The following is a 57,671-nucleotide window of genomic DNA, read 5'->3' as shown; positions in this document are numbered from 1 at the left end:
ACATGGGTGTCGAGCACGGCTTCGTCCGCAAGGCCGGCGCCTGGTACACGTACGAGGGCGACCAGCTCGGCCAGGGCAAGGAGAACGCGCGCAACTTCCTGAAGGACAACCCCGACCTGGCCAACGAGATCGAGAAGAAGATCAAGGAGAAGCTGGGCGTCGGTGTGCGTGCCGAGGAGCCCGCCACCGAGCCGGGCGCGGACGCGGCGAGCGGTACGCCCGCGGCCGAGGACGCCGCCAAGACGGGGTCCGCTCCGGCGGCCAAGGCGACCAAGGCCAAGGCGCCGGCGGCCAAGAGCTAGCCCGTGACACGACGAACCGACTGGGCCGAGTACGCCTTCCCGGGGGCCCCGCAGGGGCGGGGGAGCCGGGCTGACGGGGGATCGGTCGGGGACGGCGACGGGGCGTACGACGACATGAGGGGCGACGCGGATGCCCGGACTGCGGGCGCTCCGCGTGACGACGGCCGCGCCCAGGGGGGACGCGGACGGGGGCGGCGGCGCGGTTTCGGGGAACCGGCCGACGGCCCACAGGACGGAGGGTCCTCTTTCTCGTCGAGGGCCGAGAAGGGGGAGCCCCCGGCGGACCCGGTGGAGCGGGCGCGGGCGATCTGCCTGCGCCTGCTCACCGGGACACCGCGCACGCGGAAGCAGCTCGCGGACGCCCTGCGCAAGCGGGAGATACCCGACGACGTGGCGGAGGAGGTGCTGTCGAGGTTCGAGGAGGTGGGCCTCATCGACGACGGTGCCTTCGCGGACGCCTGGGTGGAGTCCCGGCACCACGGCCGGGGCCTGGCCCGCCGGGCGCTCGCGCGGGAGCTGCGTACCAAGGGCGTGGACTCCGCGCTGATCGACGAAGCGGTGGGACAGCTCGATGCCGAGCAGGAGGAGGCCACCGCGCGTGAACTCGTCGACCGCAAACTGCGCGCGACACGGGGCCTCGACCGCGACAAGCGTCTGCGCCGCCTCGCGGGCATGCTCGCCCGCAAGGGCTACCCCGAGGGGATGGCCCTGCGGGTGGTCCGCCAGGCGCTGGAGGACGAGGGGGAGGACACGGAAGGGCTGGGGGAAGGGGAGTTCTGAACCCGCGGGGCCGTTCGGCGGCACGGAAGCGACATGCGGCCCGGCGGGAGGCGATCGTTGGCCCTGGTGGACAGCGATGTGCGGCCCGGCCGGACCGGGCGCGGGGAAACGAGCCCGTGGACACGGTGGACGCGCGGGGGCGCCCACCGCGTTCAGGGCTGGGGTGCCCGCCCGGTGGGATGCCCGCCCGGACCTCGCCGCACCCACGAGATCTCGGCAACCGCCGTTCATGTCGGCCCGACCCGCACGCACGGGAAGGGCACGGCCTACGGTGTCACCGGCAGCCCCGCCGCCTTCCAGGCCTGGAAGCCGCCCACCAGGTCCGTGGCACGGTGCAGGCCCAGTTGGCGCAGCGAGGCGGCGGCGAGGCTCGACGCGTAGCCCTCGTTGCAGACGATCACCACACGCAGGTCGTGGCTCGTCGCCTCGGGGACGCGGTGGCTGCCCTGTGGATCCAGGCGCCACTCCAGTTCGTTGCGCTCGATGACGAGGGCGCCCGGGATCAGTCCGTCACGGTCGCGCAGGGCCGCATAGCGGATGTCCACGAGCAGGGCGTCCTCGGCGCGTGCGGCCTCGTACGCCTCTTTCGCCTCCACGCGGTCGAGGTCCGCGCGGACTTGCTCCAGCAACACGTCAATGCCGACGGGGCCTTCGGGTCGGTACGTCACTGCCAGTCCTCCGGGCGCTCGACCTGCTCCAGGCGCAGTACCTGACCTGTGCGACTGTAACGGCGGATGCGCGGCAGGGGTGGGTAGTAGGCGTGGACGGAGATCGCGTGGCGGTCGGCGCACTCGTTGAGCACCTCGTGCACATGGTGCTGCCCGAAGGAGCGACCCCTGCCCGCCGGCAGCCGCCGCTCGCGGTCCACCCCCTCGGTGAGTTCCAGGGTCTTCCAGCCGTCGGAAGGCAGCCGGGCCGCGAGGGAGTTCTCCTTCAGTTCGCCCGATGCGGTGACGAAGGCGCCGACCGAGTCGGCATGGTCGTGCCAGCCGGTGCCCGTGCCGGGCGGCCAGCCGATCAGCCATGCCTCGCTGCCGCCGGGACCCTCCAGCCGTACCCAGGTACGGCCCTCCGGGTCGAGGGGGAGCGAGGAGATCAGCTCCGTGTCGGCGGCCGTCCGGCGTACGAAGTCGAGCAGCTCGGCCTGGGTGGGCGCCTGAGCGGAGGCGGAGACGGACGAGGCGGGGGGAGATGGGACCGGGGGGACCGAGGAGAGAGAAGGGTGTGCGGACAACGGGACCGTCCTGAGATTCGCGTGGAGCGCGCGGTGGTGCCAGGAGGCGCGCGGGTGAAGGGGGAAGCGAGATCAGCAGGACGGGCGACACACGCAGCCCGCGTAGCGGACGAGGTCCATATGGACCCTCCGCCACAGGCGCACACAGGTGTCGGTCACGATCCGGAGTACACCATGGGGGTGTCGACCGGTCAATTCACCGTCACTATGTGGACACCAGGTTGACCGTGTGTTCGAGGGCGGGCGTCCCGCGCCCCTCAGCCCGCGCTCGCCGCGGCCTGTTCCTTCGCCGGGCCGCCCAGCGTCGCCTCCGCCGCCCGGTACAGGTCCGCCGGCCGTACCCCGCTCAGCGCCGTCACCAGGTGACCGTCCGGGCGGACCAGGAGGACCGTGTGGGGGGCCGCGCCCGGGTAGCTCTCGGCGACGAGCAGTTCCGCGGGGTGCGGCAGGGCCGTCACCGCCGCTGCCAGCCGGGGCATGATCCCGGCCGACACCCAGTGCTTGCGCTCCCATACCCCGGTGCCCGGTGCCACCAGCACCACCAGCAGTGATCCGCGCCCCAGCCGGTCCCGCAGCCGTACGAACGAACCGTCCTCGGCCGTCACCCGCACATCCGCGACCGCCGCCCCGGGCTCGGTGCCCACCCGCGCCTCCGACTCGCTCGGAGCGGGCGTGAGCGGTGAGCCGGCGTACGTACCCGGCGCCCCCAGCGCCCCGCGCCCCAGATGACCGTCCGCGAGCAGCGCCTCCTGGCCGCGCGCGGACCCGGGGACGTACGACCGCAGGGTTCCGCCGCTGCGCAGCAACGGCAGCGCCTGGTCGGCGGCGCGCAGCCGGGCCGCGACCACGGCGCGGCGCTCGGCCTGGTAGCTGTCGAGCAGTGTCTCGCGCGGGCCGTGGTGCCAGGCCAGCGCCAGCTTCCAGGCGAGGTTGTCCACGTCCCTGAGCCCCTCGTCCACGCCCTGGGTGCCGAGCGCGCCGAGCAGATGCGCGGCGTCCCCGGCGAGGAAGACCCGGCCGACGCGCCAGCGGCGGGCGAGCCGGTGGTGGACGGTGTGGACGCCCGTGTCCACCAGGTCGTAGGTGGGGGTGGTGCCCCCGTTCCAGCCCGCGAGCGTCTCCCGGACCCGGGCCAGCAGCAGTTCGGGCGTGACCAGGTCCTTGCCCGGTGGCAGCAGCCAGTCCAGGCGCCACACGCCGTCGGGCAGGGGGCGCGCGGTGATCTCGCCGCCCGAGGGGCCGGAAGTCCGCCAGGGCGGCATCCGGTGCAGCAACGCCTCGCCGGGCCGGGGAAGTTCGGTGCGCAGCGCCGCCACGGCATGGCGTTCCACTGCCGTGCGGCCGGGGAAGCGGATGTCCAGGAGCTTGCGCACCGTCGAGCGCGGCCCGTCGCAGCCGACCAGGTAACTGCCGCGCCACCAGGTGGCCTGGGGGCCGCGTGTGTGCGCCGTGACACCGGAGGGTTCCTGCTCGAGGCAGTCCAGTCGGCTCTCCACCGCGACCTCGACCAGCCGATCGCGGGCGACCGCCGCGCGCAAGGCGCCGGTGAGGACATGCTGGGCGATGTGCAGCGGGGCCGGTCCGCCGACGATCTCGGGTTTCGGGGTCGCGCCGCTCCGGCCCTCCGTGGCGCCGTATCCGGCCCCGTCCGTTTCCCGGCCGTCGGCCGGCGCGAACACGACCTCGCGGGTCACCTGCTTGCGCCGCATCGACCGCCACCCGGTCCAGCGCAGCCCGGACCCGGCGAGCGGCGCCCCGGCCAATCGTTCCATCAGCGCGGTGGTGTCCTCGCGCAGGACAAGGGTGCGCGCCGCTCGCTGCTCGTCCCTGCCGGGGCCCTCGTCGAGGACGACGGACGGCACCTCCTGACGCGCGAGCGCGAGAGCGAGCGCGAGGCCCACCGGCCCCGCTCCCACGATGATCACCGGGTCCACGGCGTGGCGCCCCCTGCCCTGAGCGGTGTCCTGAGGGACGTACGGGAACAGGCAGTTGGAGCAGGGTGCACGATCACAGAACGTATGCAACAGACTGTGTGCCACTCGGTCAAGTGGGACGCACTCAGGCAGGCCGCCGGGGCCTGTCACTCCGAGCGGGCACGGCGGGAGAGCGACCCGCTCATATCTTGCTCAACTCGATTGCCGCGTAGGGATCGTTGCCGCGGCGGTCCTCGCCGTCCGCGGAGGCGGAACGCGCTTCGAGGGCGGCACCGCCCGCCTGTCCGGCGTGGCCGTGCCGCCCTCGGGGCGTGGGACGGAGGCGTCAGCGGCCGTCGGTCACGTCGAGCACCCCGGGTGCCTCGGCCGGCTCGGCCGCCGCGGCCACCACGACACCGGTCTTGGCCCGGCGCCCGCGCCGCTCGAGCCAGGTGGCGAGTGAGGACAGCGCGAGGCACATCGCGATGTAGATCGCGCCGACGACGATGGTGACCGCCGTGAACGGGTTCTCCCCGTTGACGATGATGTTGTTGGCCATCGTCCGTGTGGCGAAGAGGAGTTCGGTGTACGTGATGATGTAGCCGAGTGAGGTGTCCTTCAGGGTGACGACCAGCTGGCTGATCATCGTCGGCAGCATGGAGCGCACTGCCTGCGGCAGCAACAGTGTGGTCATCACCTGGTACTTGCGCAGACCGATCGCGTAGGCGGCCTCGACCTGCCCCCGGGGCACGGCGTTGAAGCCCGCCCGGAACACCTCGGCCTGCACGGAACCGTTGTAGATGGTCAGGCCGATGACCAGGCCCCAGAAGGCCGTGTTGTCGCCGATGGCGCCCAGGTCGGCCTTGTAGGTGAGGAACACCACCCACAGGGCGTAGATCGTGATCAGCAGGGGTACCGCGCGGAACACCTCGATGAATCCCGTCGCGAACCAGCGGACCGGCTTGTGCTCGGACTGCCGTGCGATGGCGAGCAGGAGGCCGAGCACGAGGGACAACGCGCCGGCGACGGCGAACACCTTCAGCGTGGTCAGCACGCCGTTGCGGATGTTGGTCCGCACACCGGCGTTGTTGAAGATGTTCCAGACCTCGGGATCGAGCTGGCCCTTGGCGTGCATGCGGTACAGGGTGAAAAGGATCAGGGCCAGTACGGCCAGCGCACCCGCCACCGTGTAGAGGCGGTTGCGCAGACGAGCCCTGGGGCCGGGTGCGTCGTACAGAACACTCGAACTCATCGTGCGACCCCCATGCGTCGCTCCAGCAGTCGGAAGAGGCCGCTGATGAAGAAGGTGATGACGAGGTAGCCCAGGGCCACCCACAGGAAGATCCACGCGATGGCGAAGCCCTGGTCACTGAGGAGCTTCTGCACTCCGAACAGTTCGGTGACGCTGAACGCGCCCGCGATCGCCGAGTTCTTCGTCAGCGCGATGAAGATCGAGCTCAGCGGCGGCAGCACCGTCCGCGTGGCCTGGGGCAGGACGATCAGGCGCAGTGTCTGGGAGAACGTCAGGCCCAGGGAGCGGGCGGCCTCCGCCTGCCCCATGGGTACGGTGTTGATGCCCGAGCGGACGGCCTCGCAGACGAAGGCCGAGGTGTAGAACCCGAGCGCGATCAGGGCCTTGGTCCAGGGGCTCATCCCCGGTACGAAGATCACCGGGACGACGAACCACGCGACGAGGAAGAGCAGCGTCAGCGGCGTGTTCCTGAAGAGCGTGACCCAGAGGGTGCCGAACAGCCGCAACGGAGGCACAGGAGAGACACGGAACCCCGCGATGGTGACACCAAGCACCATCGCGAGGAGTCCGCTGGCGAGGGTCAGCAGGACGGTGCCGATGAACCCCTCGCGGAAATCCGCGAGATGGTCGAGCAATACATTCACGGGGTGATGTCCTCGTGGGCGGCGTACGGGCGGGGAGGCTCCGGTCCCGGGCGCATCGCGCGGAGGCGCCCGGGACGGACGGTTCGTCGCCACGGAAGCGGACGGGTCCGGTCCGTGGCGGTGGGCTTCGTCGGCGGCGCGGTCGTGGCGTCCCGCCGTCGGGTCAGTAGCGCTCGACGGCCGGGGGCTCCGTGTAGGCGGAGCCGGACAGACCGAGCGTCGCCTCGTACGCCTTCTTGTAGTCGCCGTTCTTCTCGTGCGCCTCGAGGGCGTCGTTGACCGCGTCGCGCAGGGCCTTGTCGTCCTTGTTCATGCCGACGCCGTACGGCTCCTTGGTGAACGGCTTGCCGACCACCTTCAGCTTGGTCGGGCGCTGAGCGGCGTAGCCCTTGAGGATCGCGTCGTCGGTGGTGACCGCGTCGACCTCGTTGTTGAGCAGCTGCTGCACGCACTCGGAGTACTTGGACAGCTCGACGGTCTTGGCGCCGTACTTGGGCTTCTTGATCTCCTGGAGCGGCGTGGAGCCCTTGATGGAGCAGACGGTCTTGCCCTTGAGCGCGTCCGGCCCGGTGATGCCCTGCTCCTCCTTGCGGACGAGCAGGTCGGCGCCCGCCATGAAGTAGGGGCCCGCGAAGCCGACCTGCTTCTTGCGCTCGTCGTTGATCGTGTACGTGCCCACGTAGAGGTCGACCTCGCCCTTGGAGATCGTGGTCTCCCGGACGTTCGAGTCCACCGTCTTGAACTCGAGCTGGGAGGGCTTGAAGCCGAGGTTGGCGGCGACCATCTTGGCGATCTCGATGTCGAAGCCGGAACGCTTGCCCGACGTGTCCTCGAATCCGAGGTACGGCTGGTCGTTCTTGGCACCGATCACGAGCTTGCCCGCCTGCTGGGCCCTCTTCAGGGTGGGCGAGTCGATCTTCACGTTCTGCGCGACGGTGTACGTCGGCAGTGCGGGCCGGCTCGCGCCACCGGTCTCGCCGGGCTGGTCACCGGCGTTGCCGGACTCGCCGCCACAGGCAGAGACGGTGAGCGCCAGGACGGCGAGGGTGGCTGCGGCGGCGGACTTGCGGAGCTTCATCGTGGAATCCTTCGTTTCTGCAGGTTCGGCCGTGATGAGATCGGATGCGTGCCGGCACGGTGACGTGCCTGTGCGTCACTGTCAGTGGTGCAGGATCTTCGACAGGAAGTCCTTGGCGCGTTCACTGCGTGGGGTGGCGAAGAACTGCTCGGGCGTGCCTTCTTCGACGATGCGGCCGTCGGCCATGAACACCACCCGGTTGGCGGCCGAGCGGGCGAAGCCCATCTCGTGCGTGACGACGACCATGGTCATGCCGTCCCGGGCGAGTTGCTGCATGACCTCCAGGACCTCGTTGATCATCTCGGGGTCCAGGGCCGAGGTCGGCTCGTCGAAGAGGATGAGCTTGGGGTCCATCGCCAGCGCGCGGGCGATCGCGACGCGCTGCTGCTGGCCGCCGGAGAGCTGCGCCGGGTACTTGTCCGCCTGGTTACCGACGCCGACCCGGTCGAGCAGGGCGCGCGCCTTGTCCTCGGCCTTCTTCCTGTCCGTCTTGCGGACCTTGATCTGGCCCAGCATGACGTTCTCGAGCACGGTCTTGTGGGCGAACAGGTTGAAGGACTGGAAGACCATGCCGACCTCGGAGCGCAGCCGGGCCAGTTCCCTGCCCTCCTGGGGCAGCGGCTTGCCGTCGATCAGGATCTCGCCAGAGTCGATGGTCTCCAGGCGGTTGATGGTGCGGCACAGGGTGGACTTTCCCGACCCCGAGGGGCCGATGACCACGACGACCTCACCGCGGGTGATGGTCAGGTCGATGTCCTGCAGCACGTGCAACGCGCCGAAGTGCTTGTTGACGCTCTTCAGGACGACCAGTTCGTCGGTCGCGGCCACCGAGTCCTTGGCCACCGATACTGCGGTCATTGCTGGTTGGCTCCGTCCTCACTCGGTTTCGGAGGACAGTAATGACGCGGTGCCACCAGCGTCATTACATCTGAGGGAGATCTGAGCATCACGATCCGGTAGCGGCTGGACACATGCCGTAGCCGCAGTGCTCAACCCGCGTACCGGCTGAATAACGGAAGGCGTCCGCAACCGGAACCCTCTTGACGCCGTCCTTGTTCATCGGCGTGACTGCCATGGTGCACGCCCACGCGTGCACACGTTCGTGTGGATGACGCTTTCGTTCGTGTGGATGACGCTTTCCAGTACAGGGTGCGGACCGGCCCTTGTACAGGCCGACGCCGAACGGGACCTTGGTACCGAGAAACCGGAGGGGGCCGGCATGAGACTGCTTCTCGTCGAGGACGACAACCACGTCGCGGCCGCCCTGTCCGCCGTGCTGGCGCGGCACGGCTTCGACGTCACGCACGCCCGCAACGGCGAGGAGGCCCTCCGGGCGCTGGTCCCCGAGGGCGCAGGCTTCGGTGTGGTCCTGCTCGACCTGGGCCTGCCCGACCAGGACGGCTACGAGGTCTGCGGGAAGATCCGCAAGCGCACCAGCACCCCGGTGATCATGGTCACCGCGCGCTCCGACGTCCGGTCCCGGATCCACGGCCTGAACCTCGGCGCCGACGACTACGTGGTCAAGCCGTACGACACCGGGGAGCTGCTCGCGCGTATCCACGCCGTCAGCCGGCGCACCCCGCACCTGGACGACACCGGCGCCACCGAGACCGTGCTGCGCCTCGGCCCGGTGCACATAGAACTGCCCACCCGCCGGGTCAGCGTCGACGGTTCGGCGGTGCAGCTGACCCGCAAGGAGTTCGATCTGCTCGCCCTGCTCGCCCAGCGCCCGGGCGTGGTGTTCCGGCGCGAGCAGATCATCAGCGAGGTCTGGCAGACCAGCTGGGAGGGGACCGGGCGCACCCTGGAGGTGCATGTCGCCTCCCTGCGCTCCAAGCTGCGCATGCCGGCGCTGATCGAGACCGTGCGTGGCGTCGGGTACCGGCTCGTCGCCCCGGCCGCGTAGCGGGGACGGGTGCGCACACGTCTGCTTCCGCTCCTCATCGTCCTGATGGCTGCCGTTCTGCTCGCGCTCGGCGTGCCGCTCGCGGTGAGCCTCGCGGCCGCACAGCAGCAGCGCGTCGTCGTCGACCGGATCGACGACACGGCACGCTTCGCGGCCCTCGCGCAGTTCGTCACGGACCGGCCCGGCAACGGCTCCCGGGTGGGGACGGAGGACGAGCGCGGTGGGACCCTGCGCAAGGAACTCGCCATGTACTACAGCGTCTACGGCATCCGGGCCGGTGTCTTCTACCGGGACGACGTACCCATGGCCAATGCGCCGGAGGACTGGTACCTCCCCCAGGAGGGCGACGGCCGAAACGCCTTCAACGAGGCACTCCTCGGGCGGCGCAGCCACGACCCCGAGCAGGTGTGGCCCTGGCAGCGGACCCGGCTCGTGGTCGCCTCCCCGGTCATCCGCGACGGCGATGTCGTCGCCGTGGTCGTCACCGACTCGCCCACCGGGCAGATGCGGTCGAGCATCCTGCACGGCTGGCTGCTCATCGGCGCCGGGGAGATCGCCGCGATGCTGCTGGCGGTGGGCGCGGCGCTGCGCCTGACCGGCTGGGTCCTCAGGCCCGTGCGGGTCCTGGACGCGACGACCCACGACATCGCGACCGGACGCCTCAAGTCCAGGGTCGCGGCCGCCGGAGGACCGCCGGAACTCCGGCGCCTGGCCCGGTCGTTCAACGAGATGGCGGACAACGTCGAGGAAGTCCTGGAGCAGCAGCGCGCCTTTGTCGCGGACGCCTCCCACCAGCTGCGCAATCCGCTCTCCGCGCTGCTGCTGCGCATCGAGCTGCTCGCCCTCGAACTGCCCGAGGACAACGAGGAGATCGCCTCGGTCCGTACCGAGGGCAAGCGCCTTGCTCAGGTCCTCGACGACCTGCTCGACCTGGCGCTCGCCGAGCACGCCGAGGCCGACCTGCGGATCACCGACGTCGGCGCGCTGGCCGCCGAGCGGGTCGCGGCCTGGAGCCCGGCCGCCGAGGCCAAGGGCGTACGGCTGGCCGGGAACTGCCCGGCCACCACCGCCTGGGCCGATCCTGTCACGCTGTCCAGCGCGCTGGACGCGGTCATCGACAACGCGGTGAAGTTCACCCCCGAGGGAGAGCGAGTCGAGGTCGACGTCTCGGCCGACGGCGAGTGGGCCACGGTGGTGGTCACCGACGGCGGCCCCGGACTCGGCGACGAGGAACTGGCCCGCGTCGGGGACCGCTTCTGGCGCAGTGCGGCCCACCAGAACGTCAAGGGCTCGGGACTCGGGCTGTCCATCTCACGGGCGCTGCTGGCGGCGGGCGGGGGATCGATCAGGTACGCGCGCCACGAGCCGCACGGGCTGAAGGTGACGGTCACGGTGCCACGGACGGTCACCGGGACCGGCGTGTCCGGCACCTGAGGAGAACCTGTCCGGCTCCCGAGGGCGAACCTGTCCGGCTACCGAGGGCGAACCCGTCCGGCTCCCGAGGGCGAACCCGTCCGGCTCCCGAGGGCGAACCCGTCCGGCTCCCGAGGGCAAACCTGTCCGGCTCCCCTGGAGAAAGCCGTCCGGCACCTCAGGAAACCCGTTCGGCACGCGAAGGCAAAGAAGCCCAGATTCCGCTGCAGCCCGCCCGGGGGTGCCGGCGCGCCGGGGCCCGGCGGCTACGGCTTGACCGACTGGTAATACCGCCGCGCGCCCTCGTGCAGCTCCAGCGGATCGGTGTAGATCGCCGTCCGCAGGTCCACCAGCTGGGCCGCGTGCACCTGGGCGCCGATCCGGTCACGGCTGTCGATCACCGTGCGGGTGAGCTTCTCGGTCAGGTCCGGGTTCATGTCCTCCCGGGTGATCAGGAGGTTCGCGACGGCCACGGTCTGCACGGAGGACCCCTGCTCGGTGTCCGGGTAGGCGTCGGCAGGCATGACCGCGGCTCGGTAGTAGCGCGACGCGCCGCCCTGAGCGTGGAGCTTCGCCACCAGATCGCCGCCGATGGGCACCAGACGGATGTCGAACTGCCTCGACAGCTGGGTGACCGCGCTGGTGGGCAGCCCGCCCGACCAGAAGAACGCGTCGATCCTCTGCCGCTTCAGCAGGTCGGGCATGGTCCCGATGCCGTCGGACCGGGGAGTGATGTCCTTCTTCGGATCCAGCCCGGCCGCGGCGAGGACGTGTTCCGCTATCAGCCGCACCCCCGATCCACCCGGCCCGACGGCGACGGTCCGCCCCTTCAGGTCCGCCACGGACTGCACGGGGGACGAGCGCGGCACCACCAGGTGCACATAGTCGTCGTACAGACGTGCGCAGCCGCGCAGCCGCCCGGCACCCGGCTGGTTCTGCAGCCGGTACGTCTCCACCGCGTCGGCCGCGGCGAACGTGAAGTCCGCCCGGCCCGTGGCCACCCGCCGTACGTTCTCCTGCGAGCCGTCGCTGTTCAGCAGCCGGACGTCCAGTTGCGGCAGGTCCTTGGCGACGGCGTGTTGGAGCAGCGTGCCGTACCTCTGGTAGACGCCGGTCGGGGTGCCCGTACTGAAGGTGACCGTGCCGCTCGGGGACTCCTCGCCGATCGGCAGCAGCCACCACAGCAGCAGCCCGAAGACCGCGAAGGCGGCCGCCGAGCCCGTCAGCGCACGGCGCCTGCTGATACGGGGGAGTGCCTGAAGCATGCGGGCGATCCTGCCAGTCCGCACGCACCCCTGACCAGGGCGGGGTGCGCGGGGTGACCACGACAGACGCGGCGGCGGTGACCGGTAGGGTCGCCGGATGCACCCTTCGCCCGCCTCCCTCGTCCGTGGGTTCCACCTCGCCTTCGGGCTCGACGCCCGTACCGCGCCGACGGAGGTCTCCCCGGAAGTCGCCGCGCACCGCGGCGAGCTGCTCGCCGAGGAGGCCGCCGAGGTCGCCGAGGTCGCCGTCACCGGTCCGCTGGACCGGCTGGCGCACGAGCTGGCCGACCTCGTCTACGTGGCCTACGGCACGGCCCTCGTGCACGGCATCGACCTCGCGCCGTGATCGCCGAGATCCACCGCGCCAACATGAGCAAGATGGGCCCGGACGGCACGGTCGCCCGCCGGGAGGACGGGAAGGTCCTCAAGGGCGACCACTACCGCGCCCCGGACGTCGCGGCGGTGCTCCGCCACCAGGGCTGGACGCCCTCGGCGGCGTAGGAACCGCTCCGCGACGACCTCAAGGAGTTTCCGGACCGTCGGGCGCGAAGCCGTACCGTCCCAGCAGCCGGACGAAGCAGGCCGCGGTCACCACTCGCACCTGGGCCAGCCCGGACGCGGTGCGCTCGAAACACACCACCTGCTCGTGCCCGCCGGGCCCGATCGGCTGCACCAGGCGGCCGTGCTGACGTAGCTGCGCGACCAGCGGCGCGGGCACCTCCGGGAACGCGGCCGACACAAGGACCGCGTCGTACGGGGCCCGGTCCGGCACACCACCGCTGCCGTCGCCGATACGCAGCTCCACATTCCGTGTGCCCTGCCGTGAGAGATTCGCGCGCGCCTGCCGGGCGATGTCCGGCCGCATCTCGATGCTGACCACGTCGGCGGCCAGCCGGGCCAGCAGCGCGGTCTGGAAGCCGAGGCCGGTACCGACCTCCAGGACGTGCTCGCTCCCGCCCAGTGCGAGGCTCTCGATCATCCCGGCGGACAGCGAGGGCTGTGTGGTGACCTGTCCCTCCCCGATCGCAACGGGCACGTCCCGGTAGGCGGCGGCCACCTGTCCGGCCGGGACGAATCCCGCCCGGGGCGTCGTCCGCACCGCCTCAAGCAGCCGCTCGTCCCTGATCCCTGCGGCTCTGAGGGGCCGCAGGAGATCGTCGGGCTCCCTGGGTACGGGGTTCACGGGAGGGTCACCACACCACCAGGCTAGGGGGTGTCAGGACCTGTTCGGCCATGCGAAGACAGCGCAGGTGGCCGTCCCGTGCGCATACAGCCTGCCAGCCTGCCGCCGGCCGCTCCGACGAGCCGGGTCTCCGCGGTCGCCATGGTGCGGCCGACATGGATGGCGCTGCCCTCACAGCGCAGCGTCGGGGTTGCGAACACCGGCCTGACCATGTTCACGCCGAGCTGCATGGTGTACGCGCGGCCGGCCGGCAGGCAGGCAGGGCGGTCAGGGTCACCGCCGCCTCCGGCAGCACCGGCGCCGATCGGGAGCGGGGCCGGGTACGGGGACCGACCGTGGCGGGCCCACTCCGGCAACCGCCTACCCTTGAGCCATGACCAGCAGCAGCGACCGGAGCCCGGCAGTGGAAGCTCAAGGAAATCTCACCTACGAGGTTCGCACCTACGGGTGCCAGATGAACGTCCACGACTCCGAGCGATTGGCCGGACTGCTCGAAGAGGCCGGGTACGTGCGCGCGCCCGAGGGCTCGGACGGCGACGCGGACGTCGTCGTCTTCAACACCTGCGCCGTGCGCGAGAACGCCGACAACCGCCTCTACGGCAACCTCGGCCGGCTCGCGCCCAAGAAGGCCGGGCGCCCAGGCATGCAGATCGCCGTCGGCGGGTGTCTCGCCCAGAAGGACCGCGACACCATCGTGAAGAAGGCGCCCTGGGTGGACGTCGTCTTCGGCACGCACAACATCGGCAAGCTTCCCGTCCTGCTCGAGCGCGCCCGTGTGCAGCAGGAGGCGCAGGTCGAGATCGCCGAGTCGCTGGAGGCGTTCCCCTCCACCCTGCCGACGCGGCGCGAGAGCGCGTACGCCGCCTGGGTGTCGATCTCCGTCGGCTGCAACAACACCTGCACCTTCTGCATCGTCCCCGCCCTGCGCGGCAAGGAGAAGGACCGCCGCCCCGGCGACATCCTCGCCGAGGTCGAGGCCCTGGTCGCCGAGGGTGTCTCCGAGATCACCCTGCTGGGGCAGAACGTCAACGCCTACGGCTCCGACATCGGCGACCGCGAGGCCTTCAGCAAGCTCCTGCGCGCCTGCGGGAACATCGAGGGCCTGGAGCGGGTCCGCTTCACGTCCCCGCACCCGCGTGACTTCACCGACGACGTCATCGCGGCCATGGCCGAGACGCCGAACGTGATGCCGCAGCTGCACATGCCGCTCCAGTCCGGCTCGGACACGGTCCTGAAGGCGATGCGACGCTCGTACCGCCAGGAGCGCTACCTCGGGATCATCGAGAAGGTGCGGGCCGCCATCCCGCACGCCGCGATCACCACCGACATCATCGTCGGCTTCCCGGGCGAGACCGAGGAGGACTTCGAGCAGACGCTGCACGTGGTCCGCGAGGCGCGGTTCGCCCAGGCGTTCACCTTCCAGTACTCCAAGCGCCCCGGGACCCCGGCGGCCACCATGGAGAACCAGATCCCCAAGGAGGTCGTGCAGGGGCGCTACGAGCGTCTCGTCGCCCTTCAGGAGGAGATCTCCTGGGAGGAGAACAAGAAGCAGGTCGGCCGGACCCTGGAGCTGATGGTCGCAGAGGGCGAGGGCCGCAAGGACGGCGCCACGCACCGCCTCTCCGGCCGCGCCCCCGACAACCGCCTGGTCCACTTCACCAAGCCGGAGGAGGAGGTCCGCCCCGGCGACGTGGTGACGGTCGAGATCACGTACGCCGCCCCGCACCACCTGCTCGCGGAGGGCCCTGTCCTCGGCGTGCGCCGGACGCACGCGGGCGACGCCTGGGCGAAGCGGAACGCGGCGGAGACCGCCAAGCCGGCCGGCGTCATGCTCGGGCTGCCGAAGATCGGGGTTCCGGAGGCGCTGCCCATGGCCACGGCGGGGGCGTGCGGCTGCGACTGACCGTCAGCGGCATGCGGTCTCAGCGCGAGTCCCCGGCGATCAACGGAGGCAGCGCGGACCAGATCCCGGACCGGCTTCGGCATGCATGCCTGCCGGTCGTGGACGACCCGCCCACGTGCCAAGGCCGCGCGCACACCCAGGCCCCCCGCGTGCCAAGGCCGCGCACGCCAGGCCGCGCGGATGTCAAGGCCGCGCGGACTTGCCGGTCGCGGACCGGCGCATGCCCGTGCCGCGCTCGTGCCGGCTTGCCGATCGATTGCAGCGGGGGCATACGGACTCGGCGTGCCCGGGAGTGACGTGCCCCCGTCCGCCGGGGGTTACGCTGCGGATCATGCTTGTCGCCGCCGCCGTCTGCCCCTGTCCGCCGCTGCTCGTGCCCGAGGTCGCCGCGGGTGCCGCGGCCGAGCTGGACGGCGTCCGCGCCGCGTGCAGGGACGCACTGGGCGTGCTCGCCGCTGCGCGCCCCGACCGGCTGGTGGTCGTCGGCCCCGCCCAGGAGAGCGGGTGCGGGCCGCATCCGCAGGGCACGCGGGGGTCGTTCCGCGGCTTCGGCGTGGACGTCGACGTACGGCTGGGCGCCGAAGGGACGGGTCCAGGGGCGCCGGAGCGGGAGCTCCCGCTCTCGCTCGCCGCCGCCGCGTGGCTGCTGGAGCGCCTGGGCTGGGCGGACGCTCCCGTCGAAGGGCTCGGCGTGCCCGAACTCCTGGCCCCCGAGCGGTGCGTCGAGACGGGGGCGGGACTGGCCGGGCAGGACGAGCGGGTGGCGTTGCTGGTCATGGGCGATGGGAGCGCATGCCGTACGGTCAAGGCGCCGGGCTATCTGGACGAGCGCGCCGCCGGCTTCGACGCCGCCGTGGCACGTGCGCTCGGCGCGGCGGACGTGGCTGCCCTGAAGTCCCTGGACGTCGACCTGGCCCACGAGCTGAAAGCCACCGGCCGGGCTGCCTGGCAGGTCCTCGCGGGCGCGGCCAAGGGCGCCGACCTCGTCGGCGCGTTGCTGTACGACGGCGCGCCGTACGGGGTGGGATATCTGGTGGCGATCTGGTCGTAGCGCCAGGCACGGCTCATGCCGCCCCGCTCATGTCGTCGGCGCGCGGTCATGGACACGGCAGACGGCCGGGAGGCCCTTTGCCTCACGGCCGTCCGCCGATGTGTCATGCCGTGTCAGGACGCCGGGGGCGGTGCTCCCGGCGGCGTCTGCCCACCACCGGCCGTGGGGCCGGTGCCCCGGTGCGCGAGGCGCTCCACCGCGTGCTTCGCCTTGCCCGTGCCCGTGTCGATCTTGCCGCTGTACTTGCCCTTGGTCCTCTCGTCGATCATCTTCGCGGCCTTGTCGAGACCGCGGTCGACCTTGTCCTCGTGCTGTTGCGCGAAGCTCGAGACCTTGGCCATCAGGTTGTCCACGAGACCCATGGTCCACCTTCCCTGCGAAGCGCGGTTACGTGCGGGCGCCCTCCTCGGCCTCGGTCTCCGCGGCCTGTGCGGCGGACTGCTGCCGGGGAATCCCGACGCCGTCGTCACCGGCCGGAGCGGCCTCCTCCGCCGCCGTCTTCGACCCGGTCTCGGCCCCGGCCGCTCCCTTGTCCTCGTCCGTCGCCTCGGTCTCGGTGCCGGCCGTCGTCTGCGCAGCCTCCGCCACGGCGGACCGCGCCTCCTCCGTCGTCCTCGACCGCCGGAAAAGCCGTGCAAAAACGCCCATATCAACTCCATACGTTACTCGTGCGGGCGAAATACCGCGTTACCCGGTGCGCCCGTTTGCATGGCCCGGCCAGTCCGCTCTCGAACCGGTGACCGGAATCTCGCAACAGGCAACGACCCGCCATTCGGGGCGTCACATCGCTCGTTCGAGGTGCCCTCCGCAGGTTTGCGAGACTGTTGCGGTGAGTAGCGCAGCCCCCGCACCGCGGGTCATCGCCGTCGTCGGACCGACCGCGGCCGGAAAGTCCGATCTGGGCGTATTCCTTGCCCAGCGTCTCGGCGGGGAGGTCGTCAACGCCGACTCCATGCAGCTGTACCGGGGGATGGACATCGGCACCGCCAAGCTGACCCCCGAGGAGCGCGGTGGCATTCCGCACCACCTGCTGGACATCTGGGACGTCACGGTGACGGCGTCCGTGGCCGAGTACCAGCGCCTTGCCCGCGCCCGGATCGACGCCCTGCTCGCCGAGGGCCGCTGGCCGATCCTGGTGGGCGGCTCCGGCCTGTATGTGCGCGGCGCGGTCGACAACCTCGAGTTCCCCGGAACCGACCCGGAGGTGCGCGCCCGGCTCGAGGGCGAACTCATCCTGCGCGGCCCGGGAGCGCTGCACGCGCGCCTGGCCGCCGCCGACCCGGGGGCCGCGCAGGCGATCCTGCCCAGCAACGGCCGCCGCATCGTCCGGGCCCTGGAGGTCATCGAGATCACCGGCAAGCCCTTCACCGCCAACCTCCCGGGCCATGACTCGGTCTACGACACCGTCCAGATCGGCGTGGACGTGGTGCGACCCGAACTCGACGAGCGCATCGCGCGCCGGGTGGACCGGATGTGGGAGGCGGGCCTCGTGGACGAAGTGCGCGCGCTGGAGGCGCAGGGACTGCGGGAGGGGCTCACGGCGTCGCGTGCGCTCGGGTACCAGCAGGTGCTCACGGCGCTTTCGGGGGAGTGCACGCTGGAAGAGGCGCACTCGGAGACCGTGCGCGCCACCAAACGCTTCGCGCGCCGTCAGGATTCATGGTTCCGCCGTGACCCGCGGGTGCACTGGCTGAGCGGCGCCGCGACGGACCTGCGGGAACTTCCGCAGCGTGCGCTGGCGTTGGTCGAACGACCGGTTACAGCCTGATCACGTGATGGCATCGGGACGTCTTGGCCGTCATCCGGGCCTCCGGCGGCATGCCATCATCGAGCTTCGATCGACCAAGTGGAGTCCGAGTTGGGAGGGCGCGTGGCGATGGAGGCCGGCCCTCGCGACACCGCACAGAGCGCGGAGCATGACACCGAGGAGACCGGGGACCAGCGGCTCAGTTCCGACGGTCCCGATGATGAGCCCCCGGGTGGCGTGACCGACGACGGGCCGGGCGCGGACGAACTGTCCACCGGGCCCGAGGTCGAGGTCGAGCTGCGCCCGCAGCGCCGGCTGCGGATCTGGCAGCTCGCCCCCATCGTGGGGCTGGCGGCGATGGGCTCCTTGATGTTCGCCTTCCCGCTGGCCTTCGAGTTCGGTGACGGCGGCGCAGTGGTCGCCATGCTCGGTCTGCTGATCTTCTCCTGCGCGGCCGGCTGGGGCATGATGGCCGCGCGCCGGGTCGGGTACACGTGGCCGGGCCTGCCGCAGCGCGGCTCCGGGCGGCGCCCGGACTGGCGGGTCATCCTCACCTACGTCGTGCTGGTCGCCGCGGTGGTCGTGCTGGCCGTGTGGCGCGTGGCCCGGCTGCGCTGAGCCACGGGAGCCACGGCGAGCGGGGACCGCAGCACCCGGCCACGCCCCCGCCGTCCGCCCCCGGCAGCCGTCCCGAGTGTCGTAGCCACCCCGTACGATCGAGGAATGAGCACGCGGATCGCCTTCCTCAAGGGGCACGGCACCGAGAACGACTTCGTGATCGTCCCGGACCCCGAGAACGTCATCGACCTGCCCCCGGCCGCCGTCGCGGCCCTGTGCGACCGCCGTGCGGGCGTCGGCGGCGACGGTCTGCTGCACGTCGTGCGCTCCGCCGCGCACCCCGAGGCGCAGGAGATGGCCGCGGAGGCGGAGTGGTTCATGGACTACCGCAACGCGGACGGCTCGATCGCGGAGATGTGCGGCAACGGCGTGCGGGTGTTCGCGCGCTACCTCCAGCGCGCGGGGCACGCGGTCGAGGGGGATCTCGCGGTCGCCACGCGTGGGGGCGTGAAGACCGTGCACATCGCCAAGAACGGCGACATCACGGTCGGCATGGGCAAGGCCCTCCTCCCCGAGGGGGAGGTCACGGTGAGCGTCGGCGAGCGCAGCTGGCCCGCGCGCAACGTGAACATGGGCAACCCGCACGCGGTCGCCTTCGTCGACGACCTCGAGCACGCGGGCAACCTGTACACCCCGCCCCCGTTCACCCCGGCCGCCGTGTACCCGGACGGGGTGAACGTCGAGTTCGTGGTCGACCGCGCTCCCCGGCACGTCGCGATGCGCGTCCACGAGCGGGGTTCCGGTGAGACCCGCTCGTGCGGCACGGGCGCGTGCGCGGTGGCCGTCGCCACGGCCCGCCGTGACGGCGCCGATCCGGCGGTCTCGGGCACCCCGGTGACGTACACCGTGGAGGTGCCCGGCGGCACGCTGGTGATCACCGAGCACCCGGACGGCGGGATCGAGATGACCGGCCCGGCCGTGATCGTCGCCGAGGGCGTAATCGACACCGACTGGCTGCGGGCCGCGGCCCGCTGACCCGGTCAGCGCGCCAAACAGCCCCGCTCAGACCCTCCTTGGGGGCGAACGGCCAGCGCGCCGAAGCACGGGGTAGCACGCGGACCATGACGCTCCGCACTGCCGCCTGGCCGGAAAGTGCCCTCGGTCGCACCGCCGCGCGGCTCCGGATCGCAGCCCGGAACCTGCGGGCCGTTCCGATCCGCAGCCCTGGGCGGTCGGGTGTGTTCGAATCGACGGTGAGGGCCATGACCCATGGCTGAAAGTCGCAAACATCCGGATCGTCGCTCGAATGGGTGATCCGTTTCACGCTCGGCGAGAGCCGGTCGGGCGGGCGTGATGGGCTCGATAGCATCAAGCACCGGTCCGGACCGGGGGACCCTCGCCATACCCTGCGCGCGTATGGCAAGGGCACTCCGTCCGCCGGTCCACGAGCCGGAGGTGTCCCATGAGTGCGGAGGCCACGAACCCTGCCACCCCCGTCCCCGCCACGCCGGAGGCGCCCCGCAGGAAGAGCCGCCCCCGGATCGACCTGCGCCGCCTGGGGTGGGCCGCCCTGCTCGGCCCCTCCGCCCGCGACCGGCTGCCGGACGCCATCGGCCACGTCGCCGAGGCGCACCGCGCCCACCACCCCGACGCCGACCTCGAACCCCTGCGCCGCGCCTATCTGTTGGCCGAGTCCTCGCATCGCGGCCAGATGCGCAAGAGCGGCGAGCCGTACATCACGCACCCCCTCGCCGTGACCCTGATCCTCGCTGAACTCGGGGCCGAGACCACCACCTTGACCGCCTCCCTGCTCCACGACACCGTCGAGGACACGGATGTGACCCTCGAGCAAGTACGCGAGCAGTTCGGGGAAGAGGTGCGCTACCTCGTCGACGGCGTCACCAAGCTGGAGAAGGTCGACTACGGCGCGGCCGCCGAGCCCGAGACCTTCCGCAAGATGCTCGTCGCCACCGGCAACGACGTCCGCGTGATGTCGATCAAACTCGCCGACCGCCTGCACAACATGCGCACCCTAGGCGTGATGCGCCCGGAAAAACAGGTGCGCATCGCCAAGGTCACCCGGGACGTGCTCATCCCCCTCGCCGAACGCCTCGGCGTCCAGGCACTCAAGACGGAACTGGAGGACCTCGTCTTCGCGATCCTGCACCCCGAGGAGTACGAGCACACCAGGGAGCTGATCGTCGAGAACGCGGCGCACGGGGACGACCCGCTCGCCGACATGGCCGAACAGGTGCGCACGGTCCTGCGCGAGGCGGACATCCAGGCCGAAGTCCTCATCAGACCACGGCACTTCGTCTCCGTGCACCGCATCTCCCGCAAGAGAGGCCGGCTGCGTGGCGCCGACTTCGGCAGGCTCCTGGTCCTGGTGAACGAGGACGCCGACTGCTACGGGGTCCTCGGCGAGCTGCACACCTGCATGACCCCTGTGGTCTCGGAGTTCAAGGACTTCATCGCCGTCCCCAAGTTCAATCTGTACCAGTCGCTGCACACCGCGATCGCGCGTGAGGACGGCGAGATCGCCGAAGTCCTCATCCGCACCCACCAGATGCACAAGGTCGCCGAGGCGGGCGTGATCGCGCTCGGCAATCCCTACGCTCCCGCATCCGACGACCCCTCCGACGGCGAGCGCGCCGACCCCACCCGCCCCGGCTGGCTCTCGCGGCTCCTGACGTGGCAGAAGGCCGCCCCGGACACCGACACCTTCTGGTCCACGCTGCGCGAGGACCTCGCCCAGGATCGGGAGATCACCGTCTTCCGCCCCGACGGGGGCGCACTGGGCCTCCCGGAGGGCGCGAGTTGTGTGGACGCCGCCTATGCGCAGTACGGGGAGGACGCGCACGCCTGCATCGGTGCCCGGGTCAACGGGCGGCTCGCGACGCTGAGCACCGTCCTCAAGGACGGCGACACCGTGCAGCTCCTCATGGGCCAGGACCCGGCCTCCGAGCCTTCCAGGGAGTGGCTGGAACACGCGCGCACGCCTGCCGCGCGGATCGCCATCCAACGTCGGCTGGCGGCGCATCCCACGCCGGGGGACCCGTCCGGCGGCGCGTCCGCATCGGGCGCCGCGCGGCACGACGCCGAGGCCACACAGGACAGCGCCGGCGCGCGAACAGCCGCACCCGACACCGCCGCACGCCCGCCCGCGGATCCCGCACGCCCCTCAGCGGACGACGCGCCCGGCGCACGCGCCGCCCATGCGCGCGTCGCCAACGCGGTCGTCGACCTGCCCGGCGCCTCCGTACGCCTCGCCGGCTGCTGTACACCCGTGCCGCCCGACGAGGTCACCGGCTTCGCCGTACGCGGCGGCGCGGTGACCGTGCACCGCGTGGAATGCGCCGGAGTGGCGCGCATGAAGAGCGCCGGGCGTGCGGAGATCGGCGTGCGCTGGGGTGACACCACCGACTGCCGGGTCACCCTCGTCGTCGAGTCCTTCGGCCGCCCCCACCTCCTCGCGGACCTCACCGAGGCCATCGCCGTGGAGGGTGTGGCGATCGTCTCCGCCACCGTCGAGCCGCCCAGCCAGCAGCGCGTGCGCCACACGTACACGCTGCAACTCCCGGACGCGGCACACCTGCCGGCCCTCATGCGCGCGATGCGGAACGTGCCCGGGGTGTACGACGTCAGCCGGGCCCAGCACGCCGCGGCGGCCGCCCGCTAGTGCTGTGGCCGGAAAGGTTTGCCGAACCTTTCCGTTCGCAGCACTAGCAGCGGCACGGCCCTCTCGGAGGGCGGCGGCGGGGTGCGGGGGGCCGGAGTTGGACCCGTTCGGGTGGGCCCCGGCGCGCGCCGTCACCGCGCGATGCACGCGCGCTGGTAGCCGTGGTCCATGCCGCACACCCTCCGTTCCGCGATGCCCCGTGCCCGGCGTGCCCGGGCGGCCCTGCTCGCCTGCGTCGTCTCCGGCTGTCTGATCGCCGCGAGCGCCCCCTCGCCCGCCCAGCCGCGGGGCATCGGCGACCCGCTCTACCCGACGCTCGGCAATCCCGGCTACGACGTCCTGTCGTACGACCTCTCCTTCACCTATCCCGGCAGCAACAGCGAGCCGCTCGCCGCCGTCACCAGGATCCGTGCGCGCGCCACCCAGCGCCTGGAGAGCGTCAACCTCGACTTTGCGCACGGCACGGTCGCATCCATCGACGTCAACGGCGCGCCCGCGGACTTCACCGGCGCGGGGGAGGACTTGGTGATCAAGCCGGTAGCCCCGCTCCCCAAGGGCGGCGTGCTGACCGTCACCGTCCGGCACACCAGTGACCCGGTGTCCCGGAAGGGCAGGGAGGGCGGCTGGGTGCGGACCGACGACGGGCTGGTGATGGCCAACCAGGCCGACGCCGCCCACCATGTATTCCCCTGCAACGACCACCCTTCCGACAAGGCGCTCTTCACCTTCCATGTGACGGCGCCGGACGGCTACACCGCCGTGGCGAACGGACTGCCGGCGGGCACCCGGCACACCGGCGGCGCCACGACCTGGAGCTACCGCACCCTGCACCCCATGGCCACCGAACTCACCCAGGTCTCCATCGGCCGCTCCCTCGTGCTGCACCGCCCGGGTCCGCATGGACTGCCCGTCCGCGACGTCGTCCCCGCCAAGGACGCGGCGGAGCTCGAACCGTGGCTGGAGAGGACCCCCGGCCAGATCGCCTGGATGGAGAAGAAGGTCGGCCCGTATCCCTTCGAGACCTACGGGCTGCTGATCGCGCAGGCGCAGACCGGCTTCGAACTCGAGACGCAGACGCTCTCCCTCTTCGAGAAAGGCGTGTTCGGCGGCGCATTCCCCCCGTGGTACATCGAGTCGATCATGGTCCATGAGCTGTCCCACCAGTGGTTCGGGGACAGCGTCAGCCCGCGCACCTGGTCCGACGTGTGGCTCAACGAGGGGCACGCGACCTGGTACGAGGCCCTGTACGCGGAGGAGACCGCGCACCGCCCGCTTCAGGAGCGCATGAAGGCGGCGTACGGCCTCTCCGACCGCTGGCGCGCCGTAGGCGGCCCGCCCGCCGCCCCAGAGCCGCCGCGCCAGGGCCAGAAGATCAGCATCTTCCGGCCGAACGTCTACGACGGCGCCGCGCTCGTGCTGTACGCGCTGCGCCAGGAGATCGGGCAGCCCGCCTTCGAGCGGCTGGAGCGTGCCTGGGCCTCGCTGCACCGGGACGGCACGTCGACCACGGCCGACTTCGAGAAGCTGGCGGCCGACGAGGCGGGGCGGGATCTGAGCGCCTTCTTCCGGGGCTGGCTGTACGGCGAGAAGACCCCCCCGATGCCGGGCCATCCGGACTGGCACAGCGACCGAGCCTGAGCACCGGCCACGGACGAGAACTCGGATGACGAGACGGGCCGTGCCGTGCGACCATCATCAGGTCGGCGGCGAGGCCCAGCCCGGGCCACGGGAATCTCCCGGGCGGCCCGAGCGTTGTGACCTGTGACGAGTGGTGTGGCCGAAGCGGCCCCTGCCGTCGCCGCAGACGGAAATCCCCCAACGACGTAAGGACCAAATGACCTCCTCTTCTTCCCCTTCCCAGGACACCAAGCGCTTTGCGCACGCCTACCCCGAGGGTCTTCGGGCCGATGCCCTGATGGAAGAGGACGTCGCCTGGAGCCACGAGATCGACGGAGAGCGGGACGGCGATCAGTTCGACCGCTTCGACCGCGCGGCCCTGCGACGCGTCGCAGGCCTGTCCACCGAGCTCGAGGACGTCACCGAGGTCGAGTACCGCCAGCTGCGCCTGGAGCGCGTCGTACTCGTCGGGGTGTGGACCTCGGGGACCGCGCAGGACGCGGAGAACTCGCTCGCCGAGCTCGCCGCCCTCGCGGAGACCGCGGGGGCACTCGTGCTCGACGGCGTCATCCAGCGCCGTGACAAGCCCGACCCGGCCACCTACATCGGCTCCGGCAAGGCCGAGGAGCTGCGGGACGTCGTCCTCGAGACGGGCGCGGACACCGTCATCTGCGACGGCGAGCTGAGCCCCGGCCAGCTGATCCACCTCGAGGACGTCGTCAAGGTCAAGGTCATCGACCGTACGGCCCTGATCCTGGACATCTTCGCCCAGCACGCCAAGTCCCGAGAGGGCAAGGCGCAGGTCGCCCTCGCCCAGATGCAGTACATGCTGCCGAGGCTGCGCGGCTGGGGTCAGTCGCTGTCCCGGCAGATGGGCGGCGGCAGCGGCGGTCTGGCGACCCGTGGTCCCGGTGAGACCAAGATCGAGACGGACCGGCGGCGGATCCGCGAGAAGATGGCGAAGATGCGCCGGGAGATCGCGGACATGAAGACCGGCCGCGAGATCAAGCGCCAGGAGCGCAGGCGCCACAAGGTGCCCTCGGTCGCCATCGCGGGTTACACCAACGCCGGAAAGTCCTCGCTGCTCAACCGCCTCACGGGCGCGGGCGTCCTGGTCGAGAACGCGCTGTTCGCGACCCTGGACCCGACCGTGCGCCGGGCCGAGACCCCGAGCGGCCGGCTGTACACCCTGTCCGACACGGTCGGCTTCGTCCGGCACCTGCCGCACGACCTGGTCGAGGCGTTCCGCTCCACCATGGAGGAGGTCGGCGACTCCGATCTCATCCTGCACGTGGTGGACGGCTCGCACCCGGACCCGGAGGAGCAGCTGACCACCGTGCGTGAGGTGGTCAGGGAGGTCGGCGCCACGGACGTACCCGAGATCGTGGTGATCAACAAGGCGGACGCGGCCGACCCCCTGGTGCTCCAGCGGCTGCTGCGGGTCGAGAAGCGTGCCATCGCGGTCTCGGCGCGTACCGGCCGCGGTATCGAGGAGCTGCGCGCGCTCATCGACGTCGAGCTGCCCAGGCCGGCGGTCGAGATCGAGGCGCTCGTGCCCTACACGCGGGGCCGCCTGGTGGCGCGCGCCCACTCCGAGGGCGAGGTGATCTCCGAGGAGCACACCCCGGAGGGCACCCTTCTCAAGCTGCGGGTGCACGAGGAACTGGCGGCGGAGCTGGCGCCGTACGTTCCGGCCTCCGCGCTCTGACCTCTGCCCCACACAGCCATGAGGCCCGCTCCCCTCGGGGAGCGGGCCTTCGTGCGCCCTGCCGCTACGGCCGGTCGTCAGCCGTAGTGCAGGCCCTGCTCCCTCCCTGGTGCCGTCCGTCCGTTCACGCCCGGGCGTGAGTCGTTACGCTGTTGCGACTCATAACGTTCGTCACTGATCCGCGAACTTCCCGCTGACCGAGCCGTACACGCCCTCTGCCACTTTGCCCAGCCGTGGTCCGGCCAGCCAGCCCGCGGTCACCGGACCGATCGAGGTGTTGGAGACCAGCGCGGCGTTCCCGTTCCCGTCCGTCTCTACCCAGCCACCGCCGGACGCACCGCCCGTCATGGTGCAGCCGATGCGGTACATCGTCGGATCCGTCCGCTGGAGCGAGAGCCGGCCCGGCTTGTCCTGGCACTGGTAGAGCCTCTGGCCGTCGTACGGCGCCGCGGCCGGGTAGCCGCTCGCCGTGATGCTGTCCACCTTCGGCATGGCCGGCGCGTCGAAGTTCACCGGGAGCGCCGAACCGACCGTCTCCTCCAGCGACTTGCCGCCGCTGCCCTTCTCCGGCGTCACATGGATGACGGCGAAGTCGTAGGAGGCGCCCTGTCCGCCGGTCTCGTCGCCCTGCTCGATCCACTGGTCCGAGGTCTGCGCCCAGTCACCCCACCAGACGCCGTACGGGGCGACCTCCTGCCGCGGGGTCTCCCTCAGCTCGGCCGCCGTCCGCCCGGAGTTGTTGTACGCCGGCACGAACGCGATGTTGCGGTACCAGCCGCCCTTCTTACCGGCGTGCACACAGTGGCCCGCCGTCCACACGAGGTTGGACCTGCCGGGGTGTGCCGGGTCCTTCACCACGGTCGCCGAGCAGACCATCGTGCCTTTGGGGGAGTCGAAGAACACCTTGCCGGCCGTGGGCGCATGGTCGTGGTACGCGGTCGGCACGGCCTGCGCCCTCACCGGCGCGGGGGTCGGGTCGGTGACGCCCTGGTCGCCGGAGAGGTCGTTGCCGTCGACGACCTTGCCTGGGTCATCGGCCTTGCGCATCCGGTCCGGGTTCCACAGGCCCTTGATCATCGGGTTGATGAAGTCGTCGGCCTCGCGCAGCCAGTCGTCCTTGTCCCAGTTCTTCCAGGCGCCGTTCTTCCACTTGTCGATGTCGATCCCGTGCTCCTTGAGCTTCTGCTTGATGTCGTCCGGGATCTTTATCTTTCCGTCGCCGCCGTCCACGGAGGACGCGGACGCACCCGCCCCGCCGCTCGCCCTGGACGTGTCGCCCGAGTCGCACGCGGTTGCGGTGAGCGCCAGGGCCGTGGCGAGGCCGACCGCCGCCAGCACCGGCGAGGTTGTGCCACGCACACTCCTTTCCCGGCGGACGGCGAAGAGCGGGCGTATGCGTCCCATGGTCTGAACTCCCCCTGCGGCAAGCCGGTTTTGAACGGCCCCCACACTATGTGCTCGCTGTGGAGGCCTTCCCATGGAACGGCAACGGTTCGGCCACAGCCCTCTGACCTGGCCATCATCCCGATGGCGTAGTCCAGGGCCGGGCGCAGCGCCCAGTGGGCGTGTGCGGCACCCGCGGCCCTGCGCATCAGGAGAAGGACGAGAAGGACGCCGGAACGTCGTCCTGCGTCGCGACCGCTCGGCGGGTGGTCCGTCCGTGCCTGCCCGGCGGGTGTGCGCGACCAACGGGCGTTCACCGCTTCGCGCATCGGCGGCGTCCGCACCCCCAGGAGAGGCTCGACTCTGCCGGGAGCGGGTGCCGCGGGGCATCGCGGCGGAACAGGGCCGCGACCCGCCCGGGTGAAGCGTTCGGCCGGGTGGCAGAGTGAGACCTCTCAGCCGACATCCTCGGGGACGGTCTCCTACATGCGCCTGCTGCTCATCCGTCATGGCCAGACTCCCTCCAACCTCAAGCACCTCCTGGACACCGCCGAGCCAGGGCCCGGGCTGACTCCGCTGGGGGAGCAGCAGGCCGCCGCTCTGCCGACGGCGCTGGCCGCGGAGAACATCGACGCGCTCTACGCGTCAACCCTGGTGCGTAGCCAGCTCACCGCTGCGCCGCTGGCCGCAGCGACCGGGTTGGAGGTCCATGTACGCCGTGGGCTTCGGGAGCTCTCCGCGGGTGACCTGGAGATGCGAGGCGACGATCAGGCCGTCGACACGTACCTCACCACCGCTTTCGCCTGGTCGGCAGGCGATCTTCGACGCCGGATGCCAGGCGGTGAGGACGGAACCGAAGCACTGGGGCGTTTCGACGCCGTCGTCGCGGAAGCCGCCGGCACGGGAGCGGGGACGGTTGCCATGGTCAGCCACGGCGCCGTGATCCGTATGTGGACTGCGGCCCGGGCGGAAAACATAGACGTCGGCTTCGCGTCCGCTCACCAACTGCAAAACACCGGTGTCGTCATACTCTCGGGCGCTCCGGGCGGAACCTGGCGAGTGCTCGCATGGGAGGGGCGCTCGCTGGGTCCCGAGGACCGCGCCCCCGGGACGAGCGGGCCCGCGGGGGAGCCGTCCGTCCGGCAGAGCCCTCCCGGGGGTACGGCCTGACATCTGCCCCGGGCGGGCGCCTCGGCGTCCGCGTCGGGGAGTACAGGTAAGGATCTTCCGACCACCCGCTTCCAGGGCCCGTTCACGTCGTTGATACGTACGGGGCGACCTGCCGTCCGCGCCGCACCCTCGCCCCGTCCCCTCTGAACAGTGGAGGAACTGACGTCGTGACCGTGATGGAGACTGCGGTGGAGCCCGTGGAGGGCGACTCGGAGGGGAGCACGGGAGCGGAGGGCCGGCACCCGGAGTGTGCAGGGGCTCCCGGCCCCCTGGGAGCGCGCTCGGCTCACGAGGGCATTCTGCGCCGGCAGTCGGCGCGTGAGTCCGGGGCGCGCACCTACGCGCGCGCTCTCCCGATCGTGCCCGTGCGCGCACGAGGGCTCACCATCGAGGGCGCCGACGGGCGCCGCTACCTCGACTGTCTCTCGGGCGCGGGCACCCTGGCCCTCGGGCACAACCACCCCGTCGTCCTGGAGGCGATCCGCAAAGTCCTCGACTCCGGGGCGCCGCTGCACGTGCTGGATCTGGCCACACCCGTCAAGGACGCCTTCACCACCGAGCTGTTCCGCACGCTGCCGCCCGCCTTCGCCGACCACGCGCGCGTGCAGTTCTGCGGTCCGGCCGGGACGGACGCCGTGGAGGCCGCGCTCAGACTGGTGCGCATCGCGACCGGGCGCAGGGGGATCCTCGCCTTCACCGGGGCGTACCACGGCATGACCGCGGGAGCGCTGGAGGCGTCCGGAGGCGCGACCGACGTACGGGTGACGCGCCTGCCGTATCCGCACGACTACCGCTGCCCGTTCGGTGTCGGCGGCGAACGCGGCGCCGAACTCGGGGCCCGCTGGACCGAGTCCGTCCTCGACGACGCCAAGTCGGGCGTGCCGCTGCCCGCCGGGATGATCCTCGAACCCATCCAGGGCGAGGGCGGGGTGAATCCCGCGCCGGACGCCTGGATGCGCCGTATGCGGCAGATCACCGAGGCCCGGTCGATCCCGTTGATCGCGGACGAGGTGCAGACGGGCGTGGGGCGCACGGGGCGGTTCTGGGCGGTCGAGCACAGCGGGGTGATCCCCGATGTGATGGTTCTTTCCAAGGCGATCGGCGGCAGCCTGCCGCTCGCCGTCGTCGTCTACCGCGACGACCTCGATGTGTGGCAACCCGGGGCGCACGCCGGCACCTTCCGCGGCAACCAGCTCGCCATGGCCGCCGGCACGGCGACCCTCGCCTACGTCCGGGAGAACCGCCTCGCCGAACGCGCCGCCTCGCTCGGCACCCGCATGCTCGCCCAACTGCGCGCCCTGGCAGCCGAGTTCCCCTGCATCGGAGACGTACGCGGCCGGGGGCTGATGATCGGCGTCGAGCTGGTCGACCCCGAATCCGCACCCGAAACGGCACTGCCCGACACTCCCGGCGCCCCTTCCCTCAGCGCCCGTCCAGCGGGCGCCGGTTCCGCGGATGCCGGGCCCCGGTCCGCCGCCCCCCTGCTGGCCGCCGCCATCCAGCGGGAGTGCCTGCGGCGTGGCCTGATCGTCGAGCTGGGCGGGCGGCACGCGAGCGTGGTCAGGCTGCTCCCACCGCTGACCATCAGCGACGAGCAGACGACCGCGGTCCTGGACCGGCTCGCGGACGCGGTGGCGGCGGTGGCCCGCGGGCCGGTACGCGCCGTTCGCCCCTGAGCGCGCGCCGCCCCCCCCGGGACCGGCACCACAGCGGCTACGACTCCATGCCCATGCCCCCCGCCCCGCGGCCGGTCGCCGCACGGGCTCATAGATGACTGAGGAACACCCTTGAACGTCGCGCCCACTTCTGACGGCGGCCCGCCGCCTTCTGAGCCGGAGACCGGCCGCACCGAGACCGACGCGTCCGTACCGGGGCCCGACAGCATCCCCCGACAGAAGGCAGCGCTTCCGGAGGCCGACGCTTCACCCCCGGTCGCCGACCGTCCGGCTCCGAGGGCCGGGAAGCCGCGGGTGGTCACCGCCGACCCGCTGGAGCATCCCGACCCGCACACGGCGGCCCAGGCTGCGACCGTCGAGAACCTGCTGCGCTGCTGGGTACGCGAAAGAGACCTCGCCGCTCCCGCCGATGCCGTCCTGCGCATCCCGCTCCCCACCAGCGGTACGGCACTCCTCGTCCCGGTCCGCTACTGGTCCCCGACAGGCTGGCACCGCTTCGACCCACCGCGCCTGGCCGACGCACCCGGGTGGGCCCCACCCGCGGACGCGGTGACCGTGGCGGCACTGCTGGCCAGGGAGACGGCCGGAACCGCCAACTCCGCCGAACCCCCTCAAGCGCCGGGGTCCCCACGAGCCGTCGATACGGAGCACACGCAGGGCCCCGTGCCCAGCCACGTCGCCGACCTGGTGCGCCGCGTCGCCGAGTCCGCGCACCGCACCGCGACCTTCGTCGCGGACCGCCGTGAACACCCGGCCGGCACGGCCGACGTCTTCCTCTCCGCCGAACAGGCGCTGCTGCTCGGGCACCCCCTGCACCCCACGGCCAAGAGCCGCGAGGGCCTTTCCGACACCGAGACCCGGCTCTACTCGCCCGAACTGCGCGCTGCCTTCCCACTGCACTGGCTCGCGGTCGCACCCTCCCTGCTCGCCACCGACTCGGCCTGGACGGAACGCGGCCGGCCCGTCCCCGCGGCCCGGCTGACCGAACGCCTCGCCGGACCGGCCCTGCCCCTGGCCGACGGCTTCGCCGCACTACCGCTGCACCCCTGGCAGGCGCGTGAGATCCGGCACCGCCCGGAGGCCAGAGCCCTACTGGACTCCGGACTGCTCCGGGATCTGGGCCCACACGGTGCCCCCTGGCACCCCACCTCCTCCGTCCGTACCGTGTATCGCTCGGGCGCCCCCGCGATGCTCAAGCTGTCGCTGGGCCTGCGGATCACCAACTCCCGCCGCGAGAACCTCCGCAAGGAACTGCACCGAGGCGTCGAGGTACACCGTCTGCTCCGCAGCGGTCTCGGCAGGCAGTGGCAGTCGGCCCACCCCGGCTTCGACATCGTCCGCGACCCCGCCTGGCTCGCCGTCGACGACGCGGACGGCAACCCCGTGAGCGGACTGGACGTGATGATCCGCCACAATCCGTTCACCCCGGCGGACAACGCGTCCTGCATCGCCGGACTCGCCGCCCCCACGTGCGATGCCCGAATCGCCGGAGAGCAGCGCCCGGTGCCGGCCTCCCGGCTCGCGGAGATCATCACGCGCCTCGCCGGGCGTACCGGACGATCGCTCGGCGCCGTCGCCACCGAGTGGTTCCTGCGCTACCTCGCGCAAGTGGTGCGCCCGGTCCTCTGGCTGGACAGCGAGGCCGGCGTCGCTCTCGAAGCGCACCAGCAGAACACTGTGCTCCTGCTGGATACCGAGGGCTGGCCCGTGGGCGGTCGGTACCGGGACAACCAGGGCTACTACTTCCGCGAGTCCCGCCGCGCCGAACTCGACTCCCGGCTGCCCGGCATCGGCGAGCACAGCGACACCTTCGTCTCCGACGAGGTCGGCGACGAACGCTTCGCCTACTACCTCGGCATCAACAACGTGCTCGGCCTCATCGGTGCGTTCGGCTCGCAACGCCTCGTCGACGAGACCCTGTTGCTCGCCGCGTTCCGCCGCTTCCTCGCCGCGGCGGCCACCGGCCCCGGCCGGCTGCGCACCTCCCTGCCCGCCCGCCTGCTCGACTCACCCGTCCTGCGCTGCAAGGCCAACCTGCTGACCCGGCTGCACGGCCTCGACGAACTCGTCGGCCCGGTGGACACCCAGTCCGTCTATGTCACCATCGCCAACCCCCTTCATTCCTGAGGAACATGCCCCATCCCGTCTTCTGAGAGGAGCGTCGTCGTGTCTGCCACCGATGCCAGCACCGACGCCGGCACCGCCTCCGCGCCAAGAGGGCCCCACACCGGCGCGGGCCCCCTGTCCCGTGCCGAAGCCGCCTCCGTCCCGGATCCGGCCACCGGCTCGGAACCCGACAGCGAGGACACCCTTGATCTTCGGCTGCCCGACGGATTCCTGGCGCTGTGCGCACAGGAGGAGGCAAGGCGCAACGGGACGGCCGGCCCCTCACTGGTCAGGCCCCCGGCCGGAGCGGCCGCCACACCCACCACCCCGCCCGCCGCACCCACCGCGCCTTCCGCCCTCGCGCGGGACGACGGCCTCCTCGGTCACCTTGCCGACTGGGGCCCGACCACCACCCCCGCAGGCGTCTTCCATCTCGTCCCCGTCCGCCTGGGCCACGATCTCGCCCTCCTCGCCCGCTGGATGAACGACCCGACCGTCGCCCTGTTCTGGGACCTGGCGGGAGACGAGGTGGTGACCGAGCGGCACCTGCGCCCCCAACTCGACGGCGACGGACGCAGCGTCCCCTGCCTGGGCGTGCTGGACGGCACCCCGATGAGCTACTGGGAGATCTACCGCGCCGACCTCGACCCCCTGGCCCGCCACTATCCCGCCCGTCCCCAGGACACCGGAATCCACCTCCTCATCGGCGAGGTCTCCGCCCGAGGGCGCGGCCTCGGCTCCACTCTCCTGCGCGCCGTAGCCGATCTCGTCCTCGACCGGCGCCCCACCTGCGCCCGCGTCGTCGCCGAACCCGACCTTTGCAACACCCCCTCCATCGCCGCCTTCCTCAACGCCGGCTTCCGGCTCTCCGCCGAGGTCGACCTGCCCGGCAAACGGGCCGCCCTCATGGTCCGGGAGCGGACCCTGCGTCATCTGCTGTAGTGCCATCACTCTGCGTAACGTTGGTTGCTCCGTGTGAGTTCCGAGCCGAGGAATCTCTGTGCCGAATCCGCCCGCTCACCTCGTCCGGATCGGCCGGTGCTCCCGTCCCCGGTGTTCCACGGGACCGTCCCGACCCCCCGCACCACCCGTGAACGCCTCGTGCGCCTCGGCCGTGATCTCCCTGATGTCAGTGCCGAGCCGTAGGGTGGTCACGCTATGACGAAGCCCTCACTCCCCGAACTCCTGCACGCAGCCGTCACAGCCGTCGGCGGCACGGAGCGCCCCGGCCAGGTGACCATGGCCCAAGCCGTCGCGGAGGCCATCGAAGACGGCACCCATCTGCTGGTCCAGGCCGGCACCGGTACCGGCAAGTCGCTGGGCTATCTGGTGCCCGCGCTCGCGCACGGGGAGCCCGTCGTGGTGGCCACCGCCACCCTGGCGCTACAGCGTCAACTCGTCGAGCGGGACCTGCCGCGCACGGTGGAGGCACTGCATCCGCTGCTGCGCCGACGACCGGAGTTCGCGATGCTCAAGGGCCGGTCGAACTACGTGTGTCTGCACCGCCTGCACGAGGGCATGCCCCAGGACGAGGAGGACGGCCTCTTCGATCAGTTCGAGGCCGCCGCACCCAGCAGCAAGCTGGGCCAGGACCTGCTGCGGCTGCGCGACTGGTCCCAGGAGACGGAGAGCGGGGACCGGGACGACCTCACCCCGGGGGTCTCCGACCGCGCGTGGGCCCAGGTGTCGGTGTCGTCCCGGGAATGCCTGGGCGCCTCGAAGTGCGCCTACGGCGCCGAGTGCTTCGCCGAGCTCGCCCGTGAGCGCGCCAAGCTCGCGGAGGTGGTCGTCACCAACCACGCGCTGCTCGCGATCGACGCCATCGAGGGCGCGCCGGTCCTCCCGCAGCACGAGGTACTGATCGTCGACGAGGCCCACGAGCTGGTTTCCCGGGTGACGGGCGTCGCGACCGGCGAGCTCACCCCCGGCCAGGTCAACCGCGCGGTGCGCCGCGCCGCCAAGCTCGTGAACGAGAAGGCCGCCGATCAGCTCCAGACCGCTGCCGAGGGCTTCGAGCGGTTGATGGAGCTCGCCCTGCCGGGCCGTCTGGAGGAGATCCCGGAGGATCTCGGGTACGCCCTGATGGCGTTGCGTGACGCGGCCCGTACGGTGATCTCCGCGCTCGGGACCACCCGCGACAAGTCGGTCCAGGACGAGGACGCGGTCCGCAAGCAGGCGCTGGCCTCCGTGGAGGCCGTGCACGATGTGGCGGAGCGGATCACCAACGGCTCCGAGTGGGACGTCGTCTGGTACGAGCGACACGACCGCTTCGGCGCGTCCCTGCGGGTCGCCCCGATGAAAGTGTCGGGGCTGCTCAGAGAGAAGCTGTTCGCGGACCGCTCGGTGATCCTGGCTTCCGCCACGCTGAAACTGGGCGGCGACTTCAACGGTGTGGGGGCGTCCCTGGGCCTCGCCCCGGAGGGCACGGAGGGGGAGGACCTGCCGCGGTGGAAGGGCGTCGACGTCGGCTCCCCCTTCGACTATCCGAAGCAGGGCATCCTGTACGTCGCCAAGCATCTGTCGCGTCCAGCACGGGACGGCGACCGCGCGGACATGCTGGACGAGCTGACGGAACTGGTCCAGGCGGCCGGCGGCCGCACGCTGGGCCTTTTCTCGTCGATGCGGGCCGCGCAGCTCGCTGCCGAGGAGCTGCGTACCCGTATCCCCGAGTTCCCGATTCTTCTCCAGGGCGAGGAGACCCTCGGCGAGCTGATCAAGAACTTCGGGGCCGACCCGAAGACGTCCCTGTTCGGCACGCTCTCGCTCTGGCAGGGGGTCGACGTCCCAGGTCCCAGCTGCCAGCTGGTCGTCATGGACAAGATCCCCTTCCCCCGCCCCGACGACCCGCTGATGAGCGCCCGCCAGAAGGCCGTGGAGGACGAGGGGGGCAACGGCTTCATGGCCGTGGCCGCGACGCACGCCGCGCTGCTGATGGCGCAGGGCGCCGGCCGGCTCGTACGGGCCTCCGGGGACCGCGGTGTGGTCGCCGTGCTGGACCCGCGGCTCGCCACGGCCCGCTACGGCAGCTACCTGAAGGCGTCACTTCCCGACTTCTGGTACACGACGGACCGTAGTCAGGTGCGCAAGTCGCTGGCGGCCATCGACGCGGTGGCAAAGGCGCAGGGCGCGTAACCCGACGGGCCCGGTCCGCGCGGACCGGGCCCTTTGCGAGGCCCGCTGAGCGCGTGCCGCCAAGCCTGAGCCGCTGAGCGCGGACCGCTGTGGGGCCGGTCAGCGGGCTGGTCCGTTGGGTCCTGGTCAGCGCGGGCTGGCCCGTATCGGCCCCGGTCGCGGACTGACCGGTTGCCTACGAACCGATCCGTTCGGGCCCGCTCGGCGCGGACAGGCCCAGAGTGCACCGGCGGGACTCGTAGGCGCCCCGGACAGCACAGGGCCCCGGAACCGGCGCAGGGGTCCCGGGGCCCGGATCATGGGGGCGGCGGAAGGGCCGCCCGCCGCGACGGGGTCACACCCGTCGCAGCACCGCTACCACCTTGCCGAGGATCGTCGCTTCGTCGCCGGGGATGGGCTGGTAGGCGGAGTTGTGGGGGAGCAGCCAGACATGGCCGTCCTCGCGCTTGAAGCGCTTGACCGTGGCCTCGCCGTCGAGCATCGCCGCGACGATGTCGCCGTTCTCGGCGACGGGCTGGCGGCGGACCGTGACCCAGTCGCCGTCGCAGATCGCGGCCTCGATCATGGAGTCGCCGACGACCTTCAGGACGAAGAGCTCACCGTCGCCCACGAGCTGCCGCGGGAGCGGGAAGACGTCCTCCACCGACTCCTCGGCGAGGATGGGACCACCGGCGGCGATGCGGCCGACGAGCGGGACATAGGACGCGGCCGGCTTGCCCGCGGTGTCGGTGGGCTGCACGGCGGACGACTGGTCCGAGCCGCGCACCTCGTACGCGCGCGGGCGGTGCGGGTCGCGGCGCAGGAAGCCCTTGCGCTCCAGAGCCATCAGCTGATGCGCCACCGAGGAGGTGCTGGAAAGCCCCACGGCCTGACCGATCTCCCGCATCGACGGTGGGTAGCCGCGTCGCTGCACGGAGTCCCGGATGACCTCGATCACCCGGCGCTGCCGGTCGGTCAGCCCGGAGCTGTCCGCCCGGATGCCTGGAGGTCGGCCGGGCAGGGACCTCTTGGGTCCCTCGTGGTTCGTGGCTTCGTTCATGGCATGCACCGGCTCGAGTCGGCCCTGGGAGCGGTCCTGGGCAGTGATGGTGGCACTGTCTGCGGTGGTGGTCACGTCGGCCCCTCTCGATGGTCTCCCGTGCAGGACAACGGTAGTTGCTTTCGAAAGGTTGCGCCAAACACACGTTCGAGTGAAAAACGGCGAATTACCTGACGTGACCGGGTCTCCGGGTGTATGGCCGATAGTGCTCCGCGGAGGTCCCGCCGCTCGAGCGACGCCGGCGGTGGGGAGGGCGAAAGCGCTCATTGCTGTACCCTTCACCGCCGGGCGAGGGCCTTGTGGGCGCCGCGGCAGGTGCCCAGTCTGCCACCCCGCATCCCGTCGGCCGTGTACCGGCCCCCCCTTCTCCATGCGGTGTCCACCGTATCCGCGCATCACCTGATCAGGCATGGCTGTGCGGCATGTGCCAATCCACCCGCGGCGGGCGTGTCGCCATCACATGTGCGAGCCAATCGCTACATGTAGTGGTTGGATTGCGACAGTGGCCCAGAAGTTGTGGTGCCCCTGGTCTCCCAGCCTCGGACGATCGCCTATGCTTGGGGCTGCTTCGAGGGGCCGGTGAGGCCTACGAGGTCAATGAGTCGTGCTGAAAAGGAGGGTTGGAGCCATGCACTGCCCCTTCTGCAGGCACCCCGACAGTCGCGTCGTCGACAGCCGTACGACCGACGACGGCACGTCCATCCGCAGGCGCCGCCAGTGCCCCGACTGCTCCCGTCGTTTCACGACCGTGGAGACGTGTTCGCTCATGGTGGTGAAGCGGTCCGGAGTCACCGAGCCCTTCAGCCGCACCAAGATCATCAATGGTGTGCGCAAGGCATGCCAGGGGCGGCCGGTCACCGAGGACGCCCTCGCCCAGCTCGGCCAGCGGGTCGAGGAGGCGGTGCGGGCCACCGGGAGCGCCGAGCTGACGACCCACGACGTGGGTCTGGCCATACTCGGCCCCTTGCAGGAGCTCGACCTCGTCGCCTATCTGCGGTTCGCGTCCGTCTATCGGGCGTTCGACTCGCTGGAGGACTTCGAGGCCGCCATCACGGAACTCAGGGAGCAGCAGCGGGAGCATCCCGCCGTAGGCGACGACCACGAGAAGACTGTCGCGGAGCGCCGGGGAACCGACCGCGGGTCCGGAGGGGCGGCCGACGCCTCCGTGCCCGCCACCGCCGCCGACTGACGGGAGGGCCGGGGGGTACCGGCCCCGTCGGCGGCGCACACAGACCCGTCGCGTGCGCCCACGTAAGACGCGCGTGACAGCAGACACAACACCGTGCCATGGGAAGAAAAGGGCACTTCAGGGCGTTTTTGCCCGATACAGGGAGGCGGCATGACAGAGACGGCGAGCGGTCCGGCACGAGGTTCCCGAGCGAAGGGCGCCAAGGCCACCAGAGGACTGCGGATCGAGCGCATCCACACGACCCCCGGCGTGCACCCGTACGACGAGGTCGAGTGGGCGCGCCGTGACGTCGTCATGACCAACTGGCGCGACGGCTCGGTCAACTTCGAGCAGCGTGGCGTCGAGTTCCCCGAGTTCTGGTCGGTGAACGCGGTCAACATCGTCACCAGCAAGTACTTCCGCGGTGCCGTCGGCACCCCGCAGCGCGAGACCAGCCTCAAGCAGCTGATCGACCGCATCGTGAAGACGTACCGGAAGGCCGGAGAGGACTACAAGTACTTCGCCTCGCCCGCCGACGCGGAGATCTTCGAGCACGAACTGGCGTACGCCCTCCTGCACCAGATCTTCAGCTTCAACAGCCCCGTCTGGTTCAACGTCGGCACCCCGCAGCCCCAGCAGGTCTCGGCCTGCTTCATCCTGTCCGTCGACGACTCCATGGAGTCGATCCTCGACTGGTACAAGGAAGAGGGCATGATCTTCAAGGGCGGCTCGGGCGCAGGCCTGAACCTCTCCCGGATCCGTTCCTCCAAGGAACTGCTCTCCTCCGGCGGCAACGCCTCCGGCCCGGTCTCCTTCATGCGCGGCGCCGACGCCTCCGCAGGAACGATCAAGTCCGGCGGTGCCACCCGGCGCGCCGCCAAGATGGTCATCCTGGACGTCGACCACCCGGACGTCGAGGACTTCATCGAGACCAAGGTCAAGGAGGAGGAGAAGATCCGCGCCCTCCGTGACGCGGGCTTCGACATGGACCTCGGCGGTGAGGACATCACCTCCGTCCAGTACCAGAACGCCAACAACTCGGTCCGTGTCAACGACACCTTCATGAAGGCCGTCGAGAGCGGCGGCAAGTTCGGCCTGCGCGCCCGTATGACCGGTGAGGTCATCGAGGAGGTCGACGCCAAGGCGCTGTTCCGCAAGATGGCCGAGGCCGCCTGGGCCTGCGCCGACCCGGGCATCCAGTACGACGACACCATCAACCACTGGCACACGTGCCCGGAGTCCGGCCGCATCAACGGCTCGAACCCGTGCAGCGAGTACATGCACCTGGACAACACGTCCTGCAACCTCGCCTCGCTGAACCTCATGAAGTTCCTGAAGGACGACGGCAAGGGCAACCAGTCCTTCGACGTCGAGCGCTTCGCCAAGGTCGTCGAGCTGGTCATCACGGCGATGGACATCTCGATCTGCTTCGCGGACTTCCCGACCCAGAAGATCGGCGAGAACACCCGCGCCTTCCGCCAGCTCGGCATCGGCTACGCCAACCTCGGCGCCCTCCTCATGGCGACCGGTCACGCGTACGACTCCGACGGCGGCCGCGCCCTGGCCGGTTCCATCACCTCCCTGATGACCGGCACGGCGTACAGGCGCTCCGCCGAGCTGGCCGGGGTCGTCGGCCCGTACGACGGCTACGCCCGCAACGAGCAGCCGCACCTGCGCGTCATGAAGCAGCACGCCGACGCCAACGCCACGGCCGTCCGCATGGACGACCTGGACACCCCGGTGTGGGCCGCCGCCACGGAGGCCTGGCAGGACGTCATCCGCCTCGGCGAGAAGAACGGCTTCCGCAACTCCCAGGCGTCCGTCCTCGCGCCGACCGGCACCATCGGTCTGGCCATGTCCTGCGACACCACCGGTGTCGAGCCGGACCTCGCGCTGGTCAAGTTCAAGAAGCTGGTCGGCGGCGGCTCGATGCAGATCGTCAACGGCACCGTGCCGCAGGCCCTGCGCCGCCTCGGCTACCAGGAGGAGCAGATCGAGGCGATCGTCGCCCACATCGCCGAGCACGGCAATGTGATCGACGCGCCGGGCCTCAAGCACGAGCACTACGAGGTCTTCGACTGCGCCATGGGCGAGCGCGCCATCTCCCCGATGGGCCACGTCCGCATGATGGCCGCGATCCAGCCGTGGATCTCCGGCGCCATCTCCAAGACCGTCAACATGCCGGAGACGGCGACCGTCGAGGAGGTCGAGGAGATCTACTTCGAGGCCTGGAAGCTGGGCATCAAGGCGCTCGCGATCTACCGCGACAACTGCAAGGTCGGCCAGCCGCTCTCCGCCAAGAAGAAGGAGGAGGAGAAGAAGGCCGAGGTGCCCGTCGCCGTCGAGCCCAAGGTCGAGAAGGTCGTCGAGTACCGACCGGTCCGCAAGCGCCTCCCGAAGGGGCGTCCCGGCATCACGACCTCCTTCACCGTCGGCGGCGCCGAGGGCTACATGACGGCCAACTCCTACCCGGACGACGGTCTCGGCGAGGTCTTCCTGAAGATGTCCAAGCAGGGTTCGACCCTCGCGGGCATGATGGACGCCTTCTCCATCGCCGTCTCGGTCGGTCTGCAGTACGGCGTGCCGCTGGAGACGTACGTCTCGAAGTTCACGAACATGCGCTTCGAGCCGGCCGGTATGACGGACGACCCGGACGTGCGGATGGCTCAGTCGATCGTGGACTACATCTTCCGCCGCCTGGCGCTCGACTTCCTGCCCTTCGAGACGCGCTCCGCGCTCGGCATCCACTCCGCCGAGGAGCGCCAGCGCCACCTGGAGACCGGCTCGTACGAGCCCAACGAGGACGAGGTCGACGTCGAGGGCCTGGCCCAGTCGGCCCCGCGCGCCCAGGAGCTGAAGGCGGTCGCCACCCCGAAGGCGGAGGCCGCAACGGCCAAGCCGGCCCCGAAGCAGGCGCACACCAGTGCCGAGCTGGTGGAGATGCAGCTGGGCATCCAGGCGGACGCCCCGCTGTGCTTCTCCTGCGGCACGAAGATGCAGCGGGCGGGATCCTGCTACATCTGCGAGGGCTGCGGCTCGACGAGCGGTTGCAGCTGACTGCGGGCGTGGTGAGGACCACCGTCTGAGTCGCGAGGCGGGGAAACCTCCTTCGGGGTTTCCCCGCCTCGCCGCATCTGCCATCTGCCGCGCGTCACGGTTTCACGTGGGGATGTGCCGGGAGCGGCTCAGGAGTCGTGGGAACCGCCCATGACACGGGCGAAGCCCTCCGGATCCGTGTCGTATCCATGGATCCCGGGCCGGAACATCCACTCGCCCGAGTCGTCGCGGACGAACTCGGCCACCCTCGCCGCCGTCGAACCCAGGACGCCACCGAAGTCGTCCTCGGCGAGCACGGTGTACCCCTCGCGCAGCCGCAGCGCCGGGTTCAGGACATCGACGAACGTCTTGCGGCCGGCGCGCTGTTGGATGAGCACGCCGGCCACCACGCGCGCGTACCGGCTGTCGAGCCGGTAGAGCTCGAGCGTCATGACCTCGTCCCAGCCGAAGCCCTTGCCGTCCAGGCTGTCGCGGTTGAGATAGATGGTGCCGTCGGGGGAGCGGCTGTCGAAGTGCACGACATAGGCGGGAGCCCCATAGGGGTCGTCCGCCAAATAGGTCGCGGCAACGATGTCGAGATCGGTGGGCGACTGACCGTTCGGACTGGGGTCCCACTTCAGTGCCAGCTCGGCCTTGTCGATGCCTTTGTTGAGACCGCTCATCCCTCATCCCTCCCCGTCGGCGCGGCCCCGCGTCAACTCCTGTGCTTCGGGGCCCAGTTGTCCATTGTGCCTCGCTACGCGGGGGGCACTCGCCCGTGTGTACTCTCCCGGAGCGTGACCGACGCCACCTGGTGGGGCCGTACGATGGCGCGGTGCTGGTCAAGTGGACTCGCTGCACCGTGGTGGACCGCCGCGGTTTCGAACGGGGGCAGCGGAAGTGGGCGGGGCTGCCGGGGGAGCCGGGTTTCCGGGGGCAGGGCGGGGGCTTCAGCCGGGTCAGGCCCGGTGTGGCGCATGTCTTCGCGTTCTGGGAGAGCCGCGCCTTCTACGACTCGTTCATGGCGCGCTCCCACGACCGGCTTGCCGCGTCGCAGTCGGGCACGTTCAAGGACCCGCAGGTCCGGCTCTTCGACTACCGCTTCGACGTGAAGACCGGCTTCGAGCCCCGTTTCTCGGACGCCGATCTGGTCCGCGTCGCCCATTGCCGGGTTCACGAGGAGCGGGCCGAGCACTTCGCCCTGATGCAGGAGAAGGTCTGGAATCCGGCCATGGCGGGATCGCCGGGCATGATCCGCGGACTGTTCGGCGAGGGGCCGGGCCATGAGTTCCTCATCCTGTCCATGTGGCAGTCGGCGGCGGAGCACGGCAAGTACCGCGAGGAGCGCGTGGAGCGCCTGGCGCTGAGGGCACAGACGGAGGCGGACGTGGCGGCGCTCACCGGGGACATCGTGGAGTTGGAGCCGACCTGGACGGTGTGAGGGGGCGTCGCGCGCGATCCCCGGGGGCGCGCCCTCGGGGTGAGTTTGGAATCCGGACCGAGCGCGTGTGGAAGCTCCCCGTGTGACCTGCGCCGTATGGAGCCTCTCCGGGTGCCCTTTCGGCCCTCACCCGATCTAGGGTTTTGGCATGGCACGACCACGGCGCATCGTCCTTGTCCGACACGGCGAGTCGGTGGGCAATGCCGATGACTCCGTGTACGAGCGCGAGCCCGACCACGCGCTTCCGCTGACCGACAGGGGTTGGCGGCAGGCGGAGGAGACGGGCAAACGGCTGCGGGAGCTCTTCGGCAGGGAGCGCGTCAGCGTGTACGTCTCCCCGTACCGCCGCACCCACGAGACGCTCCGCGCCTTCCACCTCGACCCCGATCTCGTCCGCGTCCGTGAGGAGCCCCGGCTGCGGGAGCAGGACTGGGGCAACTGGCAGGAGCGCGACGACGTACGGCTGCAGAAGGCCTACCGGGACGCGTACGGACACTTTTTCTACCGCTTCGCCCAGGGGGAGTCCGGCGCCGACGTATACGACCGGGTCGGCGGCTTTCTGGAGAGTCTGTTCCGGAGCTTCGAGGCCCCTGACCACCCGCCGAACGTGCTTCTGGTGACGCACGGCCTGGCGATGCGGCTGTTCTGCATGCGCTGGTTCCACTGGACGGTCGCCGAATTCGAGTCGCTCTCCAATCCCGGCAACGGCGAGACACGCATGCTCCTCCTCGGGGAGGACGGCAGATACACACTCGACCGGCCGTTCGATCGCTGGCGTGATCCGGACCCGTACTGGATCACGGGATAGAGTGGCAGAGAGATGACCGCTGACTCCTCTCCCGACGGGCGTCTGGAACGCGCCCTGGCTGCCCTGCGCGGACTGGCGGTGGGGGACGCGCTGGGCGCACAGTTCTTCCTTCCCGCGAACTACCCCCTGCTCCAGCGCCGCGAGCTGCCGCCCGGCCCCTGGTCGTGGACCGACGACACGGAGATGGCCTGTTCCGTCGTCGCCGTGGTGGCCGCGCACCGCCGCGTGGACCAGGACGCGCTGGCGCGCTCCCTGGCGAAGCACCACGGTGCCGCCCGGCGGCACGAACCGGCCATCGACCGGCTGCTGGAGCGGATCGCCGCAGGCGGCGACTGGCGGGAGCTGGCCGCCTCGCTGTTCCGGGGCCATGGCTCGTGGGGCAGCGGCGCCGCGGTACGGGCCGCCCCCCTGGGTGCCTGGTACGCGGACGATCCCGAGCAGGCCACGCACCAGGCGGAGATCTCCGCCTATCCGACGCATCAGCACCGCGAGGCCGTGGTCGGGGCGATGGCCGTCGCCGCGGCCGGCGCGCTGGCCGCCGATCCGGCGGGTCCGCCGAGCGCCGAGGCGCTCCTCGACGGGGTCGTCGCGCTCGTGCCGAAGAGCGCCGTCGGCATGGGTGTGCGACGCGCCCGGGACATGCTCGACTACGACGACGCGGCGACCGTCGCCGCCGTACTGGGCTGTGGGCGGCGCACGACGGCGCACGACACGGTGCCCTTCGCGCTGTGGTCCGCCGCGCGCGCTCTCGGTGACTACCGGCGGGGTTTCTGGAGCACCGCCCAGGTGGGCGGCGACATGGACACGACCTGCGCCATCGTCGGATCGGTGGTCGCCTCCGGGAAGGCCGGGACGCCTCCCGGGGAGTGGCAGCAACGGGTGGAGCCGCTGCCGGGCTGGACTCCTGCTTCCGCGTAGGCGGTCGGACCGCTGACCGGCTCCGCCCCTCTCGAGCCTGCCGAGTCGTCCACCGTGCCACGGGACGACATGCCGCGGACGGAACGACCGGCGACCCGGCCGCCGTCCCGACGGGCGACATGCTGCCGCCGTCCGCTCCGGCCCCCGGTGGGACGGGAGGCGGGAGCGGACGGGACGGCTCAGCCCGAGGGGGCCGGCGCGTTTCAACCCGTGGCGACGATGCCCGCGACGGGACCCTGCGTGTCAGCCCGCGGCCGGGCCCGCCGCGCCGGAAAGGGCCTCCAGGTCGCTCTTGCGTACGCGGATGACCACCGCGGCCGTGACCAGCGCCAGCACGGCCATCCCGGCGGCCGGGAGGAACGCCGTCCCGATGCCGTGGGCGAGCACCTCGTGCCCCCAGGGAGCGGGCAGCTGGTGTGTCTTGGCGAACTGTGCCTTCTGCTCCGCCGTGCCGTTCGTGAGGAAGTTCGGCACCTGCTTCTCCGCCTCGTTCCGGCTCGCCGTGCCGAAGACCGTGGTCAGGATGGACAGTCCGAGGGAGCCGCCCACCTGCTGCGTGGCGTTGAGCAGGCCGGAGGCCGCGCCCGCCTCGCGGGGAGCGACCCCCGAGACGGCGGTGAGCGTCAGCGTGACGAAGTTCAGCCCCATGCCCACGCCGAACAGCAGCATCGGGCCGAGCACACCGGAGACGTACGAACTGCCGGGGCCGATGAACGTCAGCCAGCCCAGCCCGATCGCGACGAGCGTCGCTCCGGTCAGCATGAACGGCTTCGGGCCGAGCACCGGCAGGAACCGCTGCGACAGACCCGCGCCGATCACGATCGCCACCGTCACCGGGAGGAAGGCCACGCCGGCCGAGATCGGCGAGTATCCCAGCACGTTCTGCACGAACAGCACGATGTAGAAGAACATGCCGAACATCGCCGCGGCCAGGCTCAGCATGATCACGTACGTGCCCGAGCGGTTGCGGTCGGCGAACATCCGCAGCGGTGTTATCGGCTCCTTCGCCCGCGCCTCGATGAGGGCGAACGCCACCAGCAGCACCACGGCCGCCACGAAGGAACCGATCGTGATGCTGTCCCGCCAGCCGTCCTCGGAGGCGCGGATGAAGCCGTACACAAGGGACGCCATGCCCAGCGTCGAGGTGAGCGCGCCCGCGATGTCGAAGCGTCCCGGATGGCGTTCGGACTCGTTGATGTAGAGGGGAGTGAGCGAGGCGATCAGAATGCCGATGGGCACGTTGACGAAGAGCACCCAGCGCCAGTCGAGCCACTCCGTGAGCATGCCGCCGGCCAGCAGGCCTATCGCGCCGCCACCGGCCGAGACCGCGGCGAAGACTCCGAAGGCCCGGTTGCGCTCCGGGCCTTCGGGAAACGTGGTGGTGATGAGCGCCAGCGAGGTGGGCGACGCTATCGCGCCACCCATGCCCTGCAGAGCGCGCGCGGCCAGCAACTGCCAGGGTTCCTGGGCGAGTCCGCCGAGCAGCGAGGCGAAGGTGAACAACAGGATGCCCGCCATGAAGATCCGGCGCCGACCGAGGATGTCCCCGGCCCGGCCGCCGAGAAGCAGCAGGCCACCGAAGGTGAGCGTGTACGCGCTGACCACCCATGTCAGGTCGGTCGTGCTGAACTTGAGCGCGTCTTGAATGTGCGGGAGTGCGATGTTCACAATCGTCGCGTCGAGTACCACCATGAGTTGGCAGGCCGCGATGACGGTGAGTGCGATGCCGGGACGCCCCTCCCGGCGGGCGGCTGTCGGCTTGGTTTCCTGAATCAACGGAGAGGTTGTCACTATGGGTCCCCCACGAGTGCCTTAGTGAACGCTCGCGTTCACTGTCGCGTCAAACGGTAATGAGTCCCCATCAGTGAACGCAAGCGTTCACTGAGTTCGTTACCGCTCGACGTTTCCCCGCCGCCCGCCCCTGTCCCCGGAATCCCCGCTTCCCTTTGCCCAACGGAGAAACACAGATGGGTACTTCGCCCTGGACGGACGCCTCTGCCCAGTCGGCCTCCCTCCGCCGGCGCGGCGCCGTGCTCGAGCGTGCGATCCTCGACGCCGCCCTGGAGCAGCTCAGTACGGTCGGCTGGAACGGCCTCACGATGGAGGGCGTCGCCGCCGGTGCCCAGACCGGCAAGGCCGCGGTCTACCGCCGTTGGTCGTCCAAGGAGGACCTCGTCGCCGACGCCCTCCAGGCCGGACTGCCGCGCTTCGATGTGGCACCCGACCTCGGGAGTGTGCGCGAGGACCTGCTGGCGTTGTGTCGGCAGGCACGTGAGGCGATGTACTCGCGCCCTGGGTTCGCGCTTCGCTCTGTGATTCACGAATGCGACACCTTGCAGGCTGAACGCTTCCATGGCGTGATCGTCGAGGGCGTCGTGGAGCCGACCATCACACTGCTGCGCGAGGTCATCAACCGAGGAATCGAACGGGGAGAGGTGCGAGCCGACGCCGCGAACGGATATGTCCTCGACGTCATGCCGGCCATGATGATGTACCGCTCAAAGATGTGCGGAAGCGAATGGAATGAGCGGGACATCGAGGAGATGATCGATCAGCTGATGATCCCGCTACTGCGGCCGGAACGCCACTGACACCGCTTCGGAAGCCCGTCCGGGCGGAGCCGTGACCGGCCTGCGGGGGCGGCTGCGGCGTCCGTCGGCTGGGGTGCGGTTGCCCGGGGAAACCTGGGTGTCGCGCGGGGATCGCGGCAGCGTACGCTAAGGGCGCCATGCCGTACGAACCGCCTACTCACACCGTCGAGCGCTCCCTTCGCGCAACGACCGGAGCGAAGGTCATCGCCGGTGTCGACGAGGTGGGGCGCGGTGCCTGGGCCGGTCCCGTCACCGTCTGCGCCGCGGTCACGGGCCTACGCCGACCGCCCGAGGGCCTCACCGACTCCAAGCTGCTCACCGTCAAGCGGCGCACCGCGCTCGCCCAGGAGTTGGAGCGGTGGGTGACGGCCTATGCCCTCGGTCATGCCTCCCCCGACGAGATCGACGAGCTCGGGATGACGGCCGCGCTCCGGCTCGCGGCGGTACGCGCCCTGGACGCGCTGCCCGTCCGGCCCGACGCGGTCATCCTCGACGGGAAGCACGACTATCTGGGGGCGCCCTGGAGAGTGCGTACGGTGATCAAGGGTGACCGGTCCTGCGTGGCGGTCGCCGCGGCGTCCGTGATCGCCAAGGTCCACCGCGACAAAATGATGGCCGAACTGGGTATCGACCATGCAGACTTCGGTTTTGCGGCCAACGCCGGATATCCCTCGCCGGTGCACAAGGCCGCGCTGGAGGAGCGGGGCCCCACCCCGTACCACCGCTTGTCGTGGGCGTATCTTGATGCGCTGCCCCAGTGGCGGCACCTCAAGAAGGTCCGCAGCTGGGTGGACGGAATCGCGCCGGAGATCGAAGGCCAGCTCGGCTTCGACTTCTGACCGGTTCCGATCGCACTCATGTGCCACCCGCCGAGGCAAGTAGCACCGGCGTTTGATAGATATCAACCCATGCCTCTCATTCCCGAGGAGCCTCAGATTCACGAGAGTGCCCAGGGTCCCCGCGTCACGCCGGCCGCCGGCCGCACCGCGCCGACCCCCCGTCCCGTACCCGGCCCCCGCCCCGCGGCCCCCGCGCGTCCCGGCCGTCCGGGGCCCGTCCGGCCGATGCCGGCCCAGCGCGCCACGCGCGATCCTGCCGCGGCCAAGCCCGGGCCGCCCGCGCCCACGGCCACTCCGCAGATCCAGCTGATCCCGGCCTCGGCCGACGGTGCGCTGGACGCTGCCGAGGAAGCCGTCGACCTGCTGCTGGAGTCCGGTCGTGCCCCCGGCGACGTGCTGGTGATCACCACCGGCGAGTTGCATCCATGGGCCGCGCACGAACTGTCGTTCGGTGAAGCTTCGTACTGGGCGCAGCATGACGCCCGTGACGACGTCTTCTACGCCGACGCCTCCAGCGCTTCCCGCGCCGCCGCCCGCCCGGTGGTCGTGGCCGCCGTCAACGGCGGCTCCGACGCCGCTGTCGCCGCCGCGCTTCCGCTGGCGCTCGGCCGGGCCGATGCCCTGCTGATCGTCTGCGGTGACCCCAAGCAGATCAACTCGGTGCTGGGCGCAGGCGTCTGAGCGGGCCGGACCCGGTCCGGTCCGCTCGCCCGCTGCCCGTCCCGCACCGGCAGCCCGGGTCCCGGGCTGCCGTCCGGACCGCGGGGAGCCGGTCGGTGGGCGCCGTGTCGGCGGCGTCTGTACGGCGGTCGCTTCGTCATGCGTGGAGCCGGGGCGCGGCGGCCCGCGTGCCTGGCCGGAATGACTGGAACGGCGGCCTGCGGGCCCAGGCCGGGGCAGGTGCGTGGACTGGCGCGCAGGCAAGGCGGTGCCCGTCGGTGGGTCCGCGGTGCTCTGTGCCTGAGGTCTGCTTCGTGTCGAACGGCCATAGACGTCGCGTCGCCCTTCCGCGAGCCGCGGCGACTTCCTCGGTCGTACGGTGCCGGATCGCGGCAGGGTGCCTTACGCCGCCGCCGCGTCTTCCGGGGGTGCCTCAGCGGGCGGCGGCCCGGCGCAGCACCTCCGAAGCGGCACCTCCGGTGCGCGGCAGCGGAGGCGTCCCTCCCGCCACGTCGAACGCCTCCGGCGGTGACTGCGCGTTGGGGCGGCGTCCACCGCGACCCTCGCCCAGGACCTGCCAGCCGTCACGCGTCAGCGTGACGTACGCGCCGCAGCGCAGCCCGTGCAGAGTGCAGGCGTCGCGCAGGCCCCACATCCAGGCCCCGTCCTCCTCCGTCCAACGCCCCTCGCCCTCACGGCAGTAGAGCAGCACGGCGGTCCGCACGGGCGTACGGCGACGCAGGTCGTGCGGGATGACCCGGCGCAGCTGGGCGAGCAGCGCGTTGCGGAACACCCAGCCGTCCGCCGGTGCCGGACGCCGGGTGAACGAGGCGCTCGCCCGTAGCCGTTCGTCCGGGTCCAGCACGGCCACGACGGCCGTGGAGGGCCGTGGGCGGTGCAGGGCGTGCAGTTCGCCGACGATTTCCCGGGGGTTGCGCAGCAGTGGAATTCCGGCGGCTGCCCATTCCGCGGGCTCGAGCATCCTGGCCACGGGATTGGCGGAAGCGGCCGACGGTCCGGCTGAGGCCGACATGGACGCCGCCGAGGACGGAGCGAATCCGAAGGTCACGATCCTCCCTTCGGCTACGCGCCCATACTGCGGGCGGGGTCGGACTAGGGGGTGCACACCGCAACAAAACCCTGTCGGATCACGGACGTGCCGTGCGGGATGCGGGACCTCCAATTCTTCCCGTCGAACTGGAATGCGGCAACGAGCAATTGGGGCCACCGGCCGGTTTGTGCTGATGTGTGACCTATATCCCTGCCAGAGGTCTGCCCAGTGTGTTCCCGGTATGAGGGCGGGTCACGCCTGCACGGCGAGGACCAGCGGCAACACCCCCTCCGCCCCGGCCCGTCGCAGCATGCGCGCGGCCACCGCCAGGGTCCAGCCCGTCTCCGTCATGTCGTCCACGAGCAGCACGGGACCGGCCGCCGCCCGGAGGGCCGCGGCGAGGTCGGACGGCACGGTCAGCGCCCCGTCGAGTGCCTTCAGCCGCTGCGCGCTGTTGCTGCGCGGCAACCGCGGGACGTCGCCTGCATAGGCGACGGAGCCCAGCAGAGGCAGCCGCCCTGTCTCCGCGATATGCGTCCCGAGGGAGTGGATCAGCCGCGGATGCGTGCGCGAGGCCATGGTGACGACGCCGACGGGCCGCGGCTGGGCGTCGGGCGCTCCCGATGCCCAGCCGCCGGGCCCCTTCGCCCAGTCGGCCAGCACGCCGACCACGGCCCGCGCCACATCGTCCGGCACGGGACCGTCCGGGGCCTGGGACGCCAGTATCGGCCGCAGCCGGTTGCCCCAGCCGATGTCCGACAGCCGCCCGAGGGCGCGCCCCGGCGCCGCCTGCTCGCCGGCCGGGATGCGTCCCTTCAGCTCGACACCGACCGCCGGAAGGCCCGTCGGCCACATCTTGCGCGGCTCGACCTCCACGCCCGCGCGGCCGAGCTCACCGCGCGCCGCGTCGAGGGCGGCAGGGGAGACGGAGTCCGTGAACCGCGGTCCGGCACAGTTGTCACAGCGTCCGCAGGGCCTGGCGTCCTCGTCGTCCAGCTGGCGGCGCAGGAACTCCATCCGGCAGCCGGTGGTCGTCACGTAATCGCGCATCGCCTGCTGCTCGGTCTCCCGCTGCTTGGCGACCCAGGCATAGCGCTCGGTGTCGTACGTCCACGGGACGCCCGTCGCGATCCAGCCGCCCTGGACACGACGCACCGCACCGTCCACGTCGAGCACCTTGAGCATCGTCTCCAGCCGGGATCGGCGCAGGTCGACCAGCGGCTCGAGGGCGGGAAGCGACAGGGGCCGCCCCGCCCGCGCCAGGACGTCCAGAGTGCGCCGCACCTGCTCCTCCGGAGGGAAGGCGACCGAGGCGAAGTACTCCCAGATCGCCTGGTCCTCCCTGCCCGGCAGCAGCAGCACCTCCGCGTGCTCCACACCGCGCCCGGCCCGCCCCACCTGCTGGTAGTAGGCGATCGGGGACGAGGGCGAGCCGAGGTGCACCACGAACCCGAGGTCCGGCTTGTCGAAGCCCATTCCGAGAGCGGATGTGGCGACCAGCGCCTTGACCCTGTTGGCCAGCAGGTCCTCCTCGGCCTGCTGCCGGTCGGCGTTCTCCGTCCGGCCGGTGTACGACGCCACGGCGTGGCCGCACTGCCGCAGGAACGCCGTGACCTCCTCGGCCGCCGCCACCGTGAGGGTGTAGATGATCCCGGATCCCGGCAGCTCCGCGAGGTGATCGGCGAGCCAGGCCATGCGGTGGGCGGCGTCCGGGAGCCCGAGCACGCCCAGACGCAGGCTCTCCCGGTCCAGCGGCCCGCGCAGGACCAGAGCGTCCGTACCGGCCCCGGTACCCAGCTGCTCGGCCACGTCGGCCGTCACCCGTGCGTTGGCCGTCGCCGTCGTCGCCAGCACCGGGACACCGGGCGGCAGGTCCGCGAGCATCGTGCGCAGCCGGCGGTAGTCCGGCCGGAAGTCGTGGCCCCAGTCGGAGATGCAGTGGGCCTCGTCGACCACCAGCAGACCGGTCGCTGCCGCCAGCCGGGGAAGGACACGGTCGCGGAAGTCGGGGTTGTTCAGCCGCTCAGGACTCACGAGCAGGACGTCCACCGCCCCCGCGGCCACTTCGGTCTGGACGGTGTCCCACTCCTCGGTGTTGGACGAGTTGATGGTCCGCGCGTGGATACCGGCCCGGGCGGCAGCCTCTACCTGGTTGCGCATGAGAGCGAGGAGCGGCGAGACGATGACCGTCGGGCCCGCGCCGCGCTCGCGCAGCAGCGCGGTCGCGACGAAGTACACCGCGGACTTGCCCCAGCCCGTGCGCTGCACGACGAGGGCTCTGCGTCCGCCCGCCACGAGGGCCTCGATGGCCCGCCACTGGTCCTCGCGCAGCCGGGCGCCGCCCGTCGGCGCGCCGACGAGCCGGGTGAGCACGCTGTCCGCGGCAGCGCGCAGACCGCCGTCGGCCGGGGCCGGGGCGCTCGGGTCGTCGGCAGCGGTGCGTGGGTCGTCCGTCGCCGGGGTGGCTTCGTGCGTCGTGGGGCGGGGGTCTTCGTCGGTCATGGCGTCCATGCAACCCGATCCGCAGGACATCGCGCGAACGGGCTCCGCGAGCTGTGGACAACGCCTGACGTGCGCATGGCCGTGGTTATCCACAGCTCCAACCGGAATTCCAAGATCCGCGAGATGGTCGCCGCATGACGAACCACGACGAAGCGGCCGGCTGCTCCGGCATCGGTGACGGACCCTCCCACCACGGCGGCGAGACCACGGCCTACAACAGTCACGGCCCCTCGGGGCCGCTGGGCGAGCCCCAGATCACCCTGCGCACCCCGGCCGAGCTGGCCGACGCCCTGCCCTATCTGCTCGGGTACCGCCCCGAGGACAGCATCGTGCTGGTCGCGCTGCACGACCGGGAACGGCAGGGAAGGTTCGGCGGGCGCGCACGGCTCGGGATCCCCGACCACGCCGACGACTGGCCGTCCGCCGCTCAGCAATTGGCCCATGGACTGGTGGCCGGCAGTGAGCGCAGAGGTGCCCGGCCCGAGAGCATGGTGGCCTACGTCGTCCAGGAGCCCTCGAGCGGCGAAACGGGACGCGACGTGATGGAACGCCTTCGGCCGCTCGCCCAGTCGCTGCGCACGGCCTGCGGCAGCCTCGACGTCCCGGTGGTGGAGGCCCTGTGCGTCTCGGACGGCCGCTACTGGTCGTATTGCTGCCCGAGCCCGGGCTGCTGCCCGCCCGAGGGGCGGCCGATGGGCCTGCCCGGCACCTCGGTCCTGGCTGCCGCCGCCACCTACGCGGGCATCCAAGTGCGCGGCAGTCTGAAGGAGTTCAGGACCAGGCTCAGTCCGTGCGAGACCGAGGCCGCCCTCGGCCAGCAGGCGGCGCTGGACACCGCGAGTCGTGCGCTCGTCCCGCGGATCCTCGACGGCGACACCCGCGAGGACGTGACCGAGGACACCCTCGCACTGGCGGAGCGGGTGATGGCCCGGCTCGGCGAGGAGCCACCCGTGTCGGGTGCGGCGACGGCGGACCTGCGCGACGACGAACTCCTGGCCCACGACGAGGCGGCGGCTCTCATCCTCGGTCTCCAGGACCGCACGACACGCGACCGGGCCGCCGAGTGGATGGAGGGTGCCGAGGCCGCGGTGGCGCTGAGGCTGTGGCGGGCCCTGGCCCGCCGCTGCGTCGGCCCGTACGGCGAGCACGCCGCTGCCCCGCTGACGCTCGCCGGATGGGTCGCCTGGTCGACCGGCGACGAGCTGGAGGCCCGGGAAGCCTTCGCCATGGCCCTGGGCGCGGACCCGGACTACCTCTTCGCACGCCTTCTGCACCAGGCGTGCAACGAGGGACTGGATCCGGAGACCGTACGTCGTTGCCTGCGGACGGAGCGAGCGGGCCGATCCTCAAAGGAGGCTGCCGCGCCGGACGGCACCGACACGCCGGCAGTGGGCTCGCCCCGCGACACCGCCGGGGAGCGCCTCGAAGGCAGGGAGCCTTCCACACCGCAGCCCGGCCCTGCCCATAGGCACCGCGGGATGCGACCGGCGAGCGGCGGCAGGCCGAGCCGTCGCGCCCCGCGGGCGCTCGATGCCCGCCGACGGCGCCTCGCCGACACTCCTCCCGGCGCGGGGCCCCATCGCGACGGCCCACCTCAGCCGGCCGACGGCGCGAAGAACCGGTACCGGATCCATCGCGGCTCCCGTCGGCGCACGGGAGAGGGGGCCACATGAGTGAGTCCTGCGCTCCCCGGCACCGCCGTTCGACGGGCTTCCCCTCGCACGGGCGTGACTCCGGGCAGGTCCGTGCCGTTCACCTGAGTGGCGGAGCCCCCGTGCGGGTCGCGCCACCCACCCCTGCTCACGACCCTCCGGAGCCCCTCAGCCGGCGCCGGTCACGCCCGAGGCGTACCGAGCGCACAGGAAGCCGCCTTATGTCCCTGCCCCCACCGCCCCCCACCCACCACGGCACCCCACTTGGACACGGACCCTGGGCACCGCCCCTGGCCCCGGCGGGCGCGCCACCGGCCGGGCGAGAAAGGCCGGTAGGTACGACGGCTTCCGGGCCGCGTGCCGACCGGCAGGTCCACGCACCGCCCCGGCTCCCGCCTGCCCCGGCCCGTCGCATCGCCGACCTGCCGCCCGCCCACACCGCGCTGATCTGCGTCGCGCTGCCCGGCCTGGTGATCTCCTCGCACGAAGGACAGCTGACGGGGCAAGGTCTGGAAGGGTTCTACCGGGCGGGCCGGCGGGTGCTGTCCCGCTGCCGGCTGCTGGTGGCGGGGCGGGAGCCGCTTCCGGTGCAGGCCCGGATGGTCGGGGCCGACCGGGCCCGCTTCGTCGGCGCCGTGCACGCGTCACCGGACGCCGGACCCGATCCGGACGTCGTCGTGGAGCGCATCCGGTCGGCGGACGGCACCGAGCGGATCACGTTGCACAGCGCGGCGCCACGCCCCCTGCGCCTGCCTGTGGAGGTGGCCCTCGGCGCGGACCTCGCGGAGCTGGGTGCGATCGCCTCGGGTGACCCGGGACCCGAACTCACCGCCAGCGTGCACGACTCGGCGCTGCGTTGGTCCGGTCCGAAGGGCAACTGCGCGGTCATCGCCGACCCGCCGCCCGCCGACGCGCTCGCCTCCGCGGGGGTCCTGCGCTGGGAGGTAGTCCTGCCACCCGGCGGCACCCAGAGTCTGGAGCTGCGGATGCGGCCGGACGGCGCGGGAGCGGTCAGCACCGTGGGGCGCGCCGCGGCGAGTCCCTTCGCGCGGGCCCGGGCCACCGGGGACGACCCCAGAGTCGAGCCGTTTCTGCGTACCTGTGTCGATGACCTGAAGGCCCTGCTTCTGCGTGATCCCCTGCACCCCTCCGACAGCCACCTCGCGGCCGGTGCGCCGTGGCGCTGTGGACCGGCGCCCGCGGAGTCCCTGGCGGCGGCCCGGATGACATTGCCGCTCGGCACCCGGCTCGCCGTAGGCACGCTGCGCATCCTGGCGCGCACCCAACTCCACGGCCCGGGCCTTCGCTCGGGCATGATCCCGGGCCCGCGGAGGGACGCGGGAGCGTGGCTTGCGCCGAGTTGCACGGGTACCGAGGCCACCCTGCTCTTCCCCGTACTCCTCGCGGAGGCCCGGCGCTGGGGGCTTCCGGAGCGGGAGACGGAGGAGCTGCTGCCCGTGGCCGAGCACTGTCTGCGGTGGCTGCGCACCACCGTCGGGGACGGCGTCTACCTCCCCGATCCGCAGCCGGGCGGTTTGCTGCGCTGCGAGACCCAGGCAGCCGCCCACCGAGCCGCGATGCTGGGTGCCGACCTGCTCGAGGAGTGCGGGCGTCCCGGCGGGCCACACCTGCGTCAGTGGGCCGATGAGCTGCGCGGCGCGTTCCGGGAGGAGTTCTGGATCGAGGACCGGTCGGGCGGCAGACCCGCCGCCGCCCGCACCCGCGACGGTCGCCTGGTGCCGCACCTCGGTGCGGGGGCCGCCCACCTCCTCGACACCGGCCTGCTCGGCTCCGGCACGCCGGCACCCGGGTTGCTCGACAAGGTGAGGACCGAGCAGCTCGCCCGACTGCTCGCGGGTCCGGCCATGGACTCGGGCTGGGGGCTGCGCGGCCTGGCCGCCACGGAGCCGGCGTACAACCCGTTCGGGCACCGAGGCGGAGCGGTGCGGGTCCCGGAGACCGCCGTCGCCGTCGCGGGGCTGGCCGCCGCCGGCTACGAGAAGGAGGCGAGCGCCCTGCTGCACGGGGTGCTGGCGGCGGCGGAGGCATTCGGACACCGGCTCCCCGAGATGTTCGCCGGAGAACCGCGCACGGAAGGAGGCGCGCCCCTGCCGCATCCGGCCGCCTGCCGCCCGGCCGCAACGGCGGCCGCCGCCGGTGTGCTGCTGCTGACCGCGCTCGTCGGCATCCGCCCGGACGCCCCGGCCGGGACGGTGACCCTGAGCCCGATCCGCAGCGCACCGCTGGGGGAGATCGTGCTGAGGGGACTGAGACTCGCCGGAGCCCCCTTTTCCGTGCGTGTCGGACGCCTCGGCCTCGCCATGGTGGAGGAGGCGGCCGACGGACTGCAGCTGGGGGCCTGACCTCGGGAGACGTGCCAGTGAACGGTGAACGGCGGCCGCCGGTGAGCACCGTACCGGACAGATGTGCATCTGCCACCGAAGCGGTCGGCGAAGGGAGTGTTTATCGTCAGGAAGACGACTATGATCGCGGCATGCCCTACGACCCGTCAGCGTTTCCCCCCTTCGCCGTCACCGTGGACCTGGTCGTGCTGACCGTGCGCCGCCATGCCCTGTGCGCGCTGGCGGTACGCAGGGGTGAGCCGCCGTTCCAGGGCCGGTGGGCGCTCCCGGGCGGCTTCGTCAGGGCGGACGAGGACCTGGCGCAGGCGGCGGCGCGGGAACTGGCGGAGGAGACGGGGCTGTGCGCACACGACCCGGCCGCACCGGCACAGGACAACGGCGCCCATCTGGAACAGCTGGCCACGTACGGCGACCCCAAGCGAGACCCGCGGATGAGAGTGGTGAGCGTCGCCCACCTCGCCCTCGCCCCCGACCTGCCCGCGCCCCGGGCCGGAGGAGACGCCAACGGCGCGCGCTGGGCGCCCGTGGAAGAGCTGTTGCAGCAGGGCGGCTACGGCAGGGACGGCGAGCAGGCGGCGCCGCTCGCCTTCGATCACGCCCAGATCCTGGCGGACGGCGTCGAGCGCGCCCGATCGAAGATCGAGTACTCGTCGCTGGCCACCGCCTTCTGCCCGCCCGAATTCACCGTCGGCGAGCTGCGACGGGTCTACGAGGCCGTGTGGGGCGTGGCCCTGGACCCGCGCAACTTCCACCGCAAGGTGACGGGCACACCCGGCTTCCTCGTCCCCACGGGCGGTACGACGACCCGGCAGGGCGGCCGCCCCGCCCAGCTTTTCCGCGCGGGCGGTGCCACGCTGCTCAACCCGCCCATGCTGCGGCCCGAGGTCTGATCACCACGCGGACCCGGGCCCTGCGGCACGGCCCGGAACGAGACGGGAGCCGACGCCCGCCTGTCGGGTGACGGAAAAAACAGACATATCGCGCTATCTTGCTTCAAGTGATCCAGGCGATCGGACTGACCGGCGATCCCCGCAAGGACCTGTCGCCCGTCGTCGATGACGTGACCTTCGAGGCGCGCCCAGGTCAGGTGACCGCGCTCCTCGGGGCCTCCCGTGCGGGCAAGACGACAGTACTCAGGCTGATGCTCGAACTCCAACCGGGCCGTGGCATCACCCACTTCCGGGGCCGTCCACTGCACCGTCTCGCCCACCCGGCGCGCGAGGTGGGAGTCGTCCTCGGAGACGTCCCCGGTCACCCCGCCCGCACGGTCCGCGGCCATCTGCGAATGCTGTGCGCCGCCGTGGGTGTGCCCGCTGACCGTGCCGACGAAGTCCTCGAAGCGGTCGGACTCGTCGGCCTGCGTGACGAGCGCCTGGACAGCCTCTCGCGCGGGATGGACCGCCGCCTCGGTCTCGCCTGCGCCCTGCTCGCCGATCCGCACAGCCTCGTGCTGGACGATCCCACCGCCGGGCTGTCCGCCCGGGAAGGCCGCTGGCTGCACGGCGTTCTGCGGGCGCACGCCGCGCAGGGCGGCACCGTCCTGTTCGCCACGCGAGACCCCAAGGAGGCCGCGCACGCCGCCGACCACGTCATCACGCTCGACGAGGGCCGGCTCGTCGCCGACCAACCGGCTGCCGACTTCGCCCGCACCCGGCTGCGACCCCGCGTGGCCGTCCGCAGCCCGCACGCCTCACGGCTCGGTGACCTGCTCGCCAAGGAGGCCAGAACCGCGAGGCGTTCTGTGGAGATCGTCCAGGAGGACGGCAACCGGCTGTCCGTGTACGGCAGTACGTGCGCCGACGTCGGCGAGACCGCATTCCGGCACGGCATCCTCGTACACCAACTGGCGGACGAGGTAGGAGACATGGGGCCGACCGCAGGCGCGGACACTGCTCAGCCTTTGTCGGCCGAGGCGCTGGAGCGGGGCGATCTACCCCCACTGCCGCCGCCCATCAGCGTCCGGCCCACACCCAGCCCCCAGTACCCGCTGCGCTACGAACTGCGCCGCGCCACCGGGATCGGCACGGGCTCGCTCACCGCTGCCGTCGTACTCGTCACCTCCGCCCTGGTCTCCCTGGTCCTCGCCCGCGCCGGACACACCCCAGGGGGCCGACTGCTGGGCGCCTGGCCGCAGGAGCTCCCGCTGCCGCCCGCGGCGCTCGGCGCGGGGCTGCTCGGTGCCGTCGCCTTCGGTGACGAATTCCGCCACCCCGCTCTGGCGGCGGACCGCGGCGGTGTCCCGCGCCGCCTGAGACTGCTCGCCGCGAAGCTCCTGATCACGGGGGGCGCAGTGTTGACGCTGGCCTTTCTCGCCGTCGGCTTCGACTTCGAAGTGCTCTACGTCCTCTACGGGCGGGAGGTGGCGGAGGTTCCCGCCGACTGGCTCTCGCTCAGCGCGAGTTGGGCCGGTCTGGCCGTGGGGTGCGCCTGGGCCGGTGTGCTGGCGGCCGGCATCTTCCGGTCGACGACCGCCGGACTCGCCGCGGTGCTCGCGGTGCCGATCCTCGTCGTACCCCTCGTACAGAAAGCGCTGGGAGGCGGCTCCGTCCGGACCGCGGCGGGATTCGCCGCGCGGATGCGGGAAGTGGCGCTGCTGCGGTGGCCCTTCGGCGGCGAGAGGTATCTGGCCGCCGCGCTACGGATGATCGCTCAACCCGTGGGCGGCGCACTCGCCTTGTCCTTGGCCGCGCTGCTCGGCGCCTACCTGCTCGCCACGCGGCGCGGCAGGGCTCGATGAGCGCGGTCCGCGCCGATCTGTATCTCCCTGTGCGCAACTTCCTCGGAGAACGCCCATTTCTTTCCGATAAGGCGTCAATTGCGACAGGGTGAGCGATCACCCTTTCGTGTGCTTTTCACCAAAGACCTCAAGGGAGTTGGAGAGGGCGCCGACAAAGGATCCGTGA

48 protein-coding genes and 1 pseudogene (2 of these 49 running past the window's edge) are annotated in these 57,671 nt (G+C 71.4%); 31 read left to right on the top strand and 18 right to left on the bottom strand.

What is annotated here, in order from left to right; translation table 11 throughout:
* Both recA and recX read left to right on the top strand, forming a co-directional pair.
* A protein-coding gene (gene recA / locus ABZ823_RS14325) for a recombinase RecA (protein WP_361658660.1) crosses the window boundary here: on the top strand, nt 1-302 show its end. 826 nt of this gene lie to the left of the window's left edge; the window shows 302 of its 1,128 coding nt (coding positions 827-1,128); its start codon lies off the left edge, out of view; it ends in the stop codon at nt 300-302.
* A gap of 3 nt (nt 303-305) precedes the next feature.
* Nucleotides 306-1,082, top strand: coding sequence for a recombination regulator RecX (gene recX, locus ABZ823_RS14320; protein WP_361658657.1), 777 nt, complete (start codon nt 306-308; stop codon nt 1,080-1,082).
* A gap of 266 nt (nt 1,083-1,348) precedes the next feature.
* Here recX and ABZ823_RS14315 read toward each other — a convergent pair whose 3' ends face one another.
* The 8 genes from ABZ823_RS14315 to ABZ823_RS14280 form a co-directional block, all read right to left on the bottom strand.
* A complete protein-coding gene (locus ABZ823_RS14315) occupies nt 1,349-1,750 on the bottom strand; it encodes a rhodanese-like domain-containing protein (protein WP_361658654.1) in 402 nt (133 codons plus the stop codon).
* On the bottom strand, nt 1,747-2,220 hold the full coding sequence (locus ABZ823_RS14310) for a cysteine dioxygenase (RefSeq protein ID WP_361658752.1): 474 nt from the start codon (nt 2,218-2,220) through the stop codon (nt 1,747-1,749). The genes ABZ823_RS14315 and ABZ823_RS14310 overlap by 4 nt, the downstream gene beginning before the upstream one ends.
* A 168-nt stretch (nt 2,221-2,388) precedes the next feature.
* A complete protein-coding gene (locus ABZ823_RS14305) occupies nt 2,389-2,460 on the bottom strand; it encodes a putative leader peptide (protein WP_309544753.1) in 72 nt (23 codons plus the stop codon).
* Between the two features lie 113 nt (nt 2,461-2,573).
* The gene (locus ABZ823_RS14300) at nt 2,574-4,250 is read right to left on the bottom strand and encodes an FAD-dependent monooxygenase (RefSeq protein WP_361658652.1); all 1,677 of its coding nucleotides are present in this window, start codon (nt 4,248-4,250) and stop codon (nt 2,574-2,576) included.
* A 325-nt stretch (nt 4,251-4,575) separates the two neighbouring features.
* Entirely contained in the window at nt 4,576-5,481 is a 906-nt protein-coding gene (locus ABZ823_RS14295) for an amino acid ABC transporter permease (protein ID WP_361658649.1), read from the bottom strand.
* The gene (locus ABZ823_RS14290; RefSeq protein ID WP_361658645.1) at nt 5,478-6,125 is read right to left on the bottom strand and encodes an amino acid ABC transporter permease; all 648 of its coding nucleotides are present in this window, start codon (nt 6,123-6,125) and stop codon (nt 5,478-5,480) included. Before ABZ823_RS14290 ends, ABZ823_RS14295 begins: the two co-directional genes overlap by 4 nt.
* A gap of 163 nt (nt 6,126-6,288) precedes the next feature.
* On the bottom strand, nt 6,289-7,203 hold the full coding sequence (locus ABZ823_RS14285; RefSeq protein ID WP_361658642.1) for a glutamate ABC transporter substrate-binding protein: 915 nt from the start codon (nt 7,201-7,203) through the stop codon (nt 6,289-6,291).
* 81 nt (nt 7,204-7,284) lie between these two features.
* On the bottom strand, nt 7,285-8,061 hold the full coding sequence (locus tag ABZ823_RS14280) for an amino acid ABC transporter ATP-binding protein (RefSeq protein WP_361658639.1): 777 nt from the start codon (nt 8,059-8,061) through the stop codon (nt 7,285-7,287).
* Between the two features lie 361 nt (nt 8,062-8,422).
* Here ABZ823_RS14280 and ABZ823_RS14275 point away from each other — a divergent pair, with 361 nt between their 5' ends.
* Nucleotides 8,423-9,109: a response regulator transcription factor gene (locus ABZ823_RS14275; protein WP_234513584.1), complete on the top strand. Its 687-nt coding sequence runs from the start codon at nt 8,423-8,425 to the stop codon at nt 9,107-9,109.
* Between the two features lie 9 nt (nt 9,110-9,118).
* Nucleotides 9,119-10,543, top strand: a complete 1,425-nt coding sequence (locus tag ABZ823_RS14270) for a HAMP domain-containing sensor histidine kinase (protein ID WP_361658636.1) — start codon at nt 9,119-9,121, stop codon at nt 10,541-10,543.
* Between the two features lie 245 nt (nt 10,544-10,788).
* Here ABZ823_RS14270 and ABZ823_RS14265 read toward each other — a convergent pair whose 3' ends face one another.
* The gene (locus tag ABZ823_RS14265) at nt 10,789-11,787 is read right to left on the bottom strand and encodes a TAXI family TRAP transporter solute-binding subunit (protein ID WP_361658633.1); all 999 of its coding nucleotides are present in this window, start codon (nt 11,785-11,787) and stop codon (nt 10,789-10,791) included.
* Nucleotides 11,788-11,884: 97 nt separating this feature from the next.
* Between ABZ823_RS14265 and ABZ823_RS14260 the strand changes: the two are divergent.
* Nucleotides 11,885-12,288: pseudogene (locus ABZ823_RS14260) on the top strand (MazG nucleotide pyrophosphohydrolase domain-containing protein).
* 19 nt (nt 12,289-12,307) lie between these two features.
* Here the strand turns inward: ABZ823_RS14260 and ABZ823_RS14255 are convergent.
* Nucleotides 12,308-12,970, bottom strand: coding sequence for a methyltransferase domain-containing protein (locus ABZ823_RS14255; protein WP_361658630.1), 663 nt, complete (start codon nt 12,968-12,970; stop codon nt 12,308-12,310).
* Between the two features lie 373 nt (nt 12,971-13,343).
* On the opposite strand from ABZ823_RS14255, the gene miaB reads away from it, so the two are divergent.
* Both miaB and ABZ823_RS14245 read left to right on the top strand, forming a co-directional pair.
* Nucleotides 13,344-14,873 (top strand): tRNA (N6-isopentenyl adenosine(37)-C2)-methylthiotransferase MiaB, encoded by a 1,530-nt coding sequence (gene miaB / locus ABZ823_RS14250; RefSeq protein WP_361658627.1) that lies wholly within the window; start codon nt 13,344-13,346, stop codon nt 14,871-14,873.
* 331 nt (nt 14,874-15,204) lie between these two features.
* Nucleotides 15,205-15,924 carry a class III extradiol dioxygenase subunit B-like domain-containing protein gene (locus tag ABZ823_RS14245; RefSeq protein WP_361658625.1) on the top strand — a complete coding sequence of 240 codons (720 nt, stop codon included), beginning with the start codon at nt 15,205-15,207 and terminating at the stop codon, nt 15,922-15,924.
* Nucleotides 15,925-16,037: 113 nt separating this feature from the next.
* Here the strand turns inward: ABZ823_RS14245 and ABZ823_RS14240 are convergent, their stop codons facing one another.
* Entirely contained in the window at nt 16,038-16,286 is a 249-nt protein-coding gene (locus ABZ823_RS14240) for an antitoxin (protein WP_361658622.1), read from the bottom strand.
* 25 nt (nt 16,287-16,311) lie between these two features.
* On the bottom strand, nt 16,312-16,512 hold the full coding sequence (locus tag ABZ823_RS14235; RefSeq protein WP_361658619.1) for a gliding motility protein: 201 nt from the start codon (nt 16,510-16,512) through the stop codon (nt 16,312-16,314).
* A 241-nt stretch (nt 16,513-16,753) separates the two neighbouring features.
* Between ABZ823_RS14235 and miaA the strand changes: the two genes are divergently transcribed.
* From miaA to hflX, 6 genes are all read left to right on the top strand, one after another.
* Nucleotides 16,754-17,692, top strand: coding sequence for a tRNA (adenosine(37)-N6)-dimethylallyltransferase MiaA (gene miaA, locus ABZ823_RS14230; protein WP_361658617.1), 939 nt, complete (start codon nt 16,754-16,756; stop codon nt 17,690-17,692).
* Between the two features lie 108 nt (nt 17,693-17,800).
* Entirely contained in the window at nt 17,801-18,289 is a 489-nt protein-coding gene (locus ABZ823_RS14225; RefSeq protein ID WP_361658749.1) for a hypothetical protein, read from the top strand.
* A 105-nt stretch (nt 18,290-18,394) separates the two neighbouring features.
* The gene (gene dapF / locus ABZ823_RS14220; protein WP_361658614.1) at nt 18,395-19,264 is read left to right on the top strand and encodes a diaminopimelate epimerase; all 870 of its coding nucleotides are present in this window, start codon (nt 18,395-18,397) and stop codon (nt 19,262-19,264) included.
* 427 nt (nt 19,265-19,691) lie between these two features.
* On the top strand, nt 19,692-21,908 hold the full coding sequence (locus ABZ823_RS14215; protein WP_361658611.1) for an HD domain-containing protein: 2,217 nt from the start codon (nt 19,692-19,694) through the stop codon (nt 21,906-21,908).
* A gap of 168 nt (nt 21,909-22,076) precedes the next feature.
* Complete coding sequence (locus tag ABZ823_RS14210; RefSeq protein WP_361658608.1) at nt 22,077-23,546, top strand: M1 family metallopeptidase; 1,470 nt, start codon at nt 22,077-22,079, stop codon at nt 23,544-23,546.
* Between the two features lie 196 nt (nt 23,547-23,742).
* Nucleotides 23,743-25,233, top strand: coding sequence for a GTPase HflX (hflX, locus tag ABZ823_RS14205; RefSeq protein ID WP_361658606.1), 1,491 nt, complete (start codon nt 23,743-23,745; stop codon nt 25,231-25,233).
* A 171-nt stretch (nt 25,234-25,404) separates the two neighbouring features.
* Here the strand turns inward: hflX and ABZ823_RS14200 are convergent, their stop codons facing one another.
* Nucleotides 25,405-26,637, bottom strand: a complete 1,233-nt coding sequence (locus ABZ823_RS14200; RefSeq protein ID WP_361658604.1) for a hypothetical protein — start codon at nt 26,635-26,637, stop codon at nt 25,405-25,407.
* A 465-nt stretch (nt 26,638-27,102) separates the two neighbouring features.
* Between ABZ823_RS14200 and ABZ823_RS14195 the strand changes: the two genes are divergently transcribed.
* The 5 genes from ABZ823_RS14195 to ABZ823_RS14175 all read left to right on the top strand — a co-directional run bounded on the left by ABZ823_RS14195 (nt 27,103) and on the right by ABZ823_RS14175 (nt 34,700).
* Nucleotides 27,103-27,786, top strand: a complete 684-nt coding sequence (locus ABZ823_RS14195; protein WP_361658601.1) for a histidine phosphatase family protein — start codon at nt 27,103-27,105, stop codon at nt 27,784-27,786.
* 176 nt (nt 27,787-27,962) lie between these two features.
* The gene (locus ABZ823_RS14190) at nt 27,963-29,462 is read left to right on the top strand and encodes a diaminobutyrate--2-oxoglutarate transaminase family protein (protein WP_361658746.1); all 1,500 of its coding nucleotides are present in this window, start codon (nt 27,963-27,965) and stop codon (nt 29,460-29,462) included.
* A gap of 294 nt (nt 29,463-29,756) precedes the next feature.
* On the top strand, nt 29,757-31,589 hold the full coding sequence (locus tag ABZ823_RS14185) for an IucA/IucC family protein (protein ID WP_361658743.1): 1,833 nt from the start codon (nt 29,757-29,759) through the stop codon (nt 31,587-31,589).
* A gap of 114 nt (nt 31,590-31,703) precedes the next feature.
* Nucleotides 31,704-32,510, top strand: a complete 807-nt coding sequence (locus ABZ823_RS14180; RefSeq protein WP_361658740.1) for a GNAT family N-acetyltransferase — start codon at nt 31,704-31,706, stop codon at nt 32,508-32,510.
* A 216-nt stretch (nt 32,511-32,726) separates the two neighbouring features.
* Nucleotides 32,727-34,700, top strand: a complete 1,974-nt coding sequence (locus ABZ823_RS14175; RefSeq protein ID WP_361658598.1) for an ATP-dependent DNA helicase — start codon at nt 32,727-32,729, stop codon at nt 34,698-34,700.
* Between the two features lie 334 nt (nt 34,701-35,034).
* On the opposite strand, the gene lexA is transcribed toward ABZ823_RS14175, so the two are convergent.
* Nucleotides 35,035-35,814, bottom strand: coding sequence for a transcriptional repressor LexA (gene lexA, locus ABZ823_RS14170; RefSeq protein WP_361658595.1), 780 nt, complete (start codon nt 35,812-35,814; stop codon nt 35,035-35,037).
* A 553-nt stretch (nt 35,815-36,367) separates the two neighbouring features.
* Between lexA and nrdR the strand changes: the two genes are divergently transcribed.
* Both nrdR and ABZ823_RS14160 read left to right on the top strand, forming a co-directional pair.
* Entirely contained in the window at nt 36,368-36,928 is a 561-nt protein-coding gene (gene nrdR / locus ABZ823_RS14165; RefSeq protein WP_361658592.1) for a transcriptional regulator NrdR, read from the top strand.
* Between the two features lie 150 nt (nt 36,929-37,078).
* Nucleotides 37,079-39,964: a vitamin B12-dependent ribonucleotide reductase gene (locus tag ABZ823_RS14160; RefSeq protein WP_361658589.1), complete on the top strand. Its 2,886-nt coding sequence runs from the start codon at nt 37,079-37,081 to the stop codon at nt 39,962-39,964.
* 128 nt (nt 39,965-40,092) lie between these two features.
* Here ABZ823_RS14160 and ABZ823_RS14155 read toward each other — a convergent pair whose 3' ends face one another.
* A complete protein-coding gene (locus tag ABZ823_RS14155) occupies nt 40,093-40,626 on the bottom strand; it encodes a TerD family protein (protein WP_361658586.1) in 534 nt (177 codons plus the stop codon).
* A 152-nt stretch (nt 40,627-40,778) separates the two neighbouring features.
* Here ABZ823_RS14155 and ABZ823_RS14150 point away from each other — a divergent pair, with 152 nt between their 5' ends.
* From ABZ823_RS14150 to ABZ823_RS14140, 3 genes are all read left to right on the top strand, one after another.
* On the top strand, nt 40,779-41,384 hold the full coding sequence (locus tag ABZ823_RS14150; RefSeq protein ID WP_361658583.1) for a YdbC family protein: 606 nt from the start codon (nt 40,779-40,781) through the stop codon (nt 41,382-41,384).
* 148 nt (nt 41,385-41,532) lie between these two features.
* Nucleotides 41,533-42,192, top strand: a complete 660-nt coding sequence (locus tag ABZ823_RS14145) for a phosphoglycerate mutase family protein (protein ID WP_361658580.1) — start codon at nt 41,533-41,535, stop codon at nt 42,190-42,192.
* Nucleotides 42,193-42,204: 12 nt separating this feature from the next.
* Nucleotides 42,205-43,110: an ADP-ribosylglycohydrolase family protein gene (locus ABZ823_RS14140; RefSeq protein ID WP_361658578.1), complete on the top strand. Its 906-nt coding sequence runs from the start codon at nt 42,205-42,207 to the stop codon at nt 43,108-43,110.
* 243 nt (nt 43,111-43,353) lie between these two features.
* Here ABZ823_RS14140 and ABZ823_RS14135 read toward each other — a convergent pair whose 3' ends face one another.
* The gene (locus ABZ823_RS14135) at nt 43,354-44,901 is read right to left on the bottom strand and encodes an MFS transporter (RefSeq protein WP_361658575.1); all 1,548 of its coding nucleotides are present in this window, start codon (nt 44,899-44,901) and stop codon (nt 43,354-43,356) included.
* 176 nt (nt 44,902-45,077) lie between these two features.
* On the opposite strand from ABZ823_RS14135, the gene ABZ823_RS14130 reads away from it, so the two are divergent.
* The 3 genes from ABZ823_RS14130 to ABZ823_RS14120 all read left to right on the top strand — a co-directional run bounded on the left by ABZ823_RS14130 (nt 45,078) and on the right by ABZ823_RS14120 (nt 47,221).
* Nucleotides 45,078-45,701, top strand: coding sequence for a TetR/AcrR family transcriptional regulator (locus tag ABZ823_RS14130; RefSeq protein WP_361658737.1), 624 nt, complete (start codon nt 45,078-45,080; stop codon nt 45,699-45,701).
* A gap of 137 nt (nt 45,702-45,838) precedes the next feature.
* Entirely contained in the window at nt 45,839-46,540 is a 702-nt protein-coding gene (locus ABZ823_RS14125; protein ID WP_361658573.1) for a ribonuclease HII, read from the top strand.
* Nucleotides 46,541-46,609: 69 nt separating this feature from the next.
* The gene (locus tag ABZ823_RS14120) at nt 46,610-47,221 is read left to right on the top strand and encodes a hypothetical protein (protein WP_361658571.1); all 612 of its coding nucleotides are present in this window, start codon (nt 46,610-46,612) and stop codon (nt 47,219-47,221) included.
* A 412-nt stretch (nt 47,222-47,633) separates the two neighbouring features.
* Here the strand turns inward: ABZ823_RS14120 and ABZ823_RS14115 are convergent, their stop codons facing one another.
* Nucleotides 47,634-48,269, bottom strand: a complete 636-nt coding sequence (locus ABZ823_RS14115; protein ID WP_361658569.1) for a hypothetical protein — start codon at nt 48,267-48,269, stop codon at nt 47,634-47,636.
* A gap of 234 nt (nt 48,270-48,503) precedes the next feature.
* Complete coding sequence (locus tag ABZ823_RS14110; RefSeq protein WP_361658566.1) at nt 48,504-50,753, bottom strand: RecQ family ATP-dependent DNA helicase; 2,250 nt, start codon at nt 50,751-50,753, stop codon at nt 48,504-48,506.
* A 134-nt stretch (nt 50,754-50,887) separates the two neighbouring features.
* On the opposite strand from ABZ823_RS14110, the gene ABZ823_RS14105 reads away from it, so the two are divergent.
* The 5 genes from ABZ823_RS14105 to ABZ823_RS14085 all read left to right on the top strand — a co-directional run.
* Nucleotides 50,888-52,426, top strand: coding sequence for a DUF4192 domain-containing protein (locus ABZ823_RS14105; protein ID WP_361658564.1), 1,539 nt, complete (start codon nt 50,888-50,890; stop codon nt 52,424-52,426).
* 200 nt (nt 52,427-52,626) lie between these two features.
* On the top strand, nt 52,627-54,768 hold the full coding sequence (locus ABZ823_RS14100; RefSeq protein WP_361658561.1) for a glycogen debranching N-terminal domain-containing protein: 2,142 nt from the start codon (nt 52,627-52,629) through the stop codon (nt 54,766-54,768).
* 131 nt (nt 54,769-54,899) lie between these two features.
* Complete coding sequence (locus ABZ823_RS14095) at nt 54,900-55,658, top strand: NUDIX hydrolase (RefSeq protein WP_361658558.1); 759 nt, start codon at nt 54,900-54,902, stop codon at nt 55,656-55,658.
* 107 nt (nt 55,659-55,765) lie between these two features.
* Nucleotides 55,766-57,505 carry an ABC transporter ATP-binding protein gene (locus ABZ823_RS14090; protein ID WP_361658555.1) on the top strand — a complete coding sequence of 580 codons (1,740 nt, stop codon included), beginning with the start codon at nt 55,766-55,768 and terminating at the stop codon, nt 57,503-57,505.
* 162 nt (nt 57,506-57,667) lie between these two features.
* A protein-coding gene (locus ABZ823_RS14085; RefSeq protein WP_361658553.1) for a FadR/GntR family transcriptional regulator crosses the window boundary here: on the top strand, nt 57,668-57,671 show its 5' portion. 884 nt of this gene lie beyond the right edge of the window; 4 of the gene's 888 nt are visible here — the first part of the coding sequence; its start codon is at nt 57,668-57,670; its stop codon lies off the right edge, out of view.

This window comes from Streptomyces sp. NPDC047079, from assembly GCF_040643755.1.
Classification (GTDB): Bacteria; Actinomycetota; Actinomycetes; order Streptomycetales; family Streptomycetaceae; genus Streptomyces.
Note: the sequence above shows the minus strand (reverse complement) of the source record. Positions and strands in the feature narration are given on the sequence as shown.

Bases quoted from the DNA above. Each gene is read 5' to 3' on its own strand.
- ABZ823_RS14120 (WP_361658571.1), top strand. From the start codon at position 46,610: ATGCCTCTCATTCCCGAGGAGCCTCAGATTCACGAGAGTGCCCAGGGT.
- ABZ823_RS14285 (WP_361658642.1), bottom strand. From the start codon at position 7,203: ATGAAGCTCCGCAAGTCCGCCGCCGCAGCCACCCTCGCCGTCCTGGCG.
- ABZ823_RS14240 (WP_361658622.1), bottom strand. From the start codon at position 16,286: ATGGGTCTCGTGGACAACCTGATGGCCAAGGTCTCGAGCTTCGCGCAA.
- ABZ823_RS14160 (WP_361658589.1), top strand. From the start codon at position 37,079: ATGACAGAGACGGCGAGCGGTCCGGCACGAGGTTCCCGAGCGAAGGGC.
- ABZ823_RS14265 (WP_361658633.1), bottom strand. From the start codon at position 11,787: ATGCTTCAGGCACTCCCCCGTATCAGCAGGCGCCGTGCGCTGACGGGC.
- ABZ823_RS14200 (WP_361658604.1), bottom strand. From the start codon at position 26,637: ATGGGACGCATACGCCCGCTCTTCGCCGTCCGCCGGGAAAGGAGTGTG.
- ABZ823_RS14175 (WP_361658598.1), top strand. From the start codon at position 32,727: ATGACGAAGCCCTCACTCCCCGAACTCCTGCACGCAGCCGTCACAGCC.
- ABZ823_RS14125 (WP_361658573.1), top strand. From the start codon at position 45,839: ATGCCGTACGAACCGCCTACTCACACCGTCGAGCGCTCCCTTCGCGCA.
- ABZ823_RS14145 (WP_361658580.1), top strand. From the start codon at position 41,533: ATGGCACGACCACGGCGCATCGTCCTTGTCCGACACGGCGAGTCGGTG.
- hflX (WP_361658606.1), top strand. From the start codon at position 23,743: ATGACCTCCTCTTCTTCCCCTTCCCAGGACACCAAGCGCTTTGCGCAC.
- miaB (WP_361658627.1), top strand. From the start codon at position 13,344: ATGACCAGCAGCAGCGACCGGAGCCCGGCAGTGGAAGCTCAAGGAAAT.
- ABZ823_RS14215 (WP_361658611.1), top strand. From the start codon at position 19,692: ATGAGTGCGGAGGCCACGAACCCTGCCACCCCCGTCCCCGCCACGCCG.
- ABZ823_RS14195 (WP_361658601.1), top strand. From the start codon at position 27,103: ATGCGCCTGCTGCTCATCCGTCATGGCCAGACTCCCTCCAACCTCAAG.
- ABZ823_RS14100 (WP_361658561.1), top strand. From the start codon at position 52,627: ATGTCCCTGCCCCCACCGCCCCCCACCCACCACGGCACCCCACTTGGA.
- ABZ823_RS14275 (WP_234513584.1), top strand. From the start codon at position 8,423: ATGAGACTGCTTCTCGTCGAGGACGACAACCACGTCGCGGCCGCCCTG.
- ABZ823_RS14210 (WP_361658608.1), top strand. From the start codon at position 22,077: ATGCCGCACACCCTCCGTTCCGCGATGCCCCGTGCCCGGCGTGCCCGG.
- ABZ823_RS14225 (WP_361658749.1), top strand. From the start codon at position 17,801: ATGGAGGCCGGCCCTCGCGACACCGCACAGAGCGCGGAGCATGACACC.
- ABZ823_RS14155 (WP_361658586.1), bottom strand. From the start codon at position 40,626: ATGAGCGGTCTCAACAAAGGCATCGACAAGGCCGAGCTGGCACTGAAG.
- ABZ823_RS14295 (WP_361658649.1), bottom strand. From the start codon at position 5,481: ATGAGTTCGAGTGTTCTGTACGACGCACCCGGCCCCAGGGCTCGTCTG.
- ABZ823_RS14140 (WP_361658578.1), top strand. From the start codon at position 42,205: ATGACCGCTGACTCCTCTCCCGACGGGCGTCTGGAACGCGCCCTGGCT.
- ABZ823_RS14190 (WP_361658746.1), top strand. From the start codon at position 27,963: ATGGAGACTGCGGTGGAGCCCGTGGAGGGCGACTCGGAGGGGAGCACG.
- ABZ823_RS14280 (WP_361658639.1), bottom strand. From the start codon at position 8,061: ATGACCGCAGTATCGGTGGCCAAGGACTCGGTGGCCGCGACCGACGAA.
- ABZ823_RS14105 (WP_361658564.1), top strand. From the start codon at position 50,888: ATGACGAACCACGACGAAGCGGCCGGCTGCTCCGGCATCGGTGACGGA.
- ABZ823_RS14130 (WP_361658737.1), top strand. From the start codon at position 45,078: ATGGGTACTTCGCCCTGGACGGACGCCTCTGCCCAGTCGGCCTCCCTC.
- ABZ823_RS14095 (WP_361658558.1), top strand. From the start codon at position 54,900: ATGCCCTACGACCCGTCAGCGTTTCCCCCCTTCGCCGTCACCGTGGAC.
- ABZ823_RS14245 (WP_361658625.1), top strand. From the start codon at position 15,205: ATGCTTGTCGCCGCCGCCGTCTGCCCCTGTCCGCCGCTGCTCGTGCCC.
- nrdR (WP_361658592.1), top strand. From the start codon at position 36,368: ATGCACTGCCCCTTCTGCAGGCACCCCGACAGTCGCGTCGTCGACAGC.
- dapF (WP_361658614.1), top strand. From the start codon at position 18,395: ATGAGCACGCGGATCGCCTTCCTCAAGGGGCACGGCACCGAGAACGAC.
- ABZ823_RS14110 (WP_361658566.1), bottom strand. From the start codon at position 50,753: ATGACCGACGAAGACCCCCGCCCCACGACGCACGAAGCCACCCCGGCG.